Here is a 55314-nt window from a genome sequence, read left to right on the forward strand (position 1 = left end):
GTGAAGGTGGTGGGCAGCGGTGCGAGCAGGCGCGGCAGCGCTTCGGCCAGCCGCTCGTCGTCCACCACGCGCAGATAGCGGGACCGGCCGGTGGGGGCCCTTCCGCGTGTCCTCAGATGGTGCGGAACGCCAGCACCACGTTGTGCCCGCCGAACCCGAACGAGTCGTTCAGCGCGGCGATACGACCCTCCGGCAGCTGACGGGCCTCGCCCACGACGACGTCCGCGTTCACCTCGGGGTCGAGGTCCTTCACGTTGATCGTCGGCGGCGCCGTGCGGTTCACCAGCGCCAGGATCGACGCCACGGTCTCGATGCCGCCGGCGCCACCGAGCAGGTGACCGGTCATCGACTTCGTGCCGGAGATCGCCATGTGCTCGACGTCGTCGCCGAACACCTTCCACAGCGCCTTGATCTCGGCGACGTCACCCTGCGGGGTGGAGGTGGCGTGCGCGTTGACGTGGACGACCTCGGCCGGCTTCAGGTCCGTGCTGTCCAGCAGGTTCTGCAGCGCCTGCGCGATGCCGTTGCCCGAGGGCTCCGGCTGCGTGATGTGGTGGCTGTCGGCGGAGATGCCCTGGCCGACCGCCTCCACGTAGATCCGCGCGCCGCGGGCCTTCGCGTGCTCCTCGGACTCAAGGATGATCACACCGGCGCCCTCGCCGAGCACGAAGCCGTCACGACCGGAGTCGAACGGCCGGGACGCGGCCGCCGGGTCGTCGTTGTTCTTGGACATCGCCATCATGTTGCCGAACGCGGCGATGGGCAGCGGGTGGATCGCGGCCTCGGTGCCACCGGCCACGACCACGTCCGCACGACCGGTGCGGATCATCTCGATCGCGTACCCGATGGCCTCCGCGCCGGAGGCGCAGGCCGACACCGGGGTGTGCACGCCGGCGCGCGCGCCCAGCTCGATACCGACGTTGGCCGCCGGGGAGTTGGGCATGAGCATCGGCACGGTGTGCGGGGAGACGCGGCGGACGCCCTTCTCGCGCAGCACGTCGTACTGGTCCAGAAGCGTCGTCACACCGCCGATCCCGGAGGCGATCACGGTACCGAGACGGTCGGGGTTGACGGAGGCGTCCTCACCGGCCCTGGCGGTGAAGCCGGCGTCCTTCCAGGCCTCGCGCGCGGCGATCAGCGCGAACTGCGCCGAGCGGTCGAGCTTGCGGGCCTGCGGCCGGGGGATGATCTCGCCCGGCTCGACGGCGACGCGGGCGGCGATGCGGACCGGGAGGTCCGCCGCCCACTCCTCCTCCAGGAGGCGGACACCGGACGTGCCGGCGACCAGGGCCTCCCAGAATGAAGCTGCGTCGCCACCCAGCGGTGTGGTTGCGCCGATACCGGTGACGACCACGGTGCGATTGGTCGGGATCACGGGAATTCTTTCTCCAACGGATGCGGGAATCTACGGCGCCACCGCCGGGTGGCGGGGCCTTGCAGCCTGACGGCCTTGCGGCCTGACGGGCAGTAGGGCCTCAGCGAATGGCTCAGGCCTGGTGCTTGAGGATGTAGTCGGTCGCGTCGCCGACCGTCTTGAGGTTCTTGACGTCCTCGTCCGGGATCTTCACGTCGAAGCGCTCCTCGGCGGCGACGACGACCTCGACCATGGACAGCGAGTCGACGTCCAGGTCGTCGGTGAAGGACTTGTCCAGCTGGACGTCCTCAACCGGGATGCCGGCGATCTCGTTCACGATTTCGGCGAGACCCGCGACGATCTCTTCCTGAGTGGCGGCCATGTGAGGCGCTCCTTCTTCGATATTCCAGACGGTTTGTGGCATTTTTCCCCCCACCGGATCGCATGATCCGGCACGGAGTGCCTAGGGGAGGGTAACGACCGTGGCGGCGTAGACGAGACCCGCCCCGAATCCGATGACGAGCGCGGTGTCGCCGCTCTTCGCCTCCCCGGTCGCCAGAAGCCGCTCCATGGCGAGCGGGATCGAGGCGGCCGAGGTGTTGCCGGTGGTGCGGATGTCGCGGGCGACCGTGACATGCTCCGGCAGCTTGAGAGTCTTCACCATCGAGTCGATGATCCGCACATTGGCCTGGTGCGGGATGAAGACGTCCAGGTCGTCCGGGCTGATTCCGGCCGCGTCCAGCGCCTGCTGGGCGACCTTCGCCATCTCGAACACGGCCCAGCGGAACACCGCCTGGCCCTCCTGCGTGATCGCGGGGAACTTGATGTTTCCCTCGCTGTCCAGCGGAAGCTCGTTGACGTCGCCGACGTGGAAGCGATCCCACGAGACGGTCTGCTTGATGACCGTGGCCTTGTCGCCCTCGGAGCCCCACACGGTCGGGCCGATGGCCGGCTCCTTGGAGGGGCCCACGACGACCGCGCCGGCGCCGTCGCCGAACAGGAAGGCCGTGGCCCGGTCCTCCAGGTCGGTCAGGTCGCTGAGCCGCTCCACGCCGATGACGATGACGTACTCGGCGGAGCCCTCCACGATCATGCCCTTGGCCAGGGTGAGGCCGTAACCGAAGCCCGCGCAGCCGGCCGAGATGTCGAAGGCGGCCGCCTTGTCGGTGCCGAGCCGGTCGGCGATCGCGGTGGCGATGGCCGGGGTCTGGGCGAAGTGCGACACCGTCGACACGACGACCGCTCCGACCTGCGAGGCGTCGATGCCGGCGTCGGCGATCGCCTTGCCGGCCGCCTCGACGGACATCGCGGCCACCGTCTCCTCGGGGCCCGCCCAGTGCCGGGTCTCGATGCCGGAGCGGGAGCGGATCCACTCGTCGGACGAGTCGATCTTCTCCAGGATCACCTCGTTGGGCACCACACGGGTCGGGCGGTAGCCGCCGACACCGAGGATGCGCGCGTACGGGGCGCCCTTGCTGGGCTTGATCTTCGCCATCTACGGCTCCTTAGGCGTCAGGCGTCGACGTGCTCGGTGATGAGCGCACGGGCCGCGTCGAGGTCGTCAGGGGTCTTCAGGGCCAGCGTCTTGACGCCGGGCAGCGCCCGCTTGGCCAGTCCGGTCAGCGTGCCGCCGGGGCACACCTCGATGAGCGCGGTGACGCCCAGCTCCTTGAACGTCTCCATGCACAGGTCCCAGCGCACCGGGTTGGCGACCTGGCCGACCAGGCGCTCCAGGACCTCGGCGCCGGAAGTGACGGCCGCGCCGTCCTTGTTGGAGACGTAGGTGACCTTGGGGTCGGCCGGGGCGAGGTCGGCGGCGGCCTTGGCCAGCGTCTCGACCGCGGGGGCCATGTGCCGGGTGTGGAAGGCGCCGGCGACCTTCAGCGGGACGACCTTGCGGACGCCCTCGGGCTTGTCCTCGTTCAGCGCGGCCAGCTGCTCCAGCGTGCCCGCCGCGACGATCTGACCCGCGCCGTTGATGTTCGCCGGCGTCAGGCCCAGCTTCTCCAGGTGCGCGACCGAGGTCTCCGGGTCGCCGCCGAGCAGCGCCGACATGCCGGTCTCGGTGATCGCGGCGGCCTCCGCCATGGCCAGACCGCGCGTGCGGACCAGCTTCAGGGCCGCGGCGTCCGTCAGCACGCCCGCGAAGGCGGCCGCGGTGATCTCGCCGACGCTGTGCCCGGCCACCGCGCCCGGCGCGATCTCCGACATGGCACCGAGTGCCGCGGCGGACAGGATTCCGGCGGCGACCAGCAGCGGCTGGGCGACCGCGGTGTCCCGGATCGCGTCGGCGTCGGCCTGGGTGCCGTGATGCACCAGGTCGAGGCCGATGGCGTCCGACCACGCGGCGACACGGTCCGCGGCACCGGGGAGTTCGAGCCAGGGAGTCAGGAAGCCGGGCGTCTGGGCGCCCTGGCCGGGAGCGACGAGTACGAGCACTCTCACACTCTCTCTTGGGTACGGGCACGGCCGCCCGTGGGGACAGGGACGAAGAACACGAAGGGCTTTTGTTGACCTCCGACAAAACCCTATGCCTGGGGGTCGCCGTCGACCAGGCGCCCCAGGATCAGCGCGATCCGCAGCGTGAACGCGGATCGTACATCCGAAGGCGACCAACCGGTGACGTCTGTCACACGTCGGAGCCGGTAGCGCACGGTGTTCGGGTGAACGAAGAGCATCCGGGCCGCGCCCTCCAGGCTGCTCGCCTGCTCCAGGTAGACACTCAGGGTTTCCAGCAGCGCTGATCCGGCCTCTTCCAGCGGTCTGTAGATCTCCTCCACCAACTGGTCACGGGCGCTCGGATCGCCCGCGATGGCGCGCTCCGGCAGCAGATCGTCCGCCAGCACCGGCCGCGGCGCGTCCTGCCAGGCCGTGCACGCCTTCAGCCCCGCCGCGGCGGCCTGCGCGGACCGGGTCGCGGCCTGCAGGTCCGGTACCACGGGCCCGGCGACCACCGGACCGGCCGCGTACGGCCCGATCAGCGATTTCGCCACCGCGAGCGGGTTGGGACTGCCGCCCGCGATCACCACAAGGCGGTTCCCGAGAACGCCGGTGAGCACCTGGAGCTTGGCATGCCGCGCGGCCCGCCGGATCGCCTCCACGGTCAGCTCGCTGTCCCCGTCCGGCGCGGTACCGAGGACGACGCACACGTGCTCGGGCGAGTTCCAGCCCAGCGCGGCGGCCCGGCTGACCGCGCCCTCGTCGGCCTCGCCGCTGAGCACGGCGTTGACCACCAGCGATTCGAGCCGCGCGTCCCAGGCACCGCGTGCCTCCGCGGCCTGGGCGTACACCTGGGCGGTCGCGAAGGCGATCTCCCGGGCGTACACCAGCAGCGCCTCGCGCAGCACGCGCTCGTCGCCCGGGGCGGCCACCTCGTCGATCGCGCTCTCCATGACCTCGATGGTGGTGCGCACCATCTCCACGGTCTGACGCAGCGTGATCGCCCGGGTCAGCTCGCGCGGCGCGGTCCCGAAGACGTCCGTGGAGATCGCCTGCGGGGCGTCCGGGTGCCGGAACCACTCGGTGAAGGCCGCGATGCCCGCCTGCGCGACCAGCCCGATCCAGGACCGGTTCTCCGGGGGCATCGCCCGGTACCACGGCAGGGTCTCGTCCATCCGCGCGATGGCCTGCGCGGCGAGACTCCCCGAGGACCTCTCCAGCCGCTTCAGGGTCGCGGTGTGCGTATGGACGGCGGACGTCGCGGGATCGCCGCGGTGGGATTCGGGTTCGGGCACGGGGACAAGAGTGCCTTATCCGGACGGGAGCATGCGTCGCGGGTCCGGAACCCGGCGCCCGTCCGCGTCGAGGACGGGTCTACGGTGGGGATCGTGATCGACGTACGGCGCGCCGCCGAGCGCTACCCGGGCGGGGACCCGGCGGACGGGATCGAGACCCGCCACGCCTTCTCCTTCGGCCCGCACTACGACCCCGACAACCTGTGCTTCGGCCCGCTGATCGCCTGCAACGAGGAACGGCTCGCGCCCGGCGCCGGCTTCGACGAGCACCCGCACAGCCACACCGAGATCGTCACCTGGGTCGTCGAGGGCGAGCTGACCCACCGGGACTCCGCGGGCCACGAATCCCGGGTCCGTCCCGGTGACGTACAGCACCTCGGTGCGGCGGCGGGCGTGCGGCACGTCGAACGCAACGACGGCGAGGGCCCGTTGACCTTCCTCCAGATGTGGCTGGCCCCGCTGGAGCCGGGCGGCGAGCCGTCGTACGAGGTCGTCCCGGGCATCGCCGACGCCACGCCCTACGCCGTGCCGGCCGCGGGCGCCATGCTGCACGTGCGCCGGCTGGCCGCGGGCGAGCGGACCGCCGTACCGGACGCGGCCCGCCTGTACGTCCACGTCGTGCGCGGCGAGGTGCGGCTGGACGGCGAGGAGCTGGGGGCGGGGGACGCGGCCCGGATCACCGACGCCCGCGCTCTCGCGGCGGTGGCGGTGACCCCGGCCGAGCTGCTCGTGTGGGAGATGACCGGCTGACGGCTCACACACACGGGGGAGGCTGTCGGACCGACGATCAACGCACTCCGCGCGTCTCGCCCAGCACCGCGTCCGTGAACACCGGCCACGCCTCGACGGCCCAGGGGCCGAAGGCGCGGTCGGTCAGGGCGGCGCAGGCGAGGTCCGCGTCGGGGTCGATCCACAGGAACGTACCGGACTGCCCGAAGTGGCCGAAGGTGCGCGGGGAGGAGGAACGGCCCGTCCAGTGGGGGGACTTGGCGTCGCGGATCTCGAAGCCGAGGCCCCAGTCGTTCGGGTTCTGGTGGCCGTAGCCCGGCAGCACGCCCTTGGTGCCGGGGAACTGGACGGTCATCGCCTCCGCGACCGTACGCGGGTCCAGCAGCCGGGGCGCCTGCACCTCGGCCGTGAACCGCAGCAGGTCCTCGACCGTCGAGACGCCGTCCTTCGCGGGGGAGCCCGCGAGCGAGGTGGACGTCATGCCCAGCGGGTCCAGCACCGCCTGCCGCGCGTACTCGGCGAACGGGATGTCCGTCGCCCTGGCGATGTGGTCGCCGAGCTGCTCGAACCCGGCGTTGGAGTACAGCCGCCGCTCCCCGGGCGGCGCCGTCACCCGGTGCTCGTCGAAGGCGAGGCCCGAGGTGTGCGCCAGCAGGTGCCGCACCGTCGCCCCGGGCGGTCCGGCCGGCTCGTCCAGCTCGATCGCCCCCTCCTCGTACGCCACCAGCGCCGCGTACGCGGCCAGCGGCTTGGTGACCGAGGCGAGGGGGAAGCGGTGGCCGACGGGGCCGTGTGTCCCGAGGACGGTCCCGTCGGCTCGTACGACACCCGCCGCCGCGGTGGGCACGGGCCAGTTCTCGATCGACGCCAGGCTGTTCAACGACATGCGGCCGAGCCTATGCGGCTCACAGCAGAAGCCGCATCGAAGGGTCCGGGTCCCGGGTGAAGCCCAGGGCCTCGTACAGCGGCTGGGCGTCCGGCGAGGCGGTGAGCAGGACGTGCCCGGCGCCCCGGGCCCGGAACCAGGCCAGCAGCTCCTCCATGCACATCCGCGCGTAGCCGCGGCGCCGGGCGCCCGGGTCGGTCGCCACACTGAAGACGGTCCCGACCCGGCCCCGCGGGTCGCGGGGGCTGCCGACGCGGTAGTCCACCGTGCCCGCCGCCAGCGCGGCCAGCCCGCCCGGCCGCTCCGAGGACTCGACGACGAACGCCGCGAAGTCCCCGTCGGCCTCGGCCAGCCGCTCGCGCACCAGCGGCAGGGACTCGGCCTGCCAGCCCGTCGCTCCGGACGCGCCCAGCCGACCCAGCGAATCGAACATGACCTGGCGCAGTCGCAGTACCTCGGTGGCGTCCTCGGGCGTGGCCCGTCGTGCGAGACTCATGCCCCGCACGCTACCCAGCGGTCCCCGCCCGGTCCTTCGGTTTTCTTACCGGCTCCGCTTGCTTGGAGTGCACTCGAAGGCCATAGCGTTGAGCCATGACGGTGATGCGGACCACGCCTGCGACCCTTGAGGACTCCCACCCCGCCGACATCTGCTCCCCGCGCCCTGCGCGCCACCCGCGCCCGGACGGGCAGGACCACTACACGATCAGTGAGGTCGCCGCCTTCACCGGACTGACCGCGCACACGCTGCGCTGGTACGAACGGATCGGTCTGATGCCGCACGTCGACCGCTCGCACACCGGGCAGCGCCGCTACAGCAACCGCGACCTGGACTGGCTGGACCTGGTGACCAAGCTGCGGCTGACCGGCATGCCGGTGGCGGACATGGTCAGGTACGCGGAACTGGTGCGCGAGGGGACCGGTACCTACCGGGAGCGGCAGGAACTGCTGGAGCGGACCCGCCGGGACGTGCTCGGCCGGATCGCGGAGCTGCGGGACACGCTCGCCGTGCTCGACCGCAAGATCAGTTTTTACGCTATAGAGGGGAACAATCGATGACCGACGCCAGGATTCCGACGGCACGCCTGGGAGCGCAGGGGCCCGAGGTCGGCGTGCAGGGACTCGGCTGCATGGGCATGAGCTTCGGCTACGGCCCCACCGACACCGAGCAGGCGCGCGCCGCCCTGGACCGGGCGCTGGAGCTGGGCGTGACCCTCTACGACACCGCCGACGCGTACGGCGCGGGCGAGAACGAGCGGTTCCTCGCCCCGTTCTTCCGGGCCCACCGCGACGAGGTGGTGATCGCCACCAAGTTCGCCCTGTCCATCCCCAAGGACGACCCGACCAGGCGGATCATCCGCAACGACGCCCCGTACATCCGCGAGGCCGTCGAGGGCAGCCTCCAGCGGCTCGGCGTCGACGTGATCGACCTCTACTACATGCACCGGCGCGATGTGAACGTGCCCATCGAGGAGACCGTCGGCACGATGGCGGAGCTGGTGCGCGAGGGCAAGGTCAAGCACCTGGGCCTCAGCGAGGTCACGGCACAGGAGCTGCGCGCGGCGCACGCCGTGCACCCGATCGCGGCCGTGCAGTCGGAGTGGTCGCTGTTCAGCCGGGACATCGAGGCGCATGTCGTGCTGGCGGCGCGGGAGCTGGGCGTCGCCCTGGTGCCGTATTCGCCGCTCGGCCGGGGCTTCCTCACGGGGTCCTTCGCCGACGCCGACAAGGACCTCACGGCCGACGACTTCCGCCGCCATCAGCCCCGCTTCACCGGCGACAACGCCGCCGCCAACGCGGCCCTGCTCCAGCCCCTGCACACCATCGCCGCCGCCCACGGCGCCACCCCGGCCCAGATCGCCCTGGCCTGGGTCCAGCAGCGCGCCGCGGTCGACTCCCTGCCGGTCGTCCCGATCCCGGGCACCCGCAAGGCGAACCGGGTGGAGGAGAACGTGGCCGCGACCCGGATCACCCTGACCGAGGCCGAGCTGGCCCGACTGGAGCCGATCGCGGGCAAGGTGGCGGGCGACCGGTACGCGGACATGACGTTCACCTCGGCGGGCCGCGAGCAGTTCTAGAGCTCGGCCAGCAACTCGGCCTTCTTGCTGGAGAACTCCTCGTCGGTGACCAGCCCGGCCTGATGCAGCTCCCCCAGATGCCGGATGCGCTCGGCGATGTCCGCGGGGTCACGACGGCACCGCGGCACCGTCGGCACCGGCCTGCGTGAGCGGACCGCCGCGAGTACCGCCGCGGCGAACGGCAGGGACTCGTGCACCGGGCCGTAGCCGAGTCCGAACACCACCGCCGCCGGGTCTTGGTCGGGCGCGGCGACCGGGTCCGCACCCGAGGCGCGGAGCCGTAGGTACCCGTCCAGCGCCTCGGGGGAGCGCCACTCCACGCCGCTGAGGTCGGCGACCGCCCAACTCTGGTCGCCGGCCTTCCACTTGGCCGTGGACGCGCCGGTCCAGGACCACCGGAACTGCACGGACGTCCCGTCGAACGTCGCCTTCCCGTCGTACGCCTTGAACTGCAACGGCGCCGCGGGCGCGGCCACCAGATAGCGGTCCGCCGGCCCCGACTCCGTCAGCCGCGCCGCCAGCTCCTCGGCGCAGGACGCCGCCTGGGGCTCCCGCTCGGCCGGCAGGACCAGCCGGTACGGGTCGGAACCCTCCTTCAGCTGTCCGTCCGCCGCATCCATGAGCGGATCCGCACCGGAACGGGGCACCAGGCGCAGTACGAGGGTGCCGCGCTTGCCCGGAGCGAGCGTGACCTCCTCGACGGCGGACAGCGGGATCCGCCGCTCCCCGAGCGCCTGGAACAACTTCGGTGTTCGAATCCCCCGTTCGTAGCGGATGAGCACGGAGTCGGACTCGAACTCCCAGACGGCATGAAATCCCGCCAGTACGTCACCCATGCGGCTCATCGTATGCGGCACGTGCCCCTCCGTCGCCACCCGCGCAGACCGCACTTCCTGCTGTTTCTACGCGCGTTGGAGCGTCGTCGCCGCGGGCAGACCTGCCCGGCAGGCGTCACTTCCGCCGGCGCACTCCACCGAGTCGTACGCGCCCGTGCCGATGTCGGCGAGGTTGCGCAGACTGTCCGTGCCCGGCGTGAAGTACCCGGCGTGGCCCTGCGCGTCCCGCGCGGACAGCACCCGGGCCCCGAAGCCCGCGGCGACCGGATCGGCGCCGTGCCCGAGCCCGCCCAGCTCCAGGTACGGCACGTCCTGGATCCAGTCGGTGGCGTCCCGCATGGCCCACACCCGGGCGGTGGTGCGCAGGTTCGCGGCCCGGGAGACCCGCATGCCGGGGCTGGCGGCCACCGCTATGTCGGCGACCCGCCGGGGCATGTCGTGCGCGGCGACCCCGCACAGCACGGAGCCGTAGCTGTGGCAGAACATCGACACCGGGGCCCGGCCCGGCAGGGCGCGCAGCAGCGCGTTCAGCCGCAGGGAGCCCTCCGCCGCGCGCGCTCCGGTGGCCGCGTCCACGCCGAGGCCGTCGGGGGAGGTGTAGTCGGCCCAGGCGATCACGGCCGTACGGGTCCCGGGGGCGGCCGTGCGCTCCGCCGCGTACAGCGCCTTGGCCATGCCGACCGGGGCGGTGTAGGGGCGGTTGGTCTTCTGGAAGGTGAGCAGGTCGGTGTCGACGCCGGGCACGACGACCGAGATCCGCTGCGCCTCGGCCAGGTTCCCGAACACCTCGGCGATGCGGCCGGTGCCCTCCGGGTCGAAGGAGAGGATCTGGCGGCCGGGGGCCAGCAGCGACGCGTAGCGGTGCATACGACGGCCCGCGTCCTGCTGGCCCGCCGCGCTGAGCCGGCTGTCGTGCATGCGTTTGCGCTCGACCGCGCGCTGCTGTTCCAGGGCGATGCGGTTGGCCCGGTAGCGCAGGGAGACCGGCGCGCCGTTCATGTTGCCCACCGCGAGCGGGTAGTGGCGGGCGAGGCGGGCGCGGTCCTGCGCGGAGAGCGAGGTGAAGAACCCGGTGAGCCGCGCGGGGCCCGCCCCCGGGTCCGGGAGCCGCAGTCCGTGGATGCTGCCGTGCTTCCAGCTGTCGAGCGAGGCCTGGAGCTCGCCGGTCTCCCGGTGGGTGCGCAGGGCGGTCCAGCCGGTGGTGGCGAGCATCACGAACACGACGGCCAGCGCCAGCATCGCGCGCCAGACGTTGAGTTGCGGGGAGGAGGTGTCGAAGGAAGTCACTGGGAGGACACACTAGGAGAACGAGACGGTCTCGCGGTAACCGAGTGACCGGGATCACGTTTCGGTGGAGATCGAACACCCGGTGAACGATCTTTCGAGTGCGCCCCGGCCGATCCGCCGGACACGCCGTCGGCGGCCCCCCGGGCGCACGTCCGGCGATCTTTCCGGCGCCGGGGCAACGGCCTCAGCTCGTGCGCCAGTTCCCCCGGAGGGCCGAAGCCACCTGATCGAGGTAGGAGGCGGTGAGCGATCTGACGGCCTCCAGGCTGAAGTCCCCGCCCGTGCACCACTGCCGCTCCGTGACCCTTATCACCCCGCCGAACACCGCCACCACGAGCCGCGGCCGGGGGTCCGTGTCCACGTCCACGCCCTCCCGCTCGGCCAGCAGTCGCGCGAGGGTCTCCTCGACGGCGGTCGAGCGGCGCAGGTGGGCGGCGAGCAGCGCGGGCGTCGACTCGATGGTCCGGTACATGCGCAGGTACAGCTCCATCGGCACGGCCGACTCGACGGTCTCCCGGAGCGTGTCCCAGCTTTCCAGGACCGCCTGCCGCAGCGCCTCCATCGGCGCCTCGTGCGCCGGCCGGGCGCGCAGGGCGGCCAGGAACAGGGCCTCCGTCATCTCCTGGACCGCGAAGGCCGCGTCCTCCTTGCCCGCGAAGTAGCGGAAGAAGGTGCGCTGCGAGACCTCGCAGGCCGCGGCGATCTCGTCCACCGTGGTGCGCTCGTACCCCTGGGTGGTGAACAGTTCGAGAGCGGCCCGCAGCAGCGACTCCCGGGTACGCCGCTTCTTGCGCTCGCGCAGCGTCTCCATGGCCCCTCGACGGCCCCTTCCTGAACATTCGGCCAGCTCAGCCCTATGGCAGTGTGCCCTGTCAGTTACCGACTTATGAAAATGTTTGTCAACTGTCAGTGGCTGTCACTAGGCTCGAACACATGACTGGTCAGACCACCATCGACACGACGGAGCCGGGTGACGGAGCCCCGCCGGCCCCGGCGGAGCAAGCCCCGGTCACGGGGATGCGCGGCCACCCGTGGCTCACCCTGATCACCGTCGCCGTAGGGGTCATGATGGTGGCCCTGGACGGCACCATCGTGGCCATCGCCAACCCGGCCATCCGCGACCACCTGCACGCGACCTTCGCCGACGTGCAGTGGATCACCAACGCCTACTTCCTCGCCCTCGCGGTCACCCTGATCACCGCGGGCAAGCTCGGTGACCGCTTCGGCCACCGGCAGACCTTCCTCATCGGCGTGACCGGCTTCGCCGCCGCGTCCGGCGCGATCGGGCTGTCCCACAGCATCGCCGCCGTCATCACCTTCCGGGTCTTCCAGGGCCTGTTCGGCGCGCTGCTCATGCCGGCCGCGCTCGGCCTGCTGCGGGCCACCTTCCCGGCCGAGAAGCTCAACATGGCCATCGGCATCTGGGGCATGGTGATCGGCGCGTCCACCGCGGGCGGCCCGATCCTCGGCGGCGTGCTCGTCCAGCACGTCAACTGGCAGTCGGTGTTCTTCATCAACGTGCCGGTCGGCGCGATCGCCCTGGTCCTCGGCCTGCTGATCCTGCTCGACCACCGCGCGAAGAACGCGCCGCGCTCCTTCGACGTGCTCGGCATCGCCCTGCTGTCCGGGGCGATGTTCTGCCTCGTCTGGGCACTCATCAAGGCGCCGACCTGGGGCTGGGGCGCGGGGGAGACCTGGGGCTTCATCGTCGCCTCGGTCCTGCTCTTCGCGTTCTTCGCGTTCTGGGAGACCAGGGTCGCCGAACCGCTCATCCCGCTCGGCCTGTTCCGCTCCGTGCCGCTGTCGGCCGGTGTGGTCCTGATGGTCCTCATGGCCATCGCCTTCATGGGCGGCCTGTTCTTCGTGACCTTCTACCTCCAGAACGTGCACGGGATGACGCCGGTCAACGCGGGCCTGCACCTGCTGCCGCTCACCGGCATGATGATCGTCGCCTCGCCGCTCGCCGGTGCCGCGATCACCAAGCTCGGCCCGCGGATCCCGCTGGCCGGCGGCATGGTCGCGACCGCGGTCGCCATGTACGGGATGTCCACGCTCAAGGCCGGTACCGGCAGCGGCGTGATGTCCGTCTGGTTCGCCCTCCTCGGCCTCGGCCTCGCGCCGGTCATGGTCGGCGCGACCGAGGTCATCGTGGGCAACGCGCCCATGGAGCTGTCCGGCGTGGCCGGCGGTCTCCAGCAGGCCGCCATGCAGATCGGCGGCAGCCTCGGTACGGCGGTGCTGGGCGCGGTGATGGCGTCCAAGGTCGACAGCTCGCTGCCGGGGAACTGGAAGGGCGCGGGGCTGCCGCCGCTGACGCCGGCGCAGCTGGATCAGGCGTCGGAGGCGGTGCAGGCCGGTGTGGCACCGGTGCCGAAGGGGATACCGGCGCCGATAGCCGCCAAGATCACGTCCGTGGCGCACGACACGTTCATCTCCGGCATGAGCCTCGCGTGCCTCGTCGCCGCGGGTGTCGCCGTGGTCGCCGTCCTGGTGGCCTTCCTCACCAAGCGGGGCGGCAACGCGGAGGCGGGGGCGGGCGTGGGCCACATCTGACCTGCGGTCGCCCGGCCGGGTGACGTGATCGGCGTTCACTGGCGCGGCGTGGTGGGCGCGGGACAGAGTTCTGCACCGGCAGCCCGGCCGCAGACGCGCACCGCGCAGGAGGGGAGCGGTGTCGCGTCTGCGGTTCGCCGCGGGGGTGCCGGGCGTGTGCCCGGTGCACCGTCGTGGCTGGTCGCGCGGTTCCCCGCGCCTGGGGGAACCGCGGTTCCGTCGGCTGCCGACGTGTCGTCCGTACTGCGGGCGGTCGTGCCGCCGGGGCGGCACGGGTGGGCGCGGGCAGTACCCGGTCAGCGCCGGTACGCGACCCGACGCCCGGCCCGCCGCGGCCGACCCGCGCCCTCCGGCGCCGTTACGCGTCGCCCCCCGCCGCCCCCGGATGCGCGGCCGTCACGTCCAGCACCTGGTACCGGTCGATCGCCTGCTTCAGCACCGAGCGGTCGATCCGGCCGACGCGAACCAGTTCCGTGAGGACCGCCACGACGATCGACTGCGCGTCGATGTGGAAGAAGCGGCGGGCCGCCCCGCGGGTGTCGGCGAAGCCGAAGCCGTCGGCACCGAGGGACTGGTAGGGGCCGGGAACCCAGCGAGCGATCTGGTCCGGAACCGAGCGCATCCAGTCGGAAACGGCCACGAACGGACCCTCCGACCCGCTCAGCTTGCGCGTCACGTACGGCACGAGCTGCTCCTCCTCGGGATGCAGCAGGTTGTGCTCCTCGCACGCCACCGCCTCGCGCCGCAGCTCGTTCCAGGACGTCGCGGACCACACCGACGCCTGCACGTTCCAGTCCTCCGCGAGCATCCGCTGCGCCTGGAGCGCCCATGGCACCGCGACGCCCGACGCCATGATCTGCGCCGGAATCGCCCCGCCGGGGCCGTCGGAGAGCTTGTGGATGCCCTTGACGATGCCCTCGACGTCCACGCCGGCCGGCTCCGCGGGGTGCTGGATCGGCTCGTTGTAGACGGTGAGGTAGTAGAACACGTCCTCGCCGTGCGGGTGTTCCTCCGAGCCGCCGTACATCCGGCGCAGGCCGTCCTGGACGATGTGCGCGATCTCGTAGGCGTACGCCGGGTCGTACGCGACGCACGCCGGGTTCGTGGAGGCCAGCAACTGCGAGTGCCCGTCGGCGTGCTGAAGGCCCTCGCCGGTGAGCGTCGTACGACCCGCGGTCGCACCGAGGACGAAGCCGCGCGCCAACTGGTCGGCCATCTGCCAGAACTGGTCACCCGTGCGCTGGAACCCGAACATCGAGTAGAAGACGTACACCGGGATCAACGGCTCGCCGTGCGTCGCGTACGCGGAACCCGCCGCGATCAGCGACGCCGTGCACCCCGCCTCGGAGATGCCGTCGTGCAGCATCTGGCCGGTCGGCGACTCCTTGTAGGCGAGGAGCAGTTCGCGGTCCACGGACTCGTACTGCTGCCCGAGCGGGTTGTAGATCTTCGCGCTCGGGAAGAAGGAGTCCATGCCGAACGTGCGGTACTCGTCCGGCGCGATCAGCACGAACCGCCGCCCGATCTCCTTGTCCCGCATGAGGTCCTTGAGCAGGCGCACGAAGGCCATCGTGGTCGCGATGGACTGCTGGCCCGTGCCCTTCTTCACCGTCGCGTACGCCTTGTCGTCCGGCAGCGCGAGCGCCTTGGAACGCACGACGCGCGTCGGGACGTACCCGCCGAGGCCCTTGCGGCGGTCGTGCATGTACTGGATCTCCTCCGAGTTCCGCCCCGGGTGGTAGTACGGCGGCAGGCCGGACTCCAGCTCCCGGTCGGAGATCGGCAGGTGCAGCCGGTCCCGGAAGCGCTTCAGGTCGTCGACCGTCAGCTTCTTCATCTGGTGCGTGGCGTTGCGGCCCTCGAAGTTCGGGCCCAGCGTCCAGCCCTTGATCGTCTTGGCCAGGATGACCGTCGGCTGGCCCTTGTGCTCCTTGGCCGCCTTGAACGCCGCGTAGATCTTGCGGTGGTCGTGACCGCCGCGCCCCAGGTGCAGGATCTGGTCGTCGGTCATGTTCTCGACCATCGCCCGCAGCCGGTGGTCGTCGCCGAAGAAGTGCTGGCGGATGTACGCGCCCGACTCCGTGGCGTACGTCTGGAACTGCCCGTCCGGGGTGGTGTTCATCTTGTTGACCAGGACGCCGTCCCGGTCCTGCGCGAGCAGCGGGTCCCAGGAGCGGTCCCAGATCAGCTTGATCACATTCCAGCCGGCGCCCCGGAAGACCGACTCCAGCTCCTGGATGATCTTGCCGTTGCCGCGCACCGGGCCGTCCAGGCGCTGGAGGTTGCAGTTGACCACGAAGGTCAGGTTGTCCAGGCCCTCCCGGGCCGCGAGCGTGAGCTGGCCGAGCGACTCCGGCTCGTCCATCTCGCCGTCGCCGAGGAACGCCCACACCTGCGACTTGGAGGTGTCCGCGATGCCGCGCGCCTCCATGTAGCGGTTCATCCGCGCCTGGTAGATCGCGCCCAGCGGGCCGAGGCCCATGGAGACCGTCGGGAACTCCCAGAAGTCCGGCATGGAGCGCGGGTGCGGGTAGCTGGACAGGCCGTTCGGGTACTTCGACTTCTCCTGGCGGAACCCGTCCAGCTGGTTCTCGGTGAGCCGGTCGAGCAGGAACGCGCGGGCGTAGATGCCGGGGGAGGCGTGGCCCTGGAAGAAGACCTGGTCGCCGCCGTCGCCCTCGTCCTTGCCGCGGAAGAAGTGGTTGAAGCCCACGTCGTAGAGCGAGGCGGAGGAGGCGAAGGTGGCGATGTGACCGCCCACGCCGACGCCGGGGCGCTGGGCACGCGAGACCATCACGGCCGCGTTCCAGCGGGTCGCGTTCAGGATCCTGCGCTCGATCTCCTCGTTGCCCGGGAAGAACGGCTCGCTCTTGGTGGGGATCGTGTTGACGTAGTCCGTGCTGCGCATCTCGGGCACGGCCACGCGCTTCTCACGGGCCCGCTCGATCAGCCGCAGCATGAGATAGCGCGCCCGCTCCCGGCCGCGCTCGTCCACGACGGCGTCGAGGGAGTCGAGCCACTCCTGGGTCTCTTCGGGATCGAAGTCAGGAACCTGACTCGGAAGGCCGCCAATGATGATCGGGGAACGATCGGATCCGGAAGCCACGCTGTTCCTTACCTGTCGGAGGGCCGGTTGTCGCTGCTCGTGCCTACTGCGCGTAGGCGCTGCTCGTGCCTACTGTCAGTGCCCGCGCCGTTCCCCATCGTGTACCGCGGGGAGACGTCCGTCATCTCCACCGTCGCCACCCCGCCGTACCGCCCGGAGCACACCGCCGGTCAAAACGCAACGATACGCCCGGGGTGTGACGCGCTTGGCAAAGTTGTTTGATGGTTCCATCCGTGGATGATTCCATTGAGGGCAAACCGGGCACATGCGGGTGATGTGGGTGGCGCGGAATCGGGATACGGTGCCAGAAGTTGCCACGACACGGCCGGTATCGTCACCGTTTCGACGGTCGGGAGGGCCGGGTACTTGCGCTATCCGCCCCGCCCGTGTGGACTACGGCCAATGCTTCGCGCACGCGCGTGGCTGAGATACTCACCAAGACATGATCAGGAGGCACCCCGTGAGCGCGACCGCGGACCACGCGGAGGAGCGGACGAACCCTGCCGCCAGGCTGGGGTTCCAGCCCGGACAGGTGGTCCAGGAGATCGGCTACGACGACGACGTCGACCAGGAACTCCGCGAGGCCATCGAGGAAGCCGTCGAGGGCGACCTGATGGACGAGGAATACGACGACGTGGCCGACGCCGTTGTGCTGTGGTTCCGTGACGACGACGGCGACCTGACGGATGCGCTGGTGGATGCCACCACGTACATCGAAGAGGGCGGCGCGATCCTGCTCCTCACGCCGAAGACCGGCCGTTCGGGATACGTGGAACCGAGCGACATCTCGGAAGCCGCGACGACGGCCGGCCTGACCGCAGCGAAGAGCGTCAGCGTCGGCAAGGACTGGAGCGGCAGCCGGCTGGCCACGCCGAAGGCGGCCAAGTCGAAGCGGTGACCGCATCCGGACGGGCCGGATCTCGCCCCGGCCCGTCCGGAACCCAGGTGATCGCTGCGTAGGGTGGACCCGAGCGTTTGCTGTGCTCTCACCCGAACAGCCCACCGAAGGGAAGCACGACATGGCGATCCAGGTCGGCGACAAGGCACCCGACTTCGAGCTCAAGGACAACCACGGCCGCACCGTGCGGCTCGCCGACTTCCGCGGCGAGAAGAACGTGGTCCTGCTCTTCTACCCCTTCGCCTTCACCGGCGTGTGCACCGGCGAGCTCTGCGAGCTGCGCGACAACCTGCCGAAGTTCGCCGACCGCGACACCCAGGTGCTCGCCGTCTCGAACGACTCCATCCACAGCCTGCGCGTCTTCGCGGAGCAGGAGGGCCTGGAGTACCCGCTGCTCAGCGACTTCTGGCCGCACGGCAACGTCTCGCGCGACTACGGCGTCTTCGACGAGGACAAGGGCTGCGCGGTGCGGGGCACCTTCATCATCGACAAGGACGGCGTCGTGCGCTGGACCGTGGTCAACGGCCTGCCGGACGCGCGCGACCTGAACGAGTACGTGAAGGCGCTCGACACCCTGTAGTCGGCCGGTCGGCCGAACCTGGGAACCTTCGGGTCCAGGGTCTGCGGGGGGCGGGAACTCGTCACTAGGATCGGCTCGTTGATCCCATATCCGAAGCACGACGGGGCTCCCCGCCCCTCGACACCACATGGAGGACTCGTGGGAGTCAGCCTCAGCAAGGGCGGCAACGTCTCGCTGACCAAGGAGGCCCCGGGCCTGACCGCCGTCATCGTCGGACTGGGCTGGGACGTGCGCACCACGACCGGCACCGACTTCGACCTCGACGCGAGCGCGCTGCTGCTGAACAACTCCGGCAAGGTCGTCAGCGACCAGCACTTCGTCTTCTTCAACAACCTCAAGAGCCCCGACGGCTCCGTGGAGCACACCGGTGACAACCTCACCGGTGAGGGCGAGGGCGACGACGAGCAGATCAAGGTCAACCTGGCCGGCGTCCCCGCCGACGTCGACAAGATCGTGTTCCCGGTGTCGATCTACGACGCCGAGAACCGCCAGCAGTCCTTCGGCCAGGTGCGCAACGCGTTCATCCGCGTCGTCAACCAGGCCGGCGGCGCCGAGATCGCCCGCTACGACCTCAGCGAGGACGCCTCCACCGAGACCGCGATGGTCTTCGGCGAGCTGTACCGCAACGGCGCGGAGTGGAAGTTCCGTGCCATCGGCCAGGGCTACGCCTCCGGGCTGCGCGGCATCGCCCAGGACTTCGGCGTCAACGTCTGACGCCTGTCGGAACTGGGGAAACGTCCGGCGCCGAGCCGTTTACGGCCGGCGCCGGACGCGTAGGAAACAGGGAAGCACCGTCAGGGGAGGACCAGCAATCATGGGCGTGACGCTCGCCAAGGGAGGCAATGTCTCCCTCTCCAAAGCCGCACCGAACCTCACCAACGTCATGATCGGGCTCGGCTGGGACGCGCGCTCCACCACCGGCGCCCCCTTCGACCTGGACGCCAGCGCGCTGCTGTGCGGCGCCAACAACCGGGTGCTGGGCGACGAGTGGTTCGTCTTCTACAACCAGCTCAAGAGTCCGGACGGTTCGGTGGAGCACACCGGCGACAACCTCACCGGTGAGGGCGACGGCGACGACGAGTCGATCCTGGTGGACCTCGCCAAGGTGCCGCCGCAGTGCGAGAAGATCATCTTCCCGGTCTCCATCCATATGGCCGACGAGCGCGGCCAGACCTTCGGACAGGTCTCCAACGCGTTCATCCGCGTGGTCAACCAGTCCGACGGCCAGGAGCTCGCGCGCTACGACCTCAGCGAGGACGCCTCCACCGAGACGGCCATGATCTTCGGCGAGCTGTACCGCTACCAGGGTGAATGGAAATTCCGGGCGGTCGGTCAGGGGTACGCCTCGGGACTGCGCGGAATCGCTCTAGACTTTGGAGTCAACGTTTCGTAAAGCCGTGCTCGGCGCGGGGGAAACTCTCCTTGGAGGCGCCCCCACAACACGATGGGGTATCCAGTGCTACTGAAAACCTTCGGCTGGTCGTTCGCGGTCACCGCGCTCGGCCTGGTCGCCGCCGTCTTCTACGGGGGCTGGGAGGCCTTCGGGGTCGTGGCGATCCTCGCCGTCCTGGAGATCTCGCTGTCCTTCGACAACGCGGTGGTCAACGCCGGAATCCTGAAGAAGATGAACGCCTTCTGGCAGAAGATCTTCCTCACGGTCGGCGTGCTCATCGCCGTCTTCGGCATGCGACTGGTCTTCCCCGTCGTCATCGTGGCCATCACCGCCAAGCTCAACCCGGTCGACGCGGTGCACCTGGCCTTCGCGGACAAGGACCGCTACCAGCAGCTGGTCACCGACGCCCACCCGGCGATCGCGGCCTTCGGCGGCATGTTCCTGCTGATGATCTTCCTGGACTTCATCTTCGAGGACCGGGACATACAGTGGCTGCGCTGGATCGAGCGGCCGCTCGCCAAGCTCGGCAAGGTCGACATGCTGTCGGTCTGCATCGCCCTGATCGTCCTGCTGATCACCTCCTTCACCTTCGCCACCCACGCCCACCAGCACGGCGGCGCGCACGTGGACAAGGCGCAGACGGTCCTGATCTCCGGCATCGCCGGCCTGGTCACCTACATGATCGTCGGCGGTCTCTCCGGGTTCTTCGAGGACCGGCTGGAGGAAGAGGAGGAGCGCGAGCACGAGGCGGAGGAAGAGGCCGCCCGCAGCGGCAAGAAGAAGTCGGCCGTCCTGCTGGCCGGCCAGGCCGCGTTCTTCATGTTCCTCTACCTGGAGGTCCTGGACGCGTCCTTCTCCTTCGACGGCGTGATCGGCGCCTTCGCCATCACGAACGACATCGTGATGATGGCCCTCGGCCTCGGCATCGGCGCGATGTACGTCCGTTCGCTCACCGTCTACCTGGTCCGCCAGGGCACCCTCGACGACTACGTCTACCTGGAGCACGGCGCCCACTACGCGATCGGCGCCCTGGCCGTGATCCTCATGGTCACCATCCAGTACGAGATCAACGAGGTGATCACCGGCCTCGTCGGCGTCGTCCTGATCGCCCTGTCCTTCTGGTCCTCCGTGCGCCGCAACCGCGCCCTCGCGGCGCAGGAGCCGGGCGCCGGGGAGAAGGCCGAGGTCTCCTCCGGGGTGTGACACCCTGACCGATGAGGAACGCTCTGTTCGGGGCGGCGGGCACGGCCGGCCGCCCCGAACGCATGAGGACGAGTACCTGGGGGCGGGAAAATGGGCTTCTTCGACGGACTGCTGGGCGCACGCGCGGTCGACTTCGACTCCGGCAACGCCACCAACTCCATCGAACTCACCAAGCGGCGCCATTCGGTGTCCCTCACCAAACAGGGCGCGGCCACCGGCCATCTGCGCGTCAACCTCACCTGGCGGATGCGCACCTCCGACTTCGACGACCAGCGGCCCAGCCTGCTGCGGCACCCCCTCAAGGCCCTGAAGCCGCCGGAGATCCTGGGCCACGGGCAGAGCATGGTCGACGTCGACCTCGACCTGGGGTGCCTGTACGAGCTGACCGACGGCACCAAGGGGGTCGTCCAGCCGCTGGGCGACTATCTGGGCGACATCAACGCGGCGCCGTACATCAAGATCAGCGGCGACGACCGGTTCGGCTCGGGCTCCGGCGAGACGATGTACATCAACCTCGACCACCGCGAGTCCATCAAGCGCGTGCTGGTCTTCGTGTACATCTACGACCAGACGCCCGCGTTCGACCGTACGCACGCCCTCGTCACCCTGTACCCCAGCAGCGGCCCCCGCCTGGAGATCAGCCTCGACGAACGCCACCCCGAGGCCCGCTCCTGCGCCGTCCTGCTCATCGAGAACGTCAGGGGCGAACTCGTGGTCCGCCGCGAGGTCAAGTTCGTCTACGGCTTCCAGGCGGAGCTGGACCGGCTGTACGGGTGGGGCCTGCAGTGGGGCCGGGGCTACAAGACGAAGGTCTAGCCGCCGTCGGCGGTCCGCCTTCCGCCTGAGGGTCCGGTTCCTACCGGCCGATGAACTGCGGCCCCTGCGGCGGCAGCCGGAAGTTCGGGTCCAGCACGACGGGGACGGCCGGTACGGGCTGGGGGTAGCCGTAGGCCGGGGCGGCGGAGGTCGTGGCCGGGGCCGGCTGGGGATAGGCGTAGCCCGACTGCTGGGGTACCGCCGACGTCGGCTGCTCGGGAGGCAGTGGCTGGGAGACCGTGACGCCCTCGTCCGCCGCCGACTCCTCCGACTCGTCCACCGAGATGCCGAAGTCCGTGGCGAGGCCCTTGAGGCCGTTGGAGTAGCCCTCCCCGAGCGCCCGGAACTTCCAGCCCTCGCCGCGGCGGTACAGCTCGCCGCAGATCATCGCCGTCTCCGCGCCGGTCTCCGGCTTGATGTCGAACACCGCCCACGGCTCACCGTCGGCGACGGCGGCGTCGTACAGCGTGATGCTCAGGCCCGGCACCCGGTCGAACGTGACCCCGTCCGCCGACGCCACCAGGAGGATCCGTCCGATCTCCGGCTCGACCCCGACCAGCTCCGACTGGATCGTGTCGGTCAGCCCCTCGGGGACCCGCTTCTTGCCCAGCCGCCACACCTTCCCCGACGGGTGCCGGGGCTGGTTGTAGAAGACGAAGTCCTCGTCCGAGCGCACACGACCGTCGGGGCCCAGCAGCAGCGCCGAGGCGTCCACGTCCGGGACCGACGTCCCCGGCGTCCAGCGCAGCACGGCGCGCACCGTGGTGGCCTCCAGCGGGACGTTCGACCCCTTCAGCATCGCGTGCGTCATGCCGTCATCCTGCCCTCTCGGCCCTGGCCACGACAATGCGGGGGGTATCGGCGGCCGACACGGCCGGGTTACCGGAAATTCACGCCGGGCGGGAACCCCGGACACGTCCCTCTACGTACTATTACCGGCCACCCTTTACCGAATCCACAGACCCGGGTTGCACTCTTGGGGGAGTCCAATGCGTCATTTCGGGCACATCGCCCCCGAGGCCCGGCAGCGCCTCTTCCACCGGGAGCCCTGCGCGTTCACCGCCGACTCGCCCGCCCGGCTGCTCTCCGCCGCGCTCGGTGCCACGCTGTACAGCCCGGCCACCCGGCCGCGGCTCGCCGACGACATCCTCAGGCAGGCGGGCAACGGCGTGGTCTCCATGGTGCTGTGCCTGGAGGACTCCATCGGCGACGAGGACGTCCTCGCCGGTGAGGAGAACCTGGTCCGGCAGTTCGCCGACCTCGCCTCCCGGCCCGGCGCGCAGCCCCCGCTGCTGTTCGTCCGGGTCCGCTTCCCCGAACAGATCCCCGACCTCGTCCGCCGCCTCGGCCCCTCCGGGCGGCTGCTGTCCGGGTTCGTGCTGCCCAAGTTCACCGGGGAGCGCGGCCTGCCCTTCCTGGAGGCCCTGACCGCCGCCGAGGCCGCCGCGGGCCGCCGGCTCTTCGCCATGCCGGTCCTGGAATCCCCGGAACTGCTGTACCGGGAGTCGCGCGTGGAGACCCTGGAGGGCATCTTCCGCACCGTCGACAAGTACCGCGACCGCGTCCTCGCGCTCCGCCTCGGCGTCACCGACTTCTGCTCCTCCTACGGGCTGCGCCGCGCCCCCGACATGACCGCGTACGACGTCCAGGTCGTCGCGTCCGTCATCGCCGACGTCGTGAACATGCTGGGCCGCGCCGACGGCACCGGGTTCACGGTCACCGGGCCCGTGTGGGAGTACTTCCGCCTGTCCGAGCGCATGTTCAAGCCCCAGCTGAGGCAGAGCCCCTTCCTCCAGGTGCAGGCCGTCGAGCTGCGCGAGAAGCTGCTGGAGCACGCCATGGACGGGCTGCTGCGGGAGATCTCCCTCGACCAGGCCAACGGCCTGCTCGGCAAGACCTGCATCCACCCCTCCCACGTGCTGCCCGTGCACGCGCTGTCCGTGGTCAGCCACGAGGAGTACAGCGACGCCCAGGACATCCTGCGGCCGGAACGCGGCGGCGGGGGTGTCCTCAGGTCCGCCTACACGAACAAGATGAACGAGGTGAAACCCCACCGCGCCTGGGCCGAGCGGACCCTGCTGCGCGCGGAGGTGTTCGGCGTCGCCCACGAGGACGTCGGCTTCGTGGAACTGCTCGCCGCCGGGATACCCGGCTGACCTTCTCCTGTCCCAGGAACGCATCCAAGGAACGCATGAACAACGCAGTGAACGACGGGGTCTGGTCCGGCAGCTGGGTCGCCGAGCGGCTCGGGGTCGGACTTGAGGGCGACGACGGCCTGCCCGCCATGCTGGGCCTCGCCCTGCGCCGCAACCCCAAGCGGGCCCACCTGCTCGTCTCCAACGTCCTCGGCAAGCACGTCCCGCAGACACCCTCGGTGGTGTACGGCCACGGGGTGCGGCTCGGCCGTCGCGTGCACGCGCTCCTCGGCGAGGCGGAGGCGGCCCGTGCGGTCGTCCTCGGGTACGCGGAGACGGCGACGGGGCTCGGGCACGCGGTGGCCGACGGGCTCGGGACGACGCCGTACCTGCACTCCACGCGGCGGCCGGTCGCCGGGGTCACCCCCGCGGGCGGTTTCGAGGAGTCGCACTCCCACGCCACGTCGCATCTGCTGCTGCCCTCGGACCCCGGCCTGCTGGCCGGGGACGGGCCGCTGGTGCTGGTGGACGACGAGTTCTCCACCGGGAACACCGTGCTGAACACGATCCGAGACCTGCACGCGCGGTATCCGCGGCGGCGGTACGTGGTGGTCGCGCTGGTCGACATGCGGTCGGCGGAGGACGCCGAACGGCTGGAGCGGTTCGCGCGGGAGATCGGGGCGCGGGTGGATCTGGTCGCCGCGGCGTCCGGGGTCGTGCGGCTGCCCGAGGGCGTGCTGGAGAAGGGGCAGGGGCTGGTCGCGCGGTACGAGTCGGGCCACGGGCCGGACGCGGCCGCCGCCGCCCTCCGCGCTCCGCGGCGGGTGGACCTCGGCTGGCCGGCCGGCCTTCCCGACGGGGGGCGGCACGGGTTCACCCCCTCGCACCGCGCCCGGCTCGAAGCCGCCCTTCCCGCGATGGCCGGGCGGATCGCCGACGCGCTGCCCGCCGACGCCCGCCGCGTCCTCGTCCTCGGCTTCGAAGAGCTGATGTACGCCCCCCTCCGGCTCGCCTGTGAGCTGGAGCGGACCCTCGACGGCGAGGTGCGGTTCTCGACCACCACGCGGTCGCCCGTGCTCGCGGTGGACGACCCGGGGTACGCGATCCGCAGCCGGATCGTCTTCCCGGCGCACGACGACCCGGCCGACGGGCCGGGGGATCGGTACGCCTACAACGTGGCGGGCGGTGGTTTCGACGCCGTCGTCGCCGTGGTCGACTCGACCGGCGACACCCCCCTGCTGCACGCGCCGGACGGCCTGCTGGCGCGGCTCGCGGCGCAGGTGCCGCACGTCCTGCTCGCGGTCGTCCCCTCCCGCGTTCCCGAGCCCCCGCACGCTCCCGAAAGGCCGGCCATGCTGCCCGAGCCCCTCCGCGGCCCCGCATTCTCCTCGTACGCGCCCGAGGAGGTCGGCTGGCTGCTCCAGGACCTCTCCGACGCCGCCCTGGAGGCGCCGACCGAGGAGCGGGAGGAGGCCATCCAGAGCGGCGGGGCGCACTACGCCGAGTCGCTGCCCGTGGAGTACCAGCCGAGCGCGCAGTACCAGGAACTGTTCCACGCGGCCCTCGACACCTCGGCCGCCCGCATCGCCCGCGCCGTCGGCGTGGTGACCGAGACCGTCCTCACCGAGCGGTCACCCCGACCGGTGCTGGTCTCGCTGGCCCGCGCCGGGACCCCGGTCGGCGTGCTGATGCGCCGCTGGGCGCGGCTGCGGCACGGGCTCGAACTGCCCCACTACGCCGTGTCGATCGTGCGCGGCCGGGGCATCGACGCCAACGCGCTGCGCTGGCTCTGCGCCCACCACGACCCCCAGGACGTCGTGTTCGTGGACGGCTGGACCGGCAAGGGCGCCATCACCCGTGAACTCGCCCAGGCGATCGAGGAGTTCGAGAAGAAGGAGGGCGTCGCCGGCTTCGACCCGGAGATAGCCGTCCTCGCCGACCCGGGCTCCTGCGTGCGCACCTACGGCACCCGCGAGGACTTCCTCATCCCCTCCGCCTGCCTCAACTCGACCGTCTCCGGGCTGATCTCCCGTACGGTCCTGCGCGCCGACCTGGTCGGCCCGGACGACTTCCACGGCGCGAAGTTCTACCGCGAACTCGCCGGCGCCGACGTCTCCGTGGCCTTCCTCGACGCCGTCGCCGCGCGCTTCCCGGAGGTCGCCGACAGCGTGGCGGGCGCGGTCAAGGAACTGCTGGCGGAGGACCGCAGCCCGACCTGGGCGGGCTGGCGGGCCGTCGAGCGGATCAGCGAGGAGTACGGCATCCACGACGTGAACCTCGTCAAGCCCGGCGTCGGCGAGACCACCCGGGTGCTGCTGCGCAGGGTGCCCTGGAAGATCCTCGCCCGCAAGGGCGCGGGCGCCGACCTGGACCACGTCCGGCTGCTCGCCGAACAGCGCGGGGTGCCGGTCGAGGAGGTGGACGAACTGCCGTACACCTGCGTCGGGCTGATCCACCCCCGGTACACGCGCGGGGCGACCGGCGCCGACGGCAGGGCGGTGAACGTCTGATGCCGGTGCTGGTGGCGAGCGACCTCGACCGTACGCTGATCTACTCCTCGGCGGCCCTCGCGCTGACCATGCCGGACGCCCGGGCGCCCCGGCTGCTGTGCGTGGAGGTGCACGAGAGCAAGCCGCTGTCCTACATGACGGAGACGGCGGCCCGGCTGCTGACCGACCTCGGGGACGCGGCGGTCTTCGTGCCCACCACGACCCGCACCCGCAAGCAGTTCCAGCGCATCAGCCTGCCGGGCCCGCAGCCCGCGTTCGCGATCTGCGCCAACGGCGGCCACCTGCTGGTCGACGGCGTGACCGACCGCGACTGGCACGCCCGGGTGCTGGCCCGCCTCGCCGACGAGTGCGCACCGCTGGCGGAGGTCCGGGAACACCTGACGCGGACCGCGGACCCGGTGTGGGTGCGCAAGCAGCGGGTCGCCGAGGATCTCTTCACCTACCTCGTGGTCGAACGCGAGCTGCTCCCCGAGGACTGGGTCAAGGAACTGGCGGCCTGGGCGGAGAACCGCGGCTGGACGGTCTCCCTCCAGGGCCGCAAGCTCTACGCGGTTCCCAAGCCCCTCACCAAGAGCGCCGCGGTCCATGAGGTCGCCCGCCGCACCGGAGCGGACCCGACCCTGGCCGCCGGCGACTCCCTCCTGGACGCCGACCTCCTCCTGGCCGCCGACCGGGGCTGGCGCCCCGGCCACGGCGAGCTGGCGGACACGGGGTGGCTGGCACCGGGGATCAGCGCGCTACCGGAACGGGGCGTCCTGGCGGGGGAGCGCATCCTGCGGGAGTTCCTGAAAGAGGCGAGGCGGTAGCGCTCCCGTCACCCGCAGCAGCCTCCGCCGCAGCAGCCGCCTCCCGCCGCCCGGGGGGCCGGCGCGGACGTGCCGGCCGTACCACCCACGGCCACGGTGGACAGCAGCTTCACCGTGTCCTCGTGCCCGGCGGGGCATACCGCCGGGGCCGCCGACTGGGACATCGGCCGACTCAATTCGAACGTGTCGCCGCAGCTCCGGCAGCGGTATTCATAACGAGGCATGGGGTCAGGGTAACCGTGGGGGCGAACGAGGCGTCTCAATGTTTGATGAGTGTTGGGATACACCCGACACGTGTGCGGGGGAATCGAAAACTTCGCTGATAACTTGTGAAGGCCGTTGCGAGGACGCTCAGCTCACCGCACGAGCAGGAGCGAGTGCGGAGGGGAGACGCATAGTGACCGATGCGTCGCAGGGGGAGGGCCGTTCCGGCCAGAGCGAGCAGCCGCTCGACTCCGATCGGACCCTGCATCTGAGGGTGGACGCTCTCAGGGCTGACGAGACCATGCAGTTGCGTGTGCCCACGCCACCCGAGCCGCCGCCCACCGGCGGCCGGGCCGAGCGCAGGCGCAGCACGCGCCCCTCGGCACGGGAGCGCACCGGGACCGCGACCGCCCGAATACTGGGCCCGCTGGCCCCCGTCACACGGCTCCTCGCGCCGTACACGCGCCGGCTCGCGCCCTACGCACGCCGCCTCAGGCCCGCCTACCCCCGCCCCGGCCGCACCGGCTGGCGGCGCTGGATGCCGTCCTTTCGGCAGTGGCTCGGCGCGACCCTGGCCTCCTTCGGCCTGCTCAGCACCTTCCTGGTGACCGCGTACGCGCTCACCGACATACCCAGCGACCTGAACTCGTACGCGACCCAGCAGGACAACGTCTACTTCTGGTCCGACGGCACCCCGATGGCCCGTACGGGCTGGGTGCAGCGGCAGGCGATGCCCCTCAAGGACATCCCGCCGGACGTCCGCTGGGCGGTGCTCGCGGCGGAGAACGAGACCTTCTACTCGGACCCCGGTATCTCCGTGAAGGGCATCAGCCGGGCCCTGTTCCGCACCGTGGGCGAGGGGGACACCCAGGGCGGCTCCACCATCACCCAGCAGTACGTCAAGAACGTCTACCTGAACCAGAACCAGACGGTCAGCCGCAAGTTCACCGAGGCGATGATCTCCCTCAAGCTCGACAACAAGATGAGCAAGGACAAGATCCTTGAGGGCTACCTCAACACCAGCTGGTTCGGCCGGGGCACCTACGGCATCCAGCGCGCCTCCCAGGCCTACTACGGCAAGGACGTCAGCAAGCTCGACGCGTCCGAGGCGGCCATGCTCGCCGCACTGCTCAAGGGCGCCGGCCTGTACGACCCCACCCTGAGCAAGGCCAACCACCAGCGGGCCGTGGAACGCTGGTCCTGGATCCTCGACCGCATGGTCAAGATCGGCAAGCTGTCGCCGCAGCAGCGCGCCCGGTACAAGACGTTTCCCGAGCCGCTGAAGTCCAACCCGCTGTACAACACCGGCGAGCAGAGCGACTATCTGGTGGAGCTGGCCTCGCAGTACGCCAAGAAGTCCGCGCACCTCACCGACCAGCAGTTCGACCTGGGCGGCTATCAGATCTACACGACCTTCGACCGCACCCGGGAGAAGGCGCTCACCGACGCCGTCACCAAGGCCCGCAAGCAGGCCAAGCGGGACAACCCCGACGCCGCGAAGAACGGCCACTACGGAGCCGCCTCGGTGGCCACCGACGGCCGGATCCTCGCGGTCTACGGCGGCCCCGACCACCGTACCCAGGGCTACAACGAGTCGAACGCGACCACCGTCCCGGCCGGCACCGCCTTCCTGCCCTTCGTCTACGCCGCCGGGCTCGAACACGGCGTCCACAAGACCCGCGGCGGGCCCGCCACCCCCGTCACCCCCGAGTCGGTCTACGACGGCGACGACGACATCCCCGTCACCACCCCCGAGGGCCCCTACTGGGACCGCAGCGGCAAGAAGGTCTCCGCGCACAACGACGGCAACAAGTCCTACGGAAGGATCACCCTGCGCGAGGCCCTCGCCAAGTCGGTGAACACCCCGTTCATGCAGCTCGGCATGGACACCGGCCTCAGCGAGGTGCGGCAGACCGCCCAGGCATCCGGACTGCTGTCCTCCAGCATCGGCCGCCAGGTGCCCGCCCTGTCGCTCGGCAGCTCCACGCCCAGCGCCATCCGGATGGCCAGCGGATACGCCACCTTCGCCGCCGACGGCACCCACACGGAGCCGTACTCGGTGCGCCGCGTCACCCGCAACGGTGCCCCCGTCGCCCTGGCCACCCCGCAACCCACCCGCGCGGTCGGCGCCCAGGTCGCGAAAGACGTCGACGAGGCGCTCGCCGACTCCTTCCGCGCCGCCCACCCGGGCGTGACGACACCGGGCGTGGCGGGGAAGGCCGGGACCGCCGGAGCCGCGGACGAGGAAACCGCCGCCTGGTACGCCGGCACGGCCGACTCCGTCGCGACGGCGGTCGTCGTCTACCGCATCGACCTGGCGAAGTCCCTGGAGCCGCTGCCCCTGAAGGGCCTCGCGGGGGACTCGCCGGACACCGTGCCCTACGCCCTCTGGTCGGCCGCCATGGGACTGGACTGACCGCCCAGCCCCGCCACCTCGTCCACACGGAGATTGAGCCGCGTATGACTCGCAAGAAGCAACCGACGGGCCGCCGCCGCGCCCCCGGCCGCCGCCGCGTCCCCGCCGCCACCCGCCCGCAGATCTTCACGCTCGCCGCTTTCCTCGTCGTGGCCTCCCTGGTGGCCGGCTACCTCGCACTGAGCCGCCCCGACGACACCGCGCCCACCGCCGCCTCGGGCAAGAACGCCCGCACAGGAGCCGGGCCCAAGCCCTCCGCGACCCCCGAGTGGGACGGCAGGACACACGTCATCGGTGACGGTTCCACCTCCTACACCGGCCCGCAGCAGGGCACCTTGAAGCCCGTACCGCTCAAGCCCGGTGAGAAGCCGCCCCAGTTCGTCGTCTTCTCCTGGGACGGCGCGCTGGAGGGCGACGACCATCTCTTCTCGCACTACCGGGAGATGGCCAAGGAGTACAACGCCCACATGACCTTCTTCCTCACCGGCATCTACCTGCTGCCCAAGAGCAAGAAGGACCTCTACCACGGCCCGATGCACGAGCCCGGCGACGCCGCCATCGACTACCCCACCGACGCGCACATCCGCACCACCCTGGAACAGCTGCGCCTGGCCTACGAGCAGGGCAACGACATCGGCACCCACTTCAACGGCCACTTCTGCGGCGCCAAGGGCGGCGGCGACTGGAGCGTCGAGGAGTGGAAGAGCGAGATCGACCAGTTCTACTCGTTCGTGGAGAAGTGGAAGACCAACACCGGCTACACCGACATCCCGCCGCTGCCCTTCGACTTCAAGAAGGAGGTCGTCGGCGGCCGCGCCCCCTGCCTGGAGGGCCAGCCCAACCTGCTGAAGGCCATCAAGGGCTACGGCTGGCGCTACGACGCCAGCTCCCCGGGCGACTTCCAGATATGGCCCGCCAAGAAGAACGGCGTGTGGGACTTCCCGCTGGAGATGCTCCCCTACGAGAACGGCAAGTTCCAGGGCCTGTCGATGGACTTCAACTTCCTCTACAACCAGTCGGGCGGCGAGACCGACGGCGATGCCGCCAAGTACCCGCAGTGGGAACAGCAGACGGTCGACTCCTACATGGCCGGTTTCAACCGCGTCTACTACGGCAGCCGCGCACCGCTGTTCATCGGCAACCACTTCGAGCACTGGAACGGCAGCATCTACATGAAGGCCATCGACCAGGTCATCCCGAAGATCTGCACCAAGAAGGGCGTCAAATGCGTGTCCTTCAAGGAACTGGCCGACTGGATGGACGTCCAGAAGCCCTCGACGCTGGCCGCGCTGCGCAGCCTCGACCCGGCCCAGTCCCCGGACTGGTCCACGGTCGTCAAGTGACGTAAACGCAGGCCAGGTTCCACTTGTGCAACCCCCTACACATCCGCCGCCGACGCCATGCGAAGATGCCCCATCCCGGTAGGTGTACCGGCGTAGAGGGGAACATCATTGAAGTCGAGAAAACTCAGCCGTAAGGGGCGTCGCACCACCATCATCGGCGCCTCGGCCGCCGCCGTGGTCGCCGGCGTGGCGCTCATACCCAACTGGAGCGCGGGCGCGGCGGTCACCGACGACCCGACCGTGGACGCGGCCACCAAGGCGACTTTCCAGAAGCTCGCCGACGCGGTCTTCACCGACCGCACCGAGGCCCTGGTGGACGGCTCCACCAGCGCCCGTACGCAGCACACCAAGGGCTTCTCCGGGTCCGTCCGCCTCTCCGGCGGCCAGACCCGCGAGCAGTCCTCCGCCATCGGCCAGCTGCGCGCCCGCAAGGACCGCCTCGCCGAGCTGGGCGAGAAGTACAGCGCCGGCAGCACCAAGGTGACGCTCGACGCCACCGAGGTGCACGGCCGCAACGCCAAGGTCGCCGTCACCGAGACCACGACGCTGACCTACAAGGCGGGCACCACCTCGGCCAAGGGCCCGACGACCACGGGATTCCAGGCCCACCACGAGCTGACCTTCAAGGCCGGCGGAAACGGGGACTGGCAGCTCACCGGCATCAAGGACACCGACGACGGCTACCTCGCCGTCAACCAGGTGGCCACGCCCTCCGCGCCCAAGGACGACAAGGCCGCGGCCGCCTCCGACGGCCCGCCGACCGCACCCCGCGCGGCGACCAGCTACCCGGCACCGGCCAACCCCAAGAAGCTCACCGGTGGCACGTACGACTACAAGGCGATGGTCACGTACGCGCAGACGTACTGGAACCACTACAACACCGCGTACCCGGACTACAACGGCGAGGGCGCGGGTGGCGACTGCACCAACTTCGTCAGCCAGGTGCTGAAGGCGGGCGGCTGGAAGCACGTCCCCGGCTACACCGACGACTACACCAAGTGGTTCGGCAACGCCGACATCCAGTCCGACTCCTTCGTCGGCGTCAACGAGTTCTCCTGGTTCGCGCTGTCCTCCCAGCGCGTCACCCCGCTCGCCAACGTGTACCAGGCGGACCTCGGTGACGTGATCCAGATGGACTTCAACCGCGACGGGTCCAAGGACCACTCCATGGTCGTCACCTACCGGAGCGGCTCCGGCGTGCCGTACGTGACGTACCACTCCACCAACACCTACAACAGGTCGGTGGCCAGCCTGGTCGCGTCCTACCCGAGCGCGTACTACTACGCCTACAGGACCTGACCGCGCCGGTCCTGCCGCCCCGGTCCTTCCCCCTCGCGCAACTCACGTGTGTCGCGCGACTCGCGGGCGGAGGGCTCGGGGTGGCGGGCCCGCCAGTACGGGTTGTCGTGCGGCAGGGCGTGACCGACCCGGCCGTACATCCCGAAGGTCATCAGCAACAGCCCCACCACGAAGCTGAACAGCACGTTCTGGATCCGGAACGCCAGGAAGTTGTTCGGGGTGTCCAGCAGCGCCAGGAACAGGAACCCGTTCAGCAGGAACAGGACCCCCAGCACCATGTTCAGCGTGGACGCGACGTTCCCGCCGATCACCATGCCGACCAGCAGCAACGCCCCGATGCAGATCGACAGCACGCTCAGCGTGCCGTTCGTGTTCAGCCCGGCGACGGTCGCACCGCCGATGTCGAAGAACCCGATGTGGTTGATCAGGCCCAGGATGCCGAAGACGACGAGGAACGCGCCGATCACCCCCGCGCCGATCCGGTACACCAGGTTCAGCCGGTGATCCGTCGGCAGATGCTGATCGAACCGGATCCGCTGCTTCTCGCGCGTGTGCGCATGTGTGGCCATCTCCGCCTCCCTCGGGCGCTAGCGGCGGCCATCCATCCCAGCCATCCCAGAACGTGGCTCTCCTCAATATCAGCCCGAACCGGGGCATACGGCAACATGGCGACCCATCGTCGCCCTCAGTGCGCGACGCCCCCGCGCTCCTCCCGGATCCGCGCCACCACCTGCGCCGCCGTCTGCCGCACCGCTTCCGTCTCGGTGAGGAAGTGCCAGTAGTCCGGATGCCGGCCGCCCTCCAGGCCCGCAACCGCCCGCTCCAGCCGCGCCACCGCGTCGTCCAGCGGCCGGGCGTGCCGCGGGTCCGGCGTCGTACGCCCCGTCATCGCCAGCCGCTGCGCGTCCCGGATCGCGAACCGCGTCCGCTCGACCTCCGCCCGCGGATCCTTCTGTACGGCGTTCAGCCGGGTCAGCCGGTCGCCGGCCGCCGAGACCGCGTCGTCGGTCGCGTTCAGCAGCGCCCGCACCGTCGACAGCAGCGAGGTGGCGTCCGGCCAGCGCTGCGCGTCCCGCGCGGACCGCGCCTCGCCCAGCTTCAGCTCGGCCTGCCGTACGTTCTCCACCGCCTGCGCCGGCACCTGCTGGAGGTCCTGCCAGCACGCCGCGGCGAACCGCCGCCGCAACTCGCTGAGCACCGGCTCCACCTGACCGGCACGCGTGGTCAGCGCCTGGGCGCGGGTGCGCAGCGAGACCAGCCGGTGGTCGATCTCGGCCGCCTGCTCCGGCAGCCGCTCGGCCTCCGCCCGGATCGCCCCGGCCTCCCGCTGCACCCGCTCGGCCCGCTCCAGCGTCTGCTGCACCCCGTGCCGGCCGGCGCCCTGGTTGAGCTTGGTCAGCTCGGGCGCGAGCGCGGCGAGCCGGCCCGCGAGGTCGTCGGCGCGCAGGCCCTGTCCCCGGGCGCCGTCCAGCGCGTCGCTCGCGGCCAGCAGCGCCTGCCGGGCCCGCTCCACGGCGGGCGCGACCCGGGCGAGCAGGGTCTCGGCCGAGCCCAGCAGCGGACCGAGCGAGCTGCCGAACCGGTCCAGCTCCTGCTTGACCCGCACCAGCTCGTCCCGCGCCGCCGTCAGCTCCCCCCGCGCCCGCGCCGCCGCCCCGGACTCCAGGTCGGCCCGGTCCAGGTCATGGGCGTCGACCGCCTGGATGTACCGCCGGCTGGCCTCGTCGATCCGCCGGCCGAGCCCCTCGAAGTCGGCGGCGGCCCGCCGTGCGGCCGGCGAGTCGTCCACGGCCGTGATGGTCTCGATCGAGATCCGCAGATCCCGCTGCGCGGTGTCCAGCTCGTAGAACGCCGCCGCCGCCGCGTCCTTGGCCTCCTGTGCCTCCGCCCGCTGACTCTCCGCCCGCCCCCCGAACCAACGCCGCGTACCACCGCCCGCGAAGGCCGCGGGCAGCGCGAGCGCGAGAAGGGCCGGCAGGGCCACCAGGGTGAGACCGTCGCGGAGGGCGCCCGCGGCCCCGTGCCGGGTCCCCGCGGTGGACGACGGTGGGTACGGCTGTGCCACTGGCGTGCCCGGTCTCGCCGTCACATCCCTCTCCCGTGCTGTGATCCGCCCTGGGTGGTGCCATTCTCCCACCCGATACAGACGAATACACGGGCCGGTCAGTTCACCGTACGTACCGTGACCTTCCCCCCGGGCGGAGCCGACGACCACGCCGCGCGCGTGCCGTCCGGGTCGTTTCCGGAACCGGGGGTTCGCCCCCCGCCGCCCCGCCGTTCGGGATTGCCGTGTACCGCTCCGGGCAGGGTAGGCTGTCGACTCGACCTGGGCACACGCCCGGGACACGGGTGCGTAGCTCAGGGGTAGAGCGCCTGCCTTACAAGCAGGATGTCGGCGGTTCGAAACCGTCCGCGCCCACGTACAAGAGGAGCCCCCGGCCGTGAGCGGTCGGGGGCTCCTGTGTTCTCCGCGTGGATTCGCCCGGCGCTGCTCGATAGGTTGATCGAATGCGTCTGACGAAGTTTGGCCATGCCTGCGTCCGGCTCGAAGCCGGCGATCGTGTGCTGGTGATCGATCCCGGCACGTTTTCGGAGACGGAGGCGCTGTCCGGCGCCGCGGCCGTTCTCATCACCCACGAGCACGACGATCACATCGACGTCGACAAGCTGAAGGCGGCCCGTGACGGCAATCCTCGGCTGACTGTCCATACGCATCCTGCGCTGGCCGCGGCCCTGGGCGAGGGCGTGGCAGCGGTGGCACCTGGTGACACCTTCACTGCGGCCGGGTTCACGGTGGACGTCGTCGGTGGCGAGCACGCCGAGATCATCGATGGTCTGCCGGGCTGTCCCAACATCGGCTTCATCGTGGACGGCGTCTATCATCCCGGGGATTCGCTGGTCGTTCCCGAGCAAGCCGTCGATACGCTGCTGGTCCCGGCGTCCGGGCCGTGGCTGAAGACCGGCGAGGCCATCGAGTTCGTCCGGGCGGTCCGCCCGGTTCGGGTGTTTCCCATCCATGACGCGAACCTCAGTGAGCTGGGGCAGGAGAACTTCGACGGCTGGCTGGAGGAAGAGGCGGGGATCGACTACGCGCGCATCCCGCTGGGCACATCCGTCGATCTTCGTTAGTCAGGGGCGGCGGATCAGCGGCAATCTACGGCGGGAGTGCTAGGCCGTCGCCTCCCGCGCGGGGGCGTTCCCGTGGGGTGAGACCTGCGTGGTGAAGGACGTGACCAGGAGGGCCAGGGCCGCGATGTACGTGGCCATGCACAGGGTGGAGCGGCCGGGGAAGTCGAGGCCGGCGGAGCCGAGGCCGATCAGGGAGTCGGAGGCGACGAAGACCAGGCCGCCCCAGAGGGCCTTGGGGCCGAGGACGCGGGCGGTCAGGGCCATGGTGAGGAGGGCGAGGGCGTAGACGGCGACGGCGGAGCCGAGGACGGGGCCCAGGGCAGGGGCGAGGGCGGCGACGGCGGCGGCCCAGACCGCGAGGTAGGCGGCACAGACCAGGCGGCGGGCGCGCAGGTGGGCCAGGGCGCCGGCGCGCAGGAAGGCCGTGATCCAGCAGAGCTGGGCGCCCAGGAAGAAGGCGAGGCCCGCGCCGAAGGCCGGGGTGCCCGGGATCAGCAGGGCCACGTCCCCGGCGGTTGCGAGGCCCAGTCCGGCCAGGACGTACGCGTGCCGGGTGCCGGTCAGCCGCCACAGGTGGGCGGCGAGGAGCGGGGCCAGGAAGGGCTTGGCGACCCACTCCACGGCATGCTTCCCGGCGGCCACGCCGATGAGTTCGACGGCGCACAGCACCGCGAAGACCACGATCAGCGGCGGCGCCCCGGCCGCCCGCGCCGGACGGAGAGCCGGTCCTGGGCCGCCTCGCTCCGGTATGTGTCCCTCAGCCATGGCGATCAGGGTGGAGGCACCGGGGGCGGTGGTCAACTGGTTGGACCAGATTGCTCCTCAGGAGGGCCGCGGTCACTCCTCGTGGGCGTGCTTCAGCGCGCTGCGGGCCTGCATGCGCTTCTCGGCCGCGACCTCGGCCCAGAAGCGGTGGGTGCTGATGAACACCGCGAGTTCGTGTTCACGGCGGCGGAGCTTCTCCACCTCGGCCTGTTCGTCGGCCGTCCAGCCGGGGGAGGCGGGGCGCTCCGTCCTGCGCCAGCCGTTGTCGTCGCTGAAGCCGTCCGACGGCTCGACCGACCAGGGCAGCCGCCTGAGCAGGGCCGACAGCTCGGCCCTGACCTGATGCAGCTCCTCCTGGCCGGCGAGGAGGTCACTGGGGAATTCATAGGTCGTAGCCACGGCTCAATGCTACGCCTGTTCGATTTACGGTCGCGAGGTCGATCGGGATGTTCATCCGAACGGGGGTTCACATGCAGGGGGTGGACACCGGGGCCGGGCTCGTGAGGACGACCAGCTGCCGGGTGGCCCTGGTCATCGCCACATAGCGGTCCACCGCGCCCGCCACGCCCTCCCCGAACCGCTCCGGATCCACCAGGACGACCAGGTCGAACTCCAGGCCCTTCGACAGGCCGGGGGTGAGAGAGCGGACGCGGGGGCTCGCGGGGCGGAAGGACGGGGCGCCGATGACGCAGGCGGTGCCCTCGGGGTGGGCGGCCAGCCAGCCGTCGAGGAGCGCGTCCAGCCCGGTCGTCGAGCCGTGGCGCACGGGCACGCCGTTGCTGCGGATCGACGTCGGCACGTTGGCGTCCGGAAGCGCGGCCCGTACGACCGGCTCGGCCTCCGCCATGATCTCCCGCGGCGTACGGTAGTTGACGGTCAGGTCGGCCAACTCGACGCGGTCGAAGCCGATGCGGGCGAGCCGTTCCCGCCAGGACTCCGTGAACCCGTGCCGGGCCTGCGCGCGGTCCCCGACGATGGTGAAGCTGCGCGACGGGCACCGCGACAGCAGCATCTGCCATTCCGCGTCGGTGAGTTCCTGTGCCTCGTCCACCACGATGTGCGCGAACGGCCCCGCGAGTGCGTCCGGCTCGACGCCGGGCAGCACCATCTCGTCCACCAGTGCTTCCCGCAGATCCTGTCCGCGCAGCATCGTCACCGCGCCCTCGCCGTCCTCGTCGGCCTCCAGCACGTTGTCGATGACCCGGTCCATGCGCGCGCGCTCGGCCGCGACCGCCGCCTTGCGGCGGCGCTCGCGCACCGCGGCCGCGGGGTCGCCGACCCGCTGCCGTGCCGCGTCCAGGAACGGCAGGTCGGACACCGTCCACGCCTGCGCGTCCGCGCGCCGCAGCCGTCGTACCTCCTCGGGGGTGAGCCAGGGGGCGCACAGTCGCAGGTACGCGGGCACCGACCAGAGGTCGCCGACGAGGTCGGCCGCCTCCAGCAGCGGCCAGGAGCGGTCGAAGGCGGCGCGCAGTTCCCGGTTGCCCGTCAGGGACCTGCGCAGGAGCTGCTCGGGGGCGCCGCCGTCGTGCCGGTCGACCAGGATCGTGAGCAGTTCCTCCCAGACCTGCTCGCGCGCCTCGTTGTGGGGGGTGCCGGGCTCGGCCGCGTCGAACGCCGACTCCCAGTCGGCGACGGTCAGTTCGAGGTCGCCCCAGTGGGTCGTGACCGTCAACGGCTCGGTGGGCGGCTCCTCGTAGAAGCGGACCGCCTTCTCGACCGACCCCACCAGCCGCGCGGACGACTTCAGCCGGGCCACCTCCGGGTCGGTCTCGGGCCGCGCGGTGGCGCCCTCGGCGACGAGGTCCCGCAGGACGCAGGTCTGCACGCCCTCCTCGCCGAGGCTCGGCAACACGTCGGAGACGTACGCCAGATACGGCCGGTGCGGGCCGACGAACAGCACCCCGCCGCGCCGGTGGCCGAGGCGCGGGTCGGAGTAGAGGAGGTAAGCGGAGCGGTGCAGGGCGACGACGGTCTTGCCGGTGCCCGGACCGCCGTCCACGACGAGCGCGCCGCGCGAACCCGCCCGGATGATGGCGTCCTGGTCGGCCTGGATGGTGCCGAGCACATCGCGCATCCGCGGCGAACGGTCGCCGCCCAGGCTCGCGATGAACGCCGACTGGTCGTCCAGCGCGGCGTGTCCGTCGAGCGCGTCCGAGGCGAACACCTCGTCCCAGTAGTCGCTGATACGGCCCTGCGTCCAGCGGTACCTGCGGCGGCTCGCCAGGCCCATCGGGTTGCCGTGGGTGGCGCCGAAGAAGGGTTCCGCGGCGGGGGAACGCCAGTCCAGCAGCAGGCGGCGCCCGGTGGGGTCGGTGAGGCCGAGGCGGCCGACGTAGACCGGCTCGTCGGGGTTCTCGGCGGTCACCATGCGGCCGAGGCACAGGTCGAGACCGAAGCGGCGCAGCGCGCGCAGGCGCGCGGTGAGGCGGTGCACCTCGACGTCCCGGTCCAGTGCCTGCCGGCCCAGGCCGCCGGGGGCCCTGCGCTCGTCGTCGAGCTGGTCGGAGACCTCGGCGATGGTCCGCTCCAGGCACTGCGCGATCGCCGTGAAGTGGTGGTCGTCGGCGGCGATCAGCGCGGGGGTGGCCTTCGGGGAGAGGCGGGAGGGGAGGTCGAAGGCGCTGGTGGCGGCGGGCATGGGGGACTCCGGTTCGGGGGGAGAGGGGGGAGGGGGGAGGGGACGGGGGGAGAAGGGGGAGAGAGAAGGGGGAGAGAAGGGGGGAAGGAGGGAGAGGTGGATGGTCGGTCCGGTCCGGGGCGGGGCGGTGGTGGACGGGCGTGCCCGCCCCGCGCCGCCTCAGCGGGCTAAGGGCACAAGCGACTCCGCCGCCACCGTCGCCCCGTCCGTGCCGACCCTCGCGGCCAGTTCCGCCGCCCGAGCCGCCGTCTCCGGGGCCAGGGCCCTTCCCAGCGCCTGCGACAAGGACGCGTACGTGGGCACCGGGCCGTCGTGAGCCGCGCCGACGCCCAGGGCGGCCACCCGGCTCGCCCAGTACGGCTGGTCCGCCAGCTGGGGGACCACCACCTGCGGCGTTCCCGCGCGCGCCGCCGTCGTCGTCGTACCCGCGCCGCCGTGGTGGACGACCGCCGCCACCCGCCGGAAGAGCGCCTGATGGTTGACCTCGCCCACCGTGAAGCAGTCGGGATGGCCGTCGGCCGCCGCGAGGTCGGCCCAGCCGTGGGACAGGACCGCGCGGTGGCCGTGGGCGCGGACCGCGTCGACGGCCACCCGGGCGATGTCGGCGCAGCCGTGCATCGGCATGCTGCCGAAGCCGACGTACACCGGGGGCGGACCGGCCGCCAGGAACGCCTCCAGCCCTTCGGGGAGCGGGCGTGGGTCCGGCAGGAACCACGCGCCCGTCTGTACGACGTCGAGTCCCGGCGTCGGCTCCCAGGGATCGAGCACCGGGTCCGTCGCCAACCACGGCCGCGCGCCGAGGACATGGGCGCGTACGTCGTCCACCGGGGCCAGACCGTGCGCCGTCCGCTGTGCGTTGAGCGCCGGGGCGAACAACTCGTTGATGTGGCGGGCGTCCAGGTCCCACAGCTCGCCCGGGTCGGTCACCTCCGGCGGGAACGGCCGGCCCGGGTAGGCGAGCGGCCGGCGCCGCGGGGACGGCAGGGTCAGCTGCTGGAAGGTCACCGACACGGCCGGGACGCCGAGCCGCTCGGCGACCGAGAGGGCGCCGGCCGCGGCGGGCAGCATGCCCGTGGCCACCACCGCGGCGCAGCCCTCCGCCGCCGCACCCACGGTTTCGAACTGGTCGGCGATCACCAGGGCCGCTCGCTCGGGCAGGGAGGACGGCGGGGGTGCCGCCTTGGTGAGGGCGCGGGCCGAGCGGCCCACCGGGACCAGGGGGACGTCCACCTCGGCCAGGCGGCGCGCGAAGTCCTCGTCGGGCGGGGCGCACACCCGCACCCCGGCGCCGCGCTCCCGCAGCCGCACCGCGAGCCCCACCAGCGGTTCGACATCTCCACGCGACCCGTAGGTCGACAACAGCACACGCACGTCTCGCAGCTCCCCGTTTCGGCGGCTTCCGGGCCAGGCGGGCGATTCTGCGCCATCAGGGGGGCCTTGCCGCAAGGCCCCCCGTGCGCTATACGTTGAGAGTGGCGAGGAGTCCGGTGACTTCCTTGCCCTTTCTTTTTGCCGCCCGCCCCTGGTGCCCTCTCGCCGCTCCGGCCGCCGCGTGAGACTGAGGGCATGTGCCGGAGTATCAAGACGCTGCGTCCGCCCGTGCTGCCCGGTGAGGCCACGGAGGAGGACATCCACGCCGCCGCGCTGCAGTACGTGCGCAAGGTCTCGGGCTTCCGTGCCCCCGCCGCCCACAACCGTGAGGTCTTCGACGCCGCCGTGGAGGCCGTGGCCCGCGCCACCGCCGAACTGCTCGGCGGGTTGCGGGTGCGCGGGCACGCGTCACCCGCCGTTGAGGCGGCGGAAGAACGGCCGTAACACCGCGTCCGTAGCGTCGGGTGGGCGATCGGGCCGGTCGGCCAAGGGCGGATTCGGTCATGTTCTCGGGCTGCGGCGCGGTTCCGCATGCGACCCTACATGCCGTCGGGTCAGGGGCGGGGCCCTCACCAGAAGCGGAACGTTGGCCAAAAGTTGAACTTGCAAGTATTGGTGAGGCACTCCTAACCTGGGGCTTCCATTCGGTACCGCCGCCCCCACCGGCCCGCCTGTCCCCGGCGGGCTCGTCCGACACCGAGAGGGTCACCTCCCCATGCCTTCCGCTCGCTTCAGCACCGCGCAGCCCTATGTCCTCGGACTGTTCCGCATCGTCGTCGGCCTGCTCTTCACCGCGCACGGCGCCGCCTCGCTCTTCGGTGTCCTCGGCGGGGCGATGGGCACCCACGGCGGCACCGTCGCGGCCGGCACCTGGCCCGGCTGGTACGCGGCCGTGATCCAGTTGGTGGCCGGCGCCCTGGTGCTGGTCGGCCTCGGCACCCGCGGTGCCGCGCTGATCGCCTCGGGTTCGATGGCGTTCGCCTACTTCGACATCCACCAGCAGCACGCGCTGATGCCCATCCAGAACGGCGGCGAGCCGGCCGTCATGTTCTGCTGGGCCTTCCTGCTGCTGGTGTTCACCGGCTCCGGCGCCTTCGGTCTCGACCGGCTCTTCGCCCGGCGTGCGACGGGCCAGGGTGAGCCCGTCGCGGAGCAGGCCCCGGTGGCCGCGTGACGTTCCCCCCGGTGCCCTTCCCCGGTCGGACCGGGGAAGGGCACCGTCGTGTCCGGCCGGTTCCGTAGCCCCCCGCGCACCTCCTGTCACACCTTCGGCGTACGCTGTACGGCTGTCATCGGGGGAAGTGTCAGGAGAAGACGTGTTCGAGAGTGTGGGGTCGCTGGCGGCCGGACCGTGGATCTATGCCGTGGTGTCCCTGTCCGTGCTGCTCGACGTGTTCCTGCCGGTGCTGCCGAGCGGTGTGCTCGTCATCACGGCGGGCACGGCAGCGGCGGCGGGCTCGGGCGCGGCGACCGCGGCGACCGGCCGGGTCCCGCACGGGGTGCCGGACCTGCTGGCCCTGGTCCTCCTGGCGGCGGCGGCCTCGGTCCTCGGTGACCTGGTGGCCTACCGGCTGGCCTGGCGGGGCGGGGAGCGGCTCGACCGCGCGATAGCCCGCTCCCGGCGGCTGACCACCGCGCAGGAACGTCTCGGCGACGCCCTCGCCCGGGGCGGCGGCGCGCTGGTCGTCCTCGCCCGCTTCGCCCCCGCGGGGCGCTCGGTCGTCTCCTTCTGTGCCGGCGCCGCCCACCGCCGGGCCCGCGACTTCCTCCCCTGGTCCGCCCTGGCCGGCCTCTCCTGGGCCGCCTACAGCGTCGCCCTCGGCTACTTCGGCGCCCGCTGGCTCGGTGCCACCTGGCTGGCGACGGGAGTGTCGCTGGCCGCGCTGTTCGGGGCGGGCGCGGCGGCGGGGTATCTGATGCGACGCCGTCCGGTCGCCTGAGGGCGCGGCGGCGGTGCCGGGTCCCCCGGGGCCGCCGTGATCCCCGTCCGGCCGCGAGGTGCCGGGACGCCGTGGAGCCCGGCCGGAGCCGGCCGGGCTCTTCTCGGCGATGCCGACGGTGCTCGGCTCAGCAGCTCGCGAGGTCGTTCTGCAGCGCGGTCTTCTCCGCCGGGTCGACGGACAGGTTGTAGTAGTACTTCACCTGCACCCAGGCGCGGACGTAGGTGCAGACGTACGCGGTGCGGGACGGGATCCAGGTGGCCGGGTCCTGGTCGCCCTTGGACTGGTTGACGTTGTCCGTGACGGCGAGGAGCTGGGGGCGGGTGACGTCGTTGGCGAACGCCTGGCGCTGGGCCGTGGTCCACTTGCTCGCCCCGGAGTCCCAGGCCTCGGCCAGCGGCACGAGGTGGTCGATGTCCACGTCGGACGCGGCGGTCCAGGTCGCGCCGTCGTACGGCGAGTACCAGCTGCCGCTGGTGGCGGTGCACGCGGAGTCGGTGACGACGTTGGAGCCGTCCCGCTTGAGGATCCACTCGCGGGTGTTGCACGTGCCCTCGATCGTGATCCACGTCGGGAACTTGTCGCGGCTGTAGCCGGTGCGGTCCTCGGTGGCGACGGTGAGCTGGGAGAGGTAGCTGCGGGCGGTCGCCCCGGAGACCGGCGTGGGCAGGGCGGCGGAGGCGGTGGGGGAGTTGAAGAGCGCGGCGGTGGCGATCATTCCGGTGACGCCGGCGAGTACGCTGAGGCGTCGACGCGCGTAGAACTTGGACATGCGGAGAACTCCCTTGTGGGGGTGGGGTATTGGGCCACGAGTCAGGGAATGCTCGCGGCGTGGTCTTTCCGGAAGGTGAGCGCCCGGTAAGAAGTTAGTGACGTGGGCATGTCAAGGCAAGGTTTCCGGACCGGACTTTGCCGTCCCGTATCATGGGAGCCGCAGAAGGGGAGTAGCTCTTCGCCGGACCGTCGACATACTGCTCAGCCAGCCTGAGCCGGCGCCCGGAGGCGGACCCTCGGTACCGCCCAGCGAGACCTTCGGCAAGCAGTGCACGTCCGCCCGTCCCGGCGCGGACGCCGAGTGCGCTGCCGTGCCGAGGTGTTCTCGCAGCAAGCAGCACACTCTCGGCGGGGCGGCCCCGACCGATTGAGGACCCTTGATCAGCATCACCGTGACGGCGCTCGTCTTCGGCGTCATCTTCCTCGCCGAACTGCCGGACAAGACCGCGCTCGCCGGCCTCGTCCTCGGCACCCGCTACCGCGCGGGTTACGTCTTCGCGGGCGTCGCCGCCGCCTTCCTGGTGCACGTCGTGCTCGCCGTCGCGGCCGGCAGTGTGCTCACCCTGTTGCCCCAGCGCCTCGTGCACGCCGTCACCGGCCTGCTCTTCCTCGGCGGCGCCGCGATGCTGCTGTTCGGCAAGGGCGAGGAGGAGGAAGAGATCAAGAAGCCCGCCGACCAGACCTTCTGGAAGGTCGCGGGCACCGGCTTCATGCTCATCCTGGTCGCCGAGTTCGGTGACCTCACCCAGATCATGACCGCCAACCTCGCCGCCCGCTACGACGACCCGATCTCCGTCGGCCTCGGCGCGGTGCTCGGCCTGTGGGCCGTCGCCGGACTCGGCATCGTGGGCGGAAAGGCCCTGATGAAGAAGGTGCCGCTGCGGCTGATCACGCAGATCGCGGCGCTGCTGATGCTGGGCCTCGGCGCCTGGAGCCTGTACGAGGCGGTCGCGGGCTGAGCTGAACGTCAGGTGAATCATCGCCGTGGGTGGTGGCGGGAAGGGCGTCGGGTTTTGTACCGTAGGAAAACAAAGTGGCTCCCGCCCGTTTTCCCTGACCGGCGGGCGGGGCCGCCTTGTCCCTCCCCGCATCGTCGGTGCGGGGCCTCTCGTTCCTGGAGCCACCGCCGATGACGGCCACCCCCACGCCCGCCCGCACTGTCCTCGACACCCGCGCCCTGCTGCTCGACATGGACGGCACCCTCGTCAACTCGGACGCGGTGGTCGAACGGGTCTGGCGGCGCTGGGCCGGGCGGCACGGGCTGGACGGCGACGCGGTGATGAAGGTCGTCCACGGCCGGCAGGGGCACGCCACCATGGCCGCGCTGCTGCCCGACCGGCCCGTGGAGCAGAACCTCGCCGAGAACGCGCGCATGCTCGCCGAGGAGACCGCCGACATGGACGGCGTGGTCGAGATCGCCGGCGCGGCCGCCTTCCTCGCCGCGCTCCGTGAGCTGCCGCACGCCCTGGTGACCTCGGCGGACGTCGGCCTGTCCACCGCCCGTGTGCGCGCCGCCGGGCTGCCGCTGCCCGAGGTCCGCGTCACCGCCGAGTCGGTCGGCGCGAGCAAGCCGGACCCGGAGGGATTCCTCAAGGGCGCGGCCGAACTGGGTGTCGCCCCGGCCGAGTGCGTCGTCTTCGAGGACTCCGGCGCGGGCATCGCGGCGGGGCGGGCCGCGGGGATGACCGTGGTGGGGGTCGGGCCCCGGGCGGCCGCCCATGGTCCCGACGTCGTCGTGCCGGACCTCACCCGGGTGCGGGTGGAGGGCCTGCCGGGCGGCGGGATCCGGCTGCGCATCGGCTGACGGCCGCGCCGCCGGCCGGGGTGCGCGGGCTCACGGCCCCGACGTCTCCGCCTCCAGGCTCGCCCGCGTCCGCGGTCCGTACACCCCCGGGGGGTCGTCCTGGACGCCCCGGGCCGCCTGGTACGTGCTGACGGCGTACTCCACGCGGCGCGTGTAGACGCCGTCGATGTCACCCTCGTACAGGTTCAACTGCCACAGCCGGTACTGGAGTTCGGTGACCTGCGGGCCGGAGTCCCCGCGTTCGAGGACCGCCGCGCTCGCCGGGGTGTCCGGTGCGGAGGCGGTGGGGGAGGGGCTGCGGGCCGGCGCACGGCTCGGGGTCGGGGTCGGTGTCGGTGGCGGAGCGGACGACCGGGCCGGGGCGGCCGAGGGGCTCCGCGGGGGCAGGGGCGCTGATCGCGCGGTCGACCGGGAGGGGCCGGAGGCGCCGTGCGCCGAGGGGGTCGCCGTAACCGGCGGCGGCACGTCCGGGACGCTCTCCCTGACCTCCGGGGCCGCGTCGTCCCGGGTCGGCGAGTGGTAGGAGAACAGCGCGAGACCGGTCGCCGCGAGGGCCGCCGCGCCCGCGCCCGCGGCGGCGATCGACGCCGTACGGCGCAACCGGCGGCGCCGGCCGTGCCCCCGAAGCACCTGCGGCTCCTCGGGGGGCTCGGGCTCGCGGGAGCCCTCCGCGAAGAGCCGTACGGCGGCCCCCGCCACCGGGCGCAGCGGCACCGTGGTCTCGGCGGGCCCGACGTCCTCGCCGTCCCCGGGCCCCACGTCCACGTAGGGCCGGATGCGCAGCGGGTCGAAGTCCTCCGCCGCTGCCGCCTCCGCCGTGCGCGTCCGGTGCAGCGCCTCGGCCGTGCGCGCGGTGCAGTCGCAGGCCGGGGCGCCCCCCGCGCCCCTCGGTGTGCCGCACTCCGGGCAGGCCGTGCCCTTCTCCCCGGTCACGTTCGTCCCCTCCCCTGGAAACCCCCGGCCGCCCCCGGAACCCCCGGCAGCCCTTGCGGGCCCCGGACCTCCGGCAGCCCCTGCGAGCCCCGGACCTCCGGCAGCCCGTGAAGCCTTCGCGGCCCCGAAAGTCCGCCGAAGCCACACAGGGTAGGCCCATTCCCTCCCCATCCGCAGGACTCGACAGGCCGCAAACGGTGACACCGACCAGGATGGGAGGTGACATCCCAGCCCCCAGCCCCGGGAGGTCCCCATGGTCCTGGACGCGCACGGTGCGGCGAAGGACGTGAGCGGGGACGAGCGCGTGGCGCGTGGCGTGTTCGTCCCGATCGGGGCGCTGCTCCTCGGGCTGCTGCTCGCCGCGCTCGACCAGACCATCGTGTCGACCGCGTTGCCCACCATCGTCAGCGACCTCGGCAGACTTGAGCACCTGTCCTGGGTGGTGACCGCCTATCTGCTGGCCTCGACCGCCGCGACCCCGCTGTGGGGCAAGCTCGGCGACCAGTACGGGCGCAAGAAGCTGTTCCAGACCGCCATCGTGATCTTCCTGGTCGGCTCGGCGCTGTGCGGCATGGCGCGGGACATGCCCCAGCTGATCGGCTTCCGCGCGCTCCAGGGCCTGGGCGGCGGCGGGCTGATGGTGCTGTCGATGGCCATCGTCGGCGACATCGTGCCGCCCCGCGACCGGGGCCGCTACCAGGGCCTGTTCGGAGCCGTGTTCGGTACGACCAGCGTGCTCGGACCGCTGCTGGGCGGGCTGTTCACCGAGCATCTGAGCTGGCGCTGGGTGTTCTACGTCAATCTGCCCGTCGGCATCGTGGCGCTCGCGGCGATCGCCGCCGCCCTGCACACACCGGTGCGCGGCGAGCGCCACGTCATCGACTACCTCGGCACCTTCCTGATCGCCTGCGTCGCCACCTGCCTGGTCCTCGTGGCCTCGCTCGGCGGCATCACCTGGGCCTGGGGCTCGCCACAGATCACCGCGCTCGCGGTGCTCGGCGTGCTGCTCGCGGCCGTGTTCGTGGCCGTGGAGCGCCGGGCGGCCGAACCGGTGCTGCCGCCGGGGCTGTTCGGCATCCGCACCTTCACCCTCGCCGCCGCCATCAGCTTCATCGTCGGCTTCGCCATGTTCGGCGCGATGACCTATCTGCCGACCTTCCTCCAGGTCGTGCACGGCGTCTCCCCGACCATGTCCGGTGTGTACATGCTGCCGATGGTCGTCGGGCTGCTGCTGTCCTCCACGGTCTCCGGGCAGATCGTCAGCCGCACCGGCCGCTGGAAGGTCTTCCCGGTCACCGGCACCGCCGTCACCACCATCGGGCTGCTCCTGCTGCACCGGCTGGACGAGACCAGCCCCACCGCCGAGATGAGCGCCTACTTCTTCGTCTTCGGCCTCGGCCTCGGCCTGGTCATGCAGGTCCTGGTGCTGATCGTGCAGAACGCCGTCTCGTACGAGGATCTGGGCGTGGCCACCTCCGGGGCCACCTTCTTCCGCTCCATCGGCGCCTCCTTCGGCGTCGCCGTCTTCGGCTCCGTCTTCGCGAGCCGCCTGGGCGACAAGCTCACCGCCGCCCTCGCGGGCGTCCCGCTGCCGCCCGGGGTGAACACGGACACGCTCAAGTCCGACCCGCGCGGCATCGCGGGGCTGCCGCCGGCCGTGCGCCCCGCCGCGCTGCACGCCTACGCGTCGTCCATCACCGACGTCTTCCTCTACGCCGCCCCCGTCGCCCTCCTCGGCTTCCTGCTGGCGTGGCTGCTGAAGGAGGACCGGCTGCGCGGCTCGGTCACCGCGCCGGACGCCTCCGAGACCCTCGCGCCCAACCCGGTCGAGCGGTCCTCCTACGACGAGGCGTGCCGCGCCCTGTCCGTGCTCGGCACCCGCGAGGGGCGTCGCGACGTCTACCGGGACATCACGGAGCGGGCGGGGTACGACCTCCTGCCCGCGGCCAGCTGGCTGCTGCTGCGCATCCGCCGCAACGGCTCCGTCGAACCCGGGGTGCTCGCCGAGCGCAGCCCCGTCCCGCTGGAGGCCGTTCTCGACGCCGCCCGCCAGGTCGAGGAGCGGCGGCTGGCCGAACGCCAGGGCCTGGACCTGTACCTGACAGCGAGCGGGCGCGAGGCCGCCGAACGGCTCGCCGTGGCCCGCGAGGAGTCGCTGGCCGAGCTGCTCGGCGACTGGTGGCAACCGGGCCGCTCCACGGACCTGCCGAAACTGGTCAGGGAACTGTCCGCCGAACTGTGCGGCGCCGAGCGTGAGCGCCCGCACAAGGCCTCCGGGCACGGGCTCAGTTGACCAGCTCCTTGCGGAACCAGTGCTCGGCGTACTCGTCGCGGTTGTGCGGGCCGGTCTCGGTGTAGCCGAGGCGGGCGTACAGGGCGCGCGCCTCGACCAGGTCGCCGCGGGTGTCGAGGACCAGCCGCCGGGCGCCGAGCGCGCGGGCGGCCTCCTCGGCCGCGGTCACCAGCAGCGCGGCGCCGCCCGTGCCGCGCATGCCCTCGGCCACGAACACCCGGGTCAGCTCGGCGGTCCCGTGCTCCAGGAGCCGTACGCCCGCGCTGCCCGCCGCCTCACCGCCGTACCACCCCACCAGCAACCGGCCGGTCGGCGGCGTGAGTTCGGCGCCCGTGGTGGCCGCGATCTCCCGCTCCAGCTCCGCCGGGTCGGTGCGGTGGCCCTCGTGCAGCAGGTACCAGCGGTCGCTGACCTCGGTGTAGTACGCCCGCCAGAGCGCGGTGGCGACCGGCGAGCCGGGGGCCTCCGGACTGATCGTCCACTTCGTCATGGGGGCCATTGTGGGGCGGGGCCCCGGAGCGGTCCGAACGGTTTTCCGCGCCGGCCGCCCCGGTGCCGTTTGTGGAAGGGGTTCCGGGTGACCCGGGTGGAGACCGGCCCGCCGGGCCGGTCCGCGATCCGAGCGGAAGGCAACCATGTCCACAGGCTTGATCATCTTGCTGGTCGTGATCGTGGCACTCGTGGTCGTCGCCGCGCTGGTCACCTTGCTGATCGGCCACCGCAGCGGCGGCGGTCCCGGTCTGAAGCGGCGCTTCGGTCCCGAGTACGAGCGGACCGTGGCCGCCCACGACGGGGACAAACGGGCCGCCGAACGCGAGCTGAACGAACGCGTCGAACGCCACGGCGACCTGCGCGAGCGGCCCCTCTCCCGCGAGGAGCGGGACCGTTACACCGCCCGCTGGGCGAGCGTCCAGGAACATTTCGTGGAGTCCCCGCGGCAGGCGGTGGCCGAGGCCGACCAGCTGCTCGGGGAGGTCGCCCAGGTGCGCGGCTACCCCGGCGGCGGCCGCTACGACGAGCAGCTCGCCGCGCTGTCCGTGCACCACGCCGACCACGTCGACGGCTACCGCCGGGTACACCGGATGGCACGGGCCGCCGGGGCGGGCGGCACGGGCACCGGGACCGAGGAGATGCGGTCGGCCCTGGTCGGCGCGCACGAACTCTTCGACGAGCTGACCGGCGTCGGCGGCGGCGCCTCGACGTCCGGCCGGCACCGGGCGGCCTGAGCCGCCGCTGGCCGGACGGCGCTCCTGACCGCCGGGCCGGAGGGCCCGACTACCGAGAAGGGACGAGAACCATGCCGGACAGGAGGAACGGACCCGGTGACGAGCGGTTCCCCACGGGCCGCTACGCCCGTCCGCCGGACGACGAGTGGGTGCCGGAGGCCGAGCAGACCGAGCCCCTGGAGCCGGGCGAGCGGCCGATGGGACGACCGGCGCGGGGGGAGCGGCTGCAACCGGGGGATCGGGCGCCCGGGGAGCGGATGCCGGGCGAGCCGCGCGGGGTCCGGCCGCCCCCGCCGCCCGGCCCCGCGGGGATCGACGACCGCGGCACCGCCGGCCCCTCGGGCGCGGCGGCCGGCCGGGACCGCTCGACGACCGCGGGCGGCGGGCCCGACCTGGGTACGCCCGCGCCCGCCCCGGACACGGCGCGGATGCCGGACGACGGTCTCGGCGCGCCCTCACCCGGTGACGTCACCGCACGGGAGGCGGGCACCACCGAGGGCACCGCGCCGGACGCCTGGCCGACGGCACCGGGGGTCACCCGGGCTCCGTCGGGCGCCGGAGCCCCGCTGCTGCCGCACGAGGAGGCCGAGCGGTGGGAGCAGCGGATGCGGCAGGTGGCGGCCGGGTTCGTGGACCGGCCCCGGGTGGCCGTGGAGGAGGCCGACCGGGCGCTGGAGGAGATCGCCACGCGGTTCGGCGAGGCCGTGAACCGGCGCCGCCGCTCCCTGCGGACGTCCTGGGCGGACACCGGGGAGCAGGGACCGGCGAACGAGGCCGACACCGAGCAGCTGCGGCTGGCGCTGCGGGACTACCGGGACCTGGCGGGACGGCTGCTGCACTTCTAGCGCGTCAGGCGCCGTCCGGCCCCCTGAGCCGCCGCCGCTCCCGTACGACCTCCTCCACGTCGTACGGCTTCTTCCCCAGTGGGGGACCCGGCGGCGGCTTGAACATCATGTCGCGGATCTTGACGTTGACGTCCTCGATGATCTTCCGGGCGATCCGCTCCGAGGGGGCCGCGTACGCCGCCGCCAGCGCGTCCTCGGCCTCCTTGCGCAGGGCCAGCGCGGGCGGCAGCACCGCGAGGCCCTCGCGCGCCATCTTCCGCTTGACCCACCACAGTTCGTCGTACGTGGAGTCGATCTCGGCGGGCAACGGCTCGCCCACTCCGGGCAACTGCTCGAACTCGCCGCGTGCCTGCGCGTCCTGGATCTGTTTGTCGACCCAGCTCTCGAACGGCACGCCGGGTGGCTTTCGCTCGGTCATGACCCCATTGTGCCGGACGCGGTCCGGCGGGGCGTTCTATCATGCGGCGGCGGCGCGCAGGGCAACCGCCCGTCGCGCAACGACGTTTCAGGGGGAACGCAGGTGCTCGAACTCACCATGGCCGCCGTGTCCGCGGCCGACGCGGGGGCCACCGCCGGCATGACGATGGCGGAGGCGCCGAGCGAGCCGGGCGCGGTGCTGCGGGTCGGCCGGGACGCCGCCGCGTGCCGGCTGGTCACCCCCGAGGAGTGGCTGTTCGTCTCCCGCGTCCACCTGGAGTTCTCCTGCGGGGCCGACGGCGCCTGGCGGGTGACCTGGCTGCGCGGCTCCCAGCCCGACCCGGCGTCCGAGGTGCGGCTGACGGCCGGGGAGTCCGTACAGCTCCTGGTCTACGGCGCGACGGTGCCGCTTCCGCGCGGGGGCTCGGGCGAGATCGTCGTCCAGGACCGCACGGCGCCCCGCAGCGTCAACGTCGGCTTCTACCACGAGGTTTGAGAAGCGGGCCGGTACGAAGGTCAGCCCAGCACGCGGGCGAGCGCGAAGCCGTCGTAGCCCTTGGTACCGACCGTCTGGATGGCCGTGCCGCTGAGCCTCGGGTGGGAGGAGATCAGCTCGATCGCGTCACGGGTGCCGACCACGTCCGGCTCGGTGCTGTCCGGGTCGGCGACGCGGCCGCCGCGCACCACGTTGTCCAGGACGATCAGGCTGCCCGCGCGGGTGAGGCGCAGCGCCCACTCCACGTAGTGGGCGTTGTTGGCCTTGTCCGCGTCGATGAAGACCAGGTCGAAGGGGGCCGGGTTCTCGTCGGCGAGCTTGGGCAGCGACTCCAGGGCCGGGCCCACCCGCACCTCCGCGATCCGGTCCAGGCCCGCGCGGGCGATGTTGCGGGTGGCCACCTCGGCGTGCCGGGCGCTGTACTCCAGCGTGACCAGCCTGCCGTCCTCGGGCAGCGCGCGGGCCAGCCAGATCGTGCTGTAACCGCCGAGCGTGCCGATCTCCAGGATGGTGCGCGCGCCCTGCACCTGGGCGAGCAGCTGGAGCAGCTTTCCCTGGGCCGCGGTGACCCCGATGGGCGGCAGCCCCGCGGCGTCGTTCTCCCGCAGGGCCGCCCGCAGTGCCTCGTCGTCGGGCGAGAGGTTGCTGATGAAGTAGTCGTCGACGTCGTCCCAGAGCTGCTGCCCGCTCATGCGCCTGCCGCCTTTCCCGAGTGCCTGCCGAGGCCGCTGGCCCGCTGCCGCCTCCGATCATCTCAGTTGGGGCGCGGGGAAGGGAGAGGAATCGGTCGGGGTCGGGGGATCAGACGAGGGGAGGGGGAGGGGAGACGGGCGGTGGCGGGAGCACCGGGCGCCGTGAGCGCCGTACGACCACGACGGCGATCGCGGCCGCGAGCAGTACGGCGAGGCCGGCGACCGTGAGCAGCCAGGCCGGGACGCCCGCGATCCGGTCCAGCTCCTCGTCGTCGATCACCTGCCGCACCGGGGTGTCCGTACCGGCCCGGCGCAGCTCGTGGTCGCCCGAGATGCGGGCGGGCTGCGGGAACCGCTGGGTGAGCGCGGTCAGGTACGGCGCCCCGTGGGCGAGGGTGCCGAGGGCTCCGCGCGGGGCGTCGAGGCGGCCGGCGAAGACCGTGCGGGGCGGGAGACCGCCGATCGACGTGCTCGGCTCCATGCGGTGGGCGGCGAGGACGTACAGGCCGAGCGACTGCGGGGTGCTCGCCAGCCGGGACAGGCGCATCGGGTAGACGGGGCGGTCGGCGGCGAAGGTGAGGTGGAGCGGGTCGAGGGCGCCCGCGAGGGCCGTGCCCTCGGCGTCCGGGGCGAGGCGGACGGCCACGTACTCCCAGTGTTCCGCCACGTACGGTCGGAGGGCCGTCCTCAGGCGGGCGGGGAGTGCGAAGCCGTTCGCGCGCAGCCAGTCCTCCAGGGCCGCCGGGTCGGTCGCGGTCAGCCGTGCCACGTCGAACGGGCCGAGCCGCTGCCGTCCGACGACGCCCACGGCACCGGCACCGGGCGCCGGTGCGGCCGCGGCGCCGTCCGCGTGGTCGTCGAAGGGCCAGTCGCCGCCTCGCGGCCAGAAGTGGTGCCGGGTGCGGTGCACCGGCGCGACGGCCCGTGCCAGCTGGTCGAAGACGGCGGGGTCGGCGAGGCGGACGGTGGCACGGTGCGGGACGGGCATGATCCAGGCGGCGCGGTGGGCGTCGCCGGTGACGGTCAGCCGCATGACGATCTGCTCCTGGCGGCCGTCCCAGCGCAGGACGGACTGCTCGTCGGACACCGCGATCTGCTGGGCGGGGTCCACGACCATGGCGCCGCAGCCGCAGGCCCATGCGGGCGAGAGGAACCAGGTGAGCTGGATGCCGAGGAGTGTGAGTACGACCGCGAGTACGCGTGCGGCTCGGATTCTGCGCATGTCCCGTCCCCCGTGTTGCGGTTACGCAGGGGAGAGACGAGGCCCGTGGGGTTCCGGTTCCGGAACCGGGGCTCCCCCAAGGGGCGCGGGGAACCGCGCGACCGGCCTCCACGGTGTCGCGCCCGGCGCCACGCCCCGCGCCCCCGCGGCGGCTACCGGCCCTCTACCGCCGGGGCGGAACCCGGCAGCGGGCGCCCCGCCGACTCCGACATCCGCCACACCGCGAACCCACCGACGACCGCGGCGGCCATCATGTGGTGGGCGGGCATCATCATGTTCCCGGTCGCACCGATCAGCGCCGTCACCACCAGCGGCGTCGTCCCGCCGAACAGCGACACGGACACGTTGAACCCGATGGACTGCGACCCGTACCGCACCCGCGTCGGGAACAGCGGCCCCGTACGACGGCGGTGACAACGCCTGAACCCCCGCGCACCCTCGTCATCCGGACAAAAGGACAGTGGACGTCAGGTGAATCGGGGGCTGCCTGCGTCCCCTTCCGAGGGGTCTGCGAGCCTCGTAGGGTTGCGCAGAGGTGACCCGGCGTGAACGACGCACGGCCGGGACGAAAACGGGGCGGGAGGCCGACGAGGCGTGGCGAACGTGGAACAGGGCGGGGGACCGAGGGACGGCTTCGGAACCGCGGACGCCGAAGGACGGCTGCGCGCGGCGCGGCTCGCGCTGTGGGCGGTGGCCGCGATCCTCGCGGTCCGGCAGATGACCGCCGTCCTCACCAGCCCGAGCGGCAAACGCCTCGTCGATCTGGAGACCTGGGTCGGCCCGAACGGCGTCCTGGACGTCAAGGGCTCCCTCTACGACTCCACGCGGTTCACCGGCACCCCCTTCGCCGGGCTCGTGCTCAAGCCGCTCACCCGCGCCGCGGAGGCCGCCCTCGGCTGGAGCTGGACCTTCGGCAGCCTGCTGCTGGTGGTCGCGCTCGGCATGATCGCCGCGCGGGCGCTGCCGCAGCCGGTGAGCCGCCGCACCTCGCTGCTGGCCGCACCGGTCGCGATCAGCCTGCTCATGGTCTCGCTGCCGGTGCGCAACGCGCTCTGGCTCGGCCAGACCAGCATCCTCCCGGTGCTGCTGGTGCTGCTCGGCTGCTTCACCGTGCGGGGGGAGCGGGCGAGCGGGCTGTGCCTGGGCCTGGCCGCGGCGCTCCAGCCCACGATGCTGCTCTTCGCGCCCCTGCTGTGGTTCACCGGCCGCCGCCGGGCCGCCCTCACCGGGGCCGGCACCTTCACCGCGCTGACCGCGCTCGCCTGGGCCGCGCTGCCGCACGACTCCGTCACCTACTGGCTCCAGCACACGGCCGGCGTGGGCCTCGGCGGCAAGGCCGACGCCCTCGGCAACCAGTCCCTGCACGGCGCCCTGCTGCGCCTCGGCCTCACCGGCCCGCTGGAGATCACGCTCTTCCTGCTGCTCGGCGCGGCCGTCTCCACCCTCGCCCTGCGCCGCGCGGTCCGCTACGCGCACGACGGCCAGCTGCTGCTCGCCGTGGCGATCACCGGGTGTGCCGCGGTCGCCGTGTCGCCCACCACCTGGCAGCACCAGCTGCTGTGGCTGCTGCTCGCGGTCGTCGGCCGGGTCGGGCGCCGGGCCTCGGACCGCACCGTGTGGCCGGTCGCGGTGGTGCTGGTGATGACCCTGCCGGCGAAGATGATGCTGCCGAACACCCCGGCGCTGTACGCGCTGCGCGACGACCTGGTCCTGGTCGCGGCGCTGGCCGCCGCCACCGCCGTACCGTTCCTGTCGCGCACCTCGCCGTACTACCGCAAGCCCGTCCCCACCGAGTACGCCCCCCCGGTCCCCGCCCGCTTCCGGAACATCCCCCTGCTCCCCTTCCTCCGCCGGGTCCTCACCCGCCCCAACCTCCTCCTGGAGTTGCTGCTGATCCGCGTCGTGTACGCCGCGTACGCGCAGGTCCGGCTGGCCGCGGGCGCGAGCGGCGACGACCGGGGCCGGGTGGCCGCGGAGCACCACGGGCGGATCGTGGTCGACATCGAGCGGTTCCTGCACATAGACATCGAGCACTGGCTCAACCACACGGTCGCGGGGATCGGCTGGCTGCGGGGCTTCCTCGACTTCTACTATGAGTCCTTCCACTTCGTGCTCCCGCTCACGGTCCTCGCGGTCCTCTACTGGCGCCGGCCCGTCGACTACCGCTGGGCCCGCACCTCCCTCGGCTTCGCCACCTTCCTCGCCCTGATCGGCTTCTGGCTCTTCCCGCTGGCCCCGCCGCGCCTGATGCCGGGCCTCGGCTTCATCGACACGGTGCACGGCGCGCAGGACCTCGCGCACCCGGACTACGGCGCGATGACGGCCCTCACCAACCAGTACGCGGCGATGCCGTCCCTGCACTTCGGCTGGTCCCTGTGGTGCGGCGTGGTCATCGCCGTCCTCGCCCCCAGGTGGTGGATGAAGGCCCTCGGCCTCCTCCACCCCTTCTTCACCGTCTGCGCCATCCTCGCCACCGCCAACCACTGGGTCCTCGACGCGGCCGGCGGCGCGCTGGTCGTCTCCGCCGGCTTCGCCCTGTCGTACGTGGTCCAGGGCCCGAGGGCGGCGAGGGCCCCGAGGCTCACGCCGACGGGACTGATGGA

Annotated in this window: 52 protein-coding genes, 1 tRNA gene and 1 pseudogene (1 of these 54 only partly in view); 28 read left to right on the forward strand and 26 right to left on the reverse strand. The window is 71.9% G+C overall.

Annotated elements, in window-relative coordinates:
- Positions 1–112 precede the first annotated feature (112 nt).
- From fabF to ACWDD7_RS22230, 5 genes are all read right to left on the reverse strand, one after another.
- Positions 113–1375, reverse strand: a complete 1263-nt coding sequence (gene fabF / locus ACWDD7_RS22210; RefSeq protein ID WP_450458613.1) for a beta-ketoacyl-ACP synthase II — start codon at positions 1373–1375, stop codon at positions 113–115.
- Positions 1376–1487: 112 nt separating this feature from the next.
- Positions 1488–1736 carry an acyl carrier protein gene (locus ACWDD7_RS22215; protein WP_030341284.1) on the reverse strand — a complete coding sequence of 83 codons (249 nt, stop codon included), beginning with the start codon at positions 1734–1736 and terminating at the stop codon, positions 1488–1490.
- A gap of 81 nt (positions 1737–1817) precedes the next feature.
- Positions 1818–2849, reverse strand: coding sequence for a ketoacyl-ACP synthase III (locus ACWDD7_RS22220; RefSeq protein ID WP_351877491.1), 1032 nt, complete (start codon positions 2847–2849; stop codon positions 1818–1820).
- Between the two features lie 17 nt (positions 2850–2866).
- Entirely contained in the window at positions 2867–3793 is a 927-nt protein-coding gene (locus tag ACWDD7_RS22225; RefSeq protein ID WP_351877493.1) for an ACP S-malonyltransferase, read from the reverse strand.
- A gap of 89 nt (positions 3794–3882) precedes the next feature.
- Positions 3883–5088 (reverse strand): PucR family transcriptional regulator, encoded by a 1206-nt coding sequence (locus tag ACWDD7_RS22230; protein WP_351877495.1) that lies wholly within the window; start codon positions 5086–5088, stop codon positions 3883–3885.
- A 93-nt stretch (positions 5089–5181) separates the two neighbouring features.
- Here ACWDD7_RS22230 and ACWDD7_RS22235 point away from each other — a divergent pair, with 93 nt between their 5' ends.
- On the forward strand, positions 5182–5838 hold the full coding sequence (locus tag ACWDD7_RS22235) for a pirin family protein (RefSeq protein ID WP_450458614.1): 657 nt from the start codon (positions 5182–5184) through the stop codon (positions 5836–5838).
- A 37-nt stretch (positions 5839–5875) separates the two neighbouring features.
- On the opposite strand, the gene ACWDD7_RS22240 is transcribed toward ACWDD7_RS22235, so the two are convergent.
- Entirely contained in the window at positions 5876–6703 is an 828-nt protein-coding gene (locus ACWDD7_RS22240) for a serine hydrolase domain-containing protein (RefSeq protein ID WP_450458615.1), read from the reverse strand.
- A gap of 19 nt (positions 6704–6722) precedes the next feature.
- Entirely contained in the window at positions 6723–7199 is a 477-nt protein-coding gene (locus tag ACWDD7_RS22245; protein WP_351877501.1) for a GNAT family N-acetyltransferase, read from the reverse strand.
- Positions 7200–7294: 95 nt separating this feature from the next.
- Between ACWDD7_RS22245 and ACWDD7_RS22250 the strand changes: the two genes are divergently transcribed.
- Together ACWDD7_RS22250 and ACWDD7_RS22255 are read left to right on the forward strand one after the other, a co-directional pair.
- Positions 7295–7759: a MerR family transcriptional regulator gene (locus ACWDD7_RS22250; protein WP_450458616.1), complete on the forward strand. Its 465-nt coding sequence runs from the start codon at positions 7295–7297 to the stop codon at positions 7757–7759.
- A complete protein-coding gene (locus ACWDD7_RS22255; RefSeq protein WP_450458617.1) occupies positions 7756–8778 on the forward strand; it encodes an aldo/keto reductase in 1023 nt (340 codons plus the stop codon). The genes ACWDD7_RS22250 and ACWDD7_RS22255 overlap by 4 nt, the downstream gene beginning before the upstream one ends.
- Here ACWDD7_RS22255 and ACWDD7_RS22260 read toward each other — a convergent pair.
- From ACWDD7_RS22260 to ACWDD7_RS22270, 3 genes are all read right to left on the reverse strand, one after another.
- Positions 8775–9614 (reverse strand): DUF4429 domain-containing protein, encoded by an 840-nt coding sequence (locus tag ACWDD7_RS22260; protein ID WP_351877507.1) that lies wholly within the window; start codon positions 9612–9614, stop codon positions 8775–8777. The two genes, ACWDD7_RS22255 and ACWDD7_RS22260, sit on opposite strands and share 4 nt — an antisense overlap.
- Positions 9615–9680: 66 nt before the next feature.
- Complete coding sequence (locus ACWDD7_RS22265; protein WP_450458618.1) at positions 9681–10901, reverse strand: alpha/beta hydrolase; 1221 nt, start codon at positions 10899–10901, stop codon at positions 9681–9683.
- Positions 10902–11085: 184 nt separating this feature from the next.
- On the reverse strand, positions 11086–11712 hold the full coding sequence (locus ACWDD7_RS22270) for a TetR family transcriptional regulator (protein ID WP_351877511.1): 627 nt from the start codon (positions 11710–11712) through the stop codon (positions 11086–11088).
- Positions 11713–11918: 206 nt separating this feature from the next.
- On the opposite strand from ACWDD7_RS22270, the gene ACWDD7_RS22275 reads away from it, so the two are divergent.
- Entirely contained in the window at positions 11919–13454 is a 1536-nt protein-coding gene (locus ACWDD7_RS22275) for an MFS transporter (protein ID WP_450458705.1), read from the forward strand.
- Positions 13455–13812: 358 nt separating this feature from the next.
- Here ACWDD7_RS22275 and aceE read toward each other — a convergent pair whose 3' ends face one another.
- Positions 13813–16560, reverse strand: coding sequence for a pyruvate dehydrogenase (acetyl-transferring), homodimeric type (gene aceE / locus ACWDD7_RS22280; RefSeq protein WP_450458619.1), 2748 nt, complete (start codon positions 16558–16560; stop codon positions 13813–13815).
- A gap of 460 nt (positions 16561–17020) precedes the next feature.
- Here aceE and ACWDD7_RS22285 point away from each other — a divergent pair, with 460 nt between their 5' ends.
- The 6 genes from ACWDD7_RS22285 (at position 17021) to ACWDD7_RS22310 (ending at position 21450) form a co-directional block, all read left to right on the forward strand.
- Positions 17021–17458, forward strand: a complete 438-nt coding sequence (locus tag ACWDD7_RS22285; RefSeq protein ID WP_285554373.1) for a DUF3052 domain-containing protein — start codon at positions 17021–17023, stop codon at positions 17456–17458.
- A gap of 121 nt (positions 17459–17579) precedes the next feature.
- Positions 17580–18038: a peroxiredoxin gene (locus ACWDD7_RS22290; RefSeq protein WP_351877518.1), complete on the forward strand. Its 459-nt coding sequence runs from the start codon at positions 17580–17582 to the stop codon at positions 18036–18038.
- A gap of 138 nt (positions 18039–18176) precedes the next feature.
- Complete coding sequence (locus ACWDD7_RS22295; RefSeq protein ID WP_285554371.1) at positions 18177–18752, forward strand: TerD family protein; 576 nt, start codon at positions 18177–18179, stop codon at positions 18750–18752.
- A 100-nt stretch (positions 18753–18852) separates the two neighbouring features.
- Positions 18853–19431 (forward strand): TerD family protein, encoded by a 579-nt coding sequence (locus ACWDD7_RS22300; RefSeq protein ID WP_351877010.1) that lies wholly within the window; start codon positions 18853–18855, stop codon positions 19429–19431.
- A gap of 63 nt (positions 19432–19494) precedes the next feature.
- Positions 19495–20634 (forward strand): DUF475 domain-containing protein, encoded by a 1140-nt coding sequence (locus tag ACWDD7_RS22305; RefSeq protein ID WP_351877011.1) that lies wholly within the window; start codon positions 19495–19497, stop codon positions 20632–20634.
- Positions 20635–20724: 90 nt separating this feature from the next.
- Positions 20725–21450: a TerD family protein gene (locus ACWDD7_RS22310; RefSeq protein WP_351877012.1), complete on the forward strand. Its 726-nt coding sequence runs from the start codon at positions 20725–20727 to the stop codon at positions 21448–21450.
- 40 nt (positions 21451–21490) lie between these two features.
- Here ACWDD7_RS22310 and ACWDD7_RS22315 read toward each other — a convergent pair whose 3' ends face one another.
- On the reverse strand, positions 21491–22261 hold the full coding sequence (locus tag ACWDD7_RS22315; RefSeq protein WP_351877013.1) for a TerD family protein: 771 nt from the start codon (positions 22259–22261) through the stop codon (positions 21491–21493).
- A 178-nt stretch (positions 22262–22439) separates the two neighbouring features.
- Here ACWDD7_RS22315 and ACWDD7_RS22320 point away from each other — a divergent pair, with 178 nt between their 5' ends.
- Genes ACWDD7_RS22320 through ACWDD7_RS22330 form a run of 3 tightly spaced genes read left to right on the forward strand, consistent with a single transcriptional unit; the run spans position 22440 to position 26901 of the window.
- Positions 22440–23606, forward strand: coding sequence for an HpcH/HpaI aldolase/citrate lyase family protein (locus ACWDD7_RS22320; RefSeq protein ID WP_450458620.1), 1167 nt, complete (start codon positions 22440–22442; stop codon positions 23604–23606).
- 35 nt (positions 23607–23641) lie between these two features.
- A complete protein-coding gene (locus ACWDD7_RS22325) occupies positions 23642–26095 on the forward strand; it encodes a phosphoribosyltransferase (RefSeq protein WP_450458621.1) in 2454 nt (817 codons plus the stop codon).
- Entirely contained in the window at positions 26095–26901 is an 807-nt protein-coding gene (locus ACWDD7_RS22330; RefSeq protein WP_450458622.1) for an HAD family hydrolase, read from the forward strand. The genes ACWDD7_RS22325 and ACWDD7_RS22330 overlap by 1 nt, the downstream gene beginning before the upstream one ends.
- 8 nt (positions 26902–26909) lie before the next feature.
- Here the strand turns inward: ACWDD7_RS22330 and ACWDD7_RS22335 are convergent, their stop codons facing one another.
- Positions 26910–27125: an FmdB family zinc ribbon protein gene (locus tag ACWDD7_RS22335; protein WP_285554361.1), complete on the reverse strand. Its 216-nt coding sequence runs from the start codon at positions 27123–27125 to the stop codon at positions 26910–26912.
- A 173-nt stretch (positions 27126–27298) separates the two neighbouring features.
- Here ACWDD7_RS22335 and ACWDD7_RS22340 point away from each other — a divergent pair, with 173 nt between their 5' ends.
- The 3 genes from ACWDD7_RS22340 (at position 27299) to ACWDD7_RS22350 (ending at position 32163) form a co-directional block, all read left to right on the forward strand.
- Positions 27299–29521, forward strand: coding sequence for a transglycosylase domain-containing protein (locus ACWDD7_RS22340; protein ID WP_450458623.1), 2223 nt, complete (start codon positions 27299–27301; stop codon positions 29519–29521).
- A 44-nt stretch (positions 29522–29565) separates the two neighbouring features.
- A complete protein-coding gene (locus ACWDD7_RS22345; protein WP_351877017.1) occupies positions 29566–30864 on the forward strand; it encodes a polysaccharide deacetylase family protein in 1299 nt (432 codons plus the stop codon).
- A gap of 174 nt (positions 30865–31038) precedes the next feature.
- On the forward strand, positions 31039–32163 hold the full coding sequence (locus ACWDD7_RS22350; protein WP_450458706.1) for an amidase domain-containing protein: 1125 nt from the start codon (positions 31039–31041) through the stop codon (positions 32161–32163).
- On the opposite strand, the gene ACWDD7_RS22355 is transcribed toward ACWDD7_RS22350, so the two are convergent.
- Entirely contained in the window at positions 32151–32732 is a 582-nt protein-coding gene (locus ACWDD7_RS22355; RefSeq protein ID WP_351877018.1) for a DUF4383 domain-containing protein, read from the reverse strand. The two genes, ACWDD7_RS22350 and ACWDD7_RS22355, sit on opposite strands and share 13 nt — an antisense overlap.
- A 116-nt stretch (positions 32733–32848) precedes the next feature.
- The gene (locus tag ACWDD7_RS22360) at positions 32849–34252 is read right to left on the reverse strand and encodes a hypothetical protein (protein ID WP_450458625.1); all 1404 of its coding nucleotides are present in this window, start codon (positions 34250–34252) and stop codon (positions 32849–32851) included.
- Between the two features lie 258 nt (positions 34253–34510).
- Here ACWDD7_RS22360 and ACWDD7_RS22365 point away from each other — a divergent pair.
- Together ACWDD7_RS22365 and ACWDD7_RS22370 are read left to right on the forward strand one after the other, a co-directional pair.
- Positions 34511–34582: transfer RNA gene (locus ACWDD7_RS22365), tRNA-Val, on the forward strand.
- 89 nt (positions 34583–34671) lie between these two features.
- The gene (locus ACWDD7_RS22370; protein ID WP_392215902.1) at positions 34672–35292 is read left to right on the forward strand and encodes an MBL fold metallo-hydrolase; all 621 of its coding nucleotides are present in this window, start codon (positions 34672–34674) and stop codon (positions 35290–35292) included.
- 39 nt (positions 35293–35331) lie between these two features.
- Here the strand turns inward: ACWDD7_RS22370 and ACWDD7_RS22375 are convergent, their stop codons facing one another.
- The 4 genes from ACWDD7_RS22375 to ACWDD7_RS22390 form a co-directional block, all read right to left on the reverse strand.
- Positions 35332–36057: a lysoplasmalogenase family protein gene (locus ACWDD7_RS22375; RefSeq protein WP_450458626.1), complete on the reverse strand. Its 726-nt coding sequence runs from the start codon at positions 36055–36057 to the stop codon at positions 35332–35334.
- 72 nt (positions 36058–36129) lie between these two features.
- The gene (locus tag ACWDD7_RS22380) at positions 36130–36456 is read right to left on the reverse strand and encodes a hypothetical protein (protein WP_351877021.1); all 327 of its coding nucleotides are present in this window, start codon (positions 36454–36456) and stop codon (positions 36130–36132) included.
- A gap of 67 nt (positions 36457–36523) precedes the next feature.
- Positions 36524–38698 (reverse strand): RNA polymerase recycling motor ATPase HelR, encoded by a 2175-nt coding sequence (helR, locus tag ACWDD7_RS22385; RefSeq protein WP_450458627.1) that lies wholly within the window; start codon positions 38696–38698, stop codon positions 36524–36526.
- Between the two features lie 159 nt (positions 38699–38857).
- Positions 38858–40063 (reverse strand): glycosyltransferase, encoded by a 1206-nt coding sequence (locus tag ACWDD7_RS22390; protein WP_450458707.1) that lies wholly within the window; start codon positions 40061–40063, stop codon positions 38858–38860.
- 201 nt (positions 40064–40264) lie between these two features.
- Between ACWDD7_RS22390 and ACWDD7_RS22395 the strand changes: the two genes are divergently transcribed.
- From ACWDD7_RS22395 to ACWDD7_RS22405, 3 genes are all read left to right on the forward strand, one after another.
- Positions 40265–40513: a DUF2277 domain-containing protein gene (locus ACWDD7_RS22395; protein WP_351877023.1), complete on the forward strand. Its 249-nt coding sequence runs from the start codon at positions 40265–40267 to the stop codon at positions 40511–40513.
- A gap of 271 nt (positions 40514–40784) precedes the next feature.
- Positions 40785–41243: a DoxX family protein gene (locus ACWDD7_RS22400; RefSeq protein ID WP_392215906.1), complete on the forward strand. Its 459-nt coding sequence runs from the start codon at positions 40785–40787 to the stop codon at positions 41241–41243.
- A gap of 142 nt (positions 41244–41385) precedes the next feature.
- Positions 41386–42009 carry a DedA family protein gene (locus ACWDD7_RS22405; protein ID WP_351877968.1) on the forward strand — a complete coding sequence of 208 codons (624 nt, stop codon included), beginning with the start codon at positions 41386–41388 and terminating at the stop codon, positions 42007–42009.
- Between the two features lie 127 nt (positions 42010–42136).
- Here the strand turns inward: ACWDD7_RS22405 and ACWDD7_RS22410 are convergent, their stop codons facing one another.
- The gene (locus ACWDD7_RS22410) at positions 42137–42781 is read right to left on the reverse strand and encodes an HNH endonuclease family protein (protein WP_351877969.1); all 645 of its coding nucleotides are present in this window, start codon (positions 42779–42781) and stop codon (positions 42137–42139) included.
- A gap of 379 nt (positions 42782–43160) precedes the next feature.
- On the opposite strand from ACWDD7_RS22410, the gene ACWDD7_RS22415 reads away from it, so the two are divergent.
- Together ACWDD7_RS22415 and ACWDD7_RS22420 are read left to right on the forward strand one after the other, a co-directional pair.
- Positions 43161–43742, forward strand: a complete 582-nt coding sequence (locus ACWDD7_RS22415) for a TMEM165/GDT1 family protein (protein ID WP_351877971.1) — start codon at positions 43161–43163, stop codon at positions 43740–43742.
- A gap of 170 nt (positions 43743–43912) precedes the next feature.
- Positions 43913–44587 carry an HAD-IA family hydrolase gene (locus ACWDD7_RS22420; RefSeq protein WP_450458628.1) on the forward strand — a complete coding sequence of 225 codons (675 nt, stop codon included), beginning with the start codon at positions 43913–43915 and terminating at the stop codon, positions 44585–44587.
- A gap of 30 nt (positions 44588–44617) precedes the next feature.
- Here the strand turns inward: ACWDD7_RS22420 and ACWDD7_RS22425 are convergent, their stop codons facing one another.
- Positions 44618–45520 carry a peptidoglycan-binding protein gene (locus tag ACWDD7_RS22425; protein WP_450458629.1) on the reverse strand — a complete coding sequence of 301 codons (903 nt, stop codon included), beginning with the start codon at positions 45518–45520 and terminating at the stop codon, positions 44618–44620.
- A gap of 253 nt (positions 45521–45773) precedes the next feature.
- Between ACWDD7_RS22425 and ACWDD7_RS22430 the strand changes: the two genes are divergently transcribed.
- Positions 45774–47813: a DHA2 family efflux MFS transporter permease subunit gene (locus tag ACWDD7_RS22430; RefSeq protein WP_450458631.1), complete on the forward strand. Its 2040-nt coding sequence runs from the start codon at positions 45774–45776 to the stop codon at positions 47811–47813.
- Here the strand turns inward: ACWDD7_RS22430 and ACWDD7_RS22435 are convergent.
- Positions 47806–48312, reverse strand: coding sequence for a GNAT family N-acetyltransferase (locus ACWDD7_RS22435; RefSeq protein ID WP_450458632.1), 507 nt, complete (start codon positions 48310–48312; stop codon positions 47806–47808). The two genes, ACWDD7_RS22430 and ACWDD7_RS22435, sit on opposite strands and share 8 nt — an antisense overlap.
- Before the next feature lie 136 nt (positions 48313–48448).
- Here ACWDD7_RS22435 and ACWDD7_RS22440 point away from each other — a divergent pair, with 136 nt between their 5' ends.
- Positions 48449–49039 (forward strand): hypothetical protein, encoded by a 591-nt coding sequence (locus ACWDD7_RS22440; protein WP_450458633.1) that lies wholly within the window; start codon positions 48449–48451, stop codon positions 49037–49039.
- A 71-nt stretch (positions 49040–49110) separates the two neighbouring features.
- Positions 49111–49884, forward strand: a complete 774-nt coding sequence (locus ACWDD7_RS22445; protein WP_450458634.1) for a hypothetical protein — start codon at positions 49111–49113, stop codon at positions 49882–49884.
- 4 nt (positions 49885–49888) lie between these two features.
- Here the strand turns inward: ACWDD7_RS22445 and ACWDD7_RS22450 are convergent, their stop codons facing one another.
- Positions 49889–50302, reverse strand: coding sequence for a DnaJ family domain-containing protein (locus ACWDD7_RS22450; RefSeq protein ID WP_351877985.1), 414 nt, complete (start codon positions 50300–50302; stop codon positions 49889–49891).
- Positions 50303–50404: 102 nt separating this feature from the next.
- Between ACWDD7_RS22450 and ACWDD7_RS22455 the strand changes: the two genes are divergently transcribed.
- The gene (locus ACWDD7_RS22455) at positions 50405–50797 is read left to right on the forward strand and encodes an FHA domain-containing protein (protein WP_351877987.1); all 393 of its coding nucleotides are present in this window, start codon (positions 50405–50407) and stop codon (positions 50795–50797) included.
- 20 nt (positions 50798–50817) lie between these two features.
- Here ACWDD7_RS22455 and ACWDD7_RS22460 read toward each other — a convergent pair whose 3' ends face one another.
- The 3 genes and pseudogenes from ACWDD7_RS22460 to ACWDD7_RS22470 form a co-directional block, all read right to left on the reverse strand.
- Entirely contained in the window at positions 50818–51489 is a 672-nt protein-coding gene (locus tag ACWDD7_RS22460; protein ID WP_351877989.1) for an O-methyltransferase, read from the reverse strand.
- A 109-nt stretch (positions 51490–51598) separates the two neighbouring features.
- Positions 51599–52711, reverse strand: a complete 1113-nt coding sequence (locus tag ACWDD7_RS22465) for a DUF2330 domain-containing protein (RefSeq protein ID WP_351877991.1) — start codon at positions 52709–52711, stop codon at positions 51599–51601.
- 152 nt (positions 52712–52863) lie between these two features.
- Positions 52864–53103, reverse strand: a pseudogene (locus tag ACWDD7_RS22470) (MFS transporter); the annotation flags it as partial.
- A gap of 202 nt (positions 53104–53305) precedes the next feature.
- On the opposite strand from ACWDD7_RS22470, the gene ACWDD7_RS22475 reads away from it, so the two are divergent.
- Positions 53306–55314, forward strand: the 5' portion of a protein-coding gene (locus ACWDD7_RS22475; protein ID WP_450458635.1) for a bifunctional glycosyltransferase 87/phosphatase PAP2 family protein. Its footprint extends 19 nt past the window's final position; only the first 2009 of its 2028 coding nucleotides appear in the window; its start codon is at positions 53306–53308; its stop codon lies off the right edge, out of view.

The sequence above is a fragment of the Streptomyces sp. NPDC001056 genome (assembly GCF_053598955.1).

Excerpts from the sequence above, each read along its gene's own strand:
- ACWDD7_RS22215 (WP_030341284.1), bottom strand. The coding sequence starts at position 1,736 with ATGGCCGCCACTCAGGAAGAGATCGTCGCGGGTCTCGCCGAAATCGTG.
- ACWDD7_RS22220 (WP_351877491.1), bottom strand. The coding sequence starts at position 2,849 with ATGGCGAAGATCAAGCCCAGCAAGGGCGCCCCGTACGCGCGCATCCTC.
- ACWDD7_RS22240 (WP_450458615.1), bottom strand. The coding sequence starts at position 6,703 with ATGTCGTTGAACAGCCTGGCGTCGATCGAGAACTGGCCCGTGCCCACC.
- ACWDD7_RS22245 (WP_351877501.1), bottom strand. The coding sequence starts at position 7,199 with ATGAGTCTCGCACGACGGGCCACGCCCGAGGACGCCACCGAGGTACTG.
- ACWDD7_RS22250 (WP_450458616.1), top strand. The coding sequence starts at position 7,295 with ATGACGGTGATGCGGACCACGCCTGCGACCCTTGAGGACTCCCACCCC.
- ACWDD7_RS22255 (WP_450458617.1), top strand. The coding sequence starts at position 7,756 with ATGACCGACGCCAGGATTCCGACGGCACGCCTGGGAGCGCAGGGGCCC.
- ACWDD7_RS22260 (WP_351877507.1), bottom strand. The coding sequence starts at position 9,614 with ATGGGTGACGTACTGGCGGGATTTCATGCCGTCTGGGAGTTCGAGTCC.
- ACWDD7_RS22270 (WP_351877511.1), bottom strand. The coding sequence starts at position 11,712 with ATGGAGACGCTGCGCGAGCGCAAGAAGCGGCGTACCCGGGAGTCGCTG.
- ACWDD7_RS22275 (WP_450458705.1), top strand. The coding sequence starts at position 11,919 with ATGCGCGGCCACCCGTGGCTCACCCTGATCACCGTCGCCGTAGGGGTC.
- ACWDD7_RS22290 (WP_351877518.1), top strand. The coding sequence starts at position 17,580 with ATGGCGATCCAGGTCGGCGACAAGGCACCCGACTTCGAGCTCAAGGAC.
- ACWDD7_RS22300 (WP_351877010.1), top strand. The coding sequence starts at position 18,853 with ATGGGCGTGACGCTCGCCAAGGGAGGCAATGTCTCCCTCTCCAAAGCC.
- ACWDD7_RS22310 (WP_351877012.1), top strand. The coding sequence starts at position 20,725 with ATGGGCTTCTTCGACGGACTGCTGGGCGCACGCGCGGTCGACTTCGAC.
- ACWDD7_RS22315 (WP_351877013.1), bottom strand. The coding sequence starts at position 22,261 with ATGACGCACGCGATGCTGAAGGGGTCGAACGTCCCGCTGGAGGCCACC.
- ACWDD7_RS22320 (WP_450458620.1), top strand. The coding sequence starts at position 22,440 with ATGCGTCATTTCGGGCACATCGCCCCCGAGGCCCGGCAGCGCCTCTTC.
- ACWDD7_RS22325 (WP_450458621.1), top strand. The coding sequence starts at position 23,642 with ATGAACAACGCAGTGAACGACGGGGTCTGGTCCGGCAGCTGGGTCGCC.
- ACWDD7_RS22330 (WP_450458622.1), top strand. The coding sequence starts at position 26,095 with ATGCCGGTGCTGGTGGCGAGCGACCTCGACCGTACGCTGATCTACTCC.
- ACWDD7_RS22335 (WP_285554361.1), bottom strand. The coding sequence starts at position 27,125 with ATGCCTCGTTATGAATACCGCTGCCGGAGCTGCGGCGACACGTTCGAA.
- ACWDD7_RS22345 (WP_351877017.1), top strand. The coding sequence starts at position 29,566 with ATGACTCGCAAGAAGCAACCGACGGGCCGCCGCCGCGCCCCCGGCCGC.
- ACWDD7_RS22355 (WP_351877018.1), bottom strand. The coding sequence starts at position 32,732 with ATGGCCACACATGCGCACACGCGCGAGAAGCAGCGGATCCGGTTCGAT.
- ACWDD7_RS22370 (WP_392215902.1), top strand. The coding sequence starts at position 34,672 with ATGCGTCTGACGAAGTTTGGCCATGCCTGCGTCCGGCTCGAAGCCGGC.
- ACWDD7_RS22375 (WP_450458626.1), bottom strand. The coding sequence starts at position 36,057 with ATGGCTGAGGGACACATACCGGAGCGAGGCGGCCCAGGACCGGCTCTC.
- helR (WP_450458627.1), bottom strand. The coding sequence starts at position 38,698 with ATGCCCGCCGCCACCAGCGCCTTCGACCTCCCCTCCCGCCTCTCCCCG.
- ACWDD7_RS22395 (WP_351877023.1), top strand. The coding sequence starts at position 40,265 with ATGTGCCGGAGTATCAAGACGCTGCGTCCGCCCGTGCTGCCCGGTGAG.
- ACWDD7_RS22400 (WP_392215906.1), top strand. The coding sequence starts at position 40,785 with ATGCCTTCCGCTCGCTTCAGCACCGCGCAGCCCTATGTCCTCGGACTG.
- ACWDD7_RS22410 (WP_351877969.1), bottom strand. The coding sequence starts at position 42,781 with ATGTCCAAGTTCTACGCGCGTCGACGCCTCAGCGTACTCGCCGGCGTC.
- ACWDD7_RS22420 (WP_450458628.1), top strand. The coding sequence starts at position 43,913 with ATGACGGCCACCCCCACGCCCGCCCGCACTGTCCTCGACACCCGCGCC.
- ACWDD7_RS22430 (WP_450458631.1), top strand. The coding sequence starts at position 45,774 with ATGGTCCTGGACGCGCACGGTGCGGCGAAGGACGTGAGCGGGGACGAG.
- ACWDD7_RS22435 (WP_450458632.1), bottom strand. The coding sequence starts at position 48,312 with ATGGCCCCCATGACGAAGTGGACGATCAGTCCGGAGGCCCCCGGCTCG.
- ACWDD7_RS22440 (WP_450458633.1), top strand. The coding sequence starts at position 48,449 with ATGTCCACAGGCTTGATCATCTTGCTGGTCGTGATCGTGGCACTCGTG.
- ACWDD7_RS22445 (WP_450458634.1), top strand. The coding sequence starts at position 49,111 with ATGCCGGACAGGAGGAACGGACCCGGTGACGAGCGGTTCCCCACGGGC.
- ACWDD7_RS22450 (WP_351877985.1), bottom strand. The coding sequence starts at position 50,302 with ATGACCGAGCGAAAGCCACCCGGCGTGCCGTTCGAGAGCTGGGTCGAC.
- ACWDD7_RS22460 (WP_351877989.1), bottom strand. The coding sequence starts at position 51,489 with ATGAGCGGGCAGCAGCTCTGGGACGACGTCGACGACTACTTCATCAGC.
- ACWDD7_RS22465 (WP_351877991.1), bottom strand. The coding sequence starts at position 52,711 with ATGCGCAGAATCCGAGCCGCACGCGTACTCGCGGTCGTACTCACACTC.